Below are 55354 nucleotides of genomic sequence, written 5' to 3' on the forward strand. Positions count from 1 at the left end.
AGGGTCCCTCTCCGGGGGCGAGGCGCAGCGCGTCAAGATCGTGCGTCATCTCGGCAGCGCGCTCAGCGACGTCTGCTACGTGTTCGACGAGCCGAGCACCGGGCTGCACCCGCACGACGTCCACCGGCTGCTGCACCTGCTCAAGAGCCTGCGCGACCGGCACAACACCGTGCTCGTGGTCGAGCACCACTCCGCCGTCATCGCCGCGGCGGACCACGTCGTCGAACTGGGCCCGTCCGGCGGCGCGGAGGGAGGGCGGATCGAGCTCGAGGGAGACCCCGCCGCGCTCGCCGCCTCCGACACCGCCACGGGCAGGGCGATGCGCACGCCGGCGACCCTGCGGACCGCTCCACGCTGTCCCCGAGGCTGGGTCACGATCGCCCGCGCGTCCCGCCACAACCTCCGTGATGTCACCGTGGACGTGCCGCTGGGGGTGCTGACGGTCGTCTCCGGCGTGGCGGGATCCGGGAAGAGCACGCTGTTCGCGGGCGAGCTGCCGCGGCAGCACCCGGAGTTCGTCACCGTCGACCAGACGCCGCTGCGCGGAGGCGTACGTTCGACGCCGCTCACGGTCCTCCGGGTCGCGGAGGCGGTCCGCCAGGCATACGGCGCCGCCACCGGACTGTCGCCGTCCTGGTTCAGCGCCAACGCCCGCGGCGCGTGCCCGGTGTGCCGTGGCAAGGGGTTCCTCGTCACCGACCTGGCCTTCCTCGACGACGTCCGTACCCCGTGCGACGCATGTGCGGGGACGCGCTTCAACACCACCGCCCGGCAGGCGACGCTGCGGGGTCGTAGCATCGCCGACCTCCTGGCGATGAGCCCCGCGGAGGCGGCCGACGTGCTCGACGACCACGAGGACGTCGTACGTCGGCTGAGGTGGCTCGACAAAGTCGGGTTGGGCTACGTGGCCGTCGGGCAGAGCGTCGACACGCTCTCCGGCGGTGAACGGCAGCGACTCCTCCTCGCCCGGCACCTCGGCGAGACCACCTCCCCCGCCGAGACACGACTCGTCCTCGACGAGCCGACCGTGGGCCTGCACAGCGAGGACGTCGACCGGCTCCTCGCGCTCTTCGACGAGCTCGTCGACGCCGGTGCCACGCTGGTCGTCATCGAGCACGACCAGCGGGTCGTCGCGCACGCCGACCATGTCGTCGACGTCGGACCCGGTGCAGGGCAGGACGGCGGGACGATCGTCTTCGAGGGGGCGCCGCGCGACGTGCTCGACCACCCGCGCTCGGTCACCGGTCGCTACCTCCGCACGGCTGTGCAGAGGTAGCGACCGCCACGCGGGTCACATCCGGCCGCGCGGCGGAACGGCCCGCTCGTCGAGCCGGCGGACAGATTCCCGCACCGCCCCGTGCAGCATGATCTCGAGGTCGCCGACCAAGCGGTACGGGTGCTCGACCATGCCCTCCGACACCCACCGCAGCACGACCGCGAGCACCGCTGAGGTGTAGAAGTCGACGACCAGGACGCGGTCGTGCGGGTCCACGGGGCCGCCGCCCTCCTCGTCCACCACGGCCTCGGTGATGGGCCGCATCTGCCCGAAGAGGAAGCGCTCGAGGCCGGACCGGCCCAGACCGTCGAGCACGGCGAGCGTCGACGTACGGTTTTCGCGCATGTACAGCAGCAGCCGCACCAGACCGTCCGCCCAGCCGTGCTCGGAGGCGAAGGCCCGGACCTGGGCGGCGACGTCGGTCTCGAAGACCCAGACGGCGAGGTGGCGCACGTCCGGGAAGTGGTAGTAGAAGGCCTGTCGCGTCAGGCCGCAGTCCCGCGTCAGCTCGGTGACCGTCACCTTGTCGAGCGGCTCGGTACGCAGCCGGACCTTCAGCGCGGCGGCGAGCGCGTCACGCGCGCCTGCCCGCCGCGGTCGCTCGGCACCCTCGTCGGCCATGCCTCACCGTACGGCCGGGCGTCCCTAGACACATCGCGGCAGATGTCTAATGACTCCCCCGAACCCCCGACTTACCTTGGATGACGGGCGGAACGCAGCCTGCGGGCCGCGACGGAGGGAGGTCTCATGTTCTTGTTCGAATCCATCCCCTGGTATTCGTGGGCGATGTGGGTCGTCGTTCTCGTCGCCCTCATCGCGCTCAACGAGGTGACGCGCCGCTGGAGGTGGGCCGGGCTGGCCTTCTTCGTGGCGCTGCCGCTCGTGCTCACCGTGTTCGTGTGGCCGCACACGGCGGGCGCGGACTCATCCACCGGCACCTGGTTCCACTGGGTGAAGGTGTACTCCGCACTGGCGGGCTGCTTGGGCTTCATGCTCATCCGGTACGTCCCGCGTCTGGCGAAGAACAAGTGGATGCTGACGTTCCCTGCGCTGATCCTGGCGATCAACATCGCCGAGGCGGTCATCCGCGACTTCCAGGTGGCAGGCCTGCAGGGCATGCACGACGGCGTCTTCATGGTGGGCGGCTCGTGGAACTACATGAACGGCATCGCCGGGATCCTCAACCTGCTCACCATCTGCGGTTGGGCCGGCATCATCGTCTCGCGCGACAAGTCCAAGGACATGATCTGGCCCGACATGATGTGGTTCTGGATCATCGCGTACGACCTGTGGAACTTCGCCTACGTCTACAACTGCGTCGGTGACCACGCCTTCTACGCCGGTGCGGCACTGCTCATCTCCTGCACCATCCCGGCCTTCTTCATCAAGAAGGGCGCCTGGCTGCAGCACCGTGCCCACACGCTGGCGCTGTGGATGATGTTCACGATGGCCGTCCCCACGTTCGTGACCTCGTCGCCGTTCGCCGTGGACTCGTCGCACAACCCGACCGCGCTGTTCCTCGTGTCGGCGCTGTCGCTGGCCGCTAACGTCGCGGTCGCGGTCTACCAGGTGTTCACCATCGTCAAGCTGCGCCGCAACCCGCTGCGCGACGAGCTGTACACCGACCTTCGGTCGTACCGCGAGGTGCGTGCGGCGAACCTTCCCGCCGCGTCGCCGGCGGTGGCGCCGCAGTCCCGTGCGGCGGAGCACGCGGTCACGACCTGAGCACCACGCCCGGTCGTGATCAGCGACCGGCGTGCGCTCATCGGCCGCTACCTCCGTCACGGCCGTACGGAGGTAGCGGCCGCCCCCCGATCTCAGCGCGGCCGAGCGGGCAGAGCCAGCCCGGTGACGAGCGCCGAGACGACGGCAGCGATCGCCACCACGGCAAAGGCCGACGTGTAGCCCGAGACGCTCTGGCTCGCCAGGCTCGCAGCAGCGACGCTGGAGACCACCGCCGCTCCGAGCGACGCACCGAACTCGTGGAACGTCGAGACGATCCCCGACGCGATGCCCGCCTCGTGCGGGGCCACCATGCCGAGCGCGGTCGCGGACGCGACGACGAAGAGCACGCCGAGCCCGGCGGCCGCGACGCAGATGCCGACCACGACACCGGCCGTCGTGGTCCAGACGGCAGCGACGCCCAGGCCTGCCGCGGCGACGAGCATGCCCGCGACCCCCAGGACGCGCCCGCCGGTACGGCCGATGACGCGGCCGCCGACCTGGGCACCCGCCATGGTCGCCAGGGCGACCGGGAGGAACAGCAGCCCCGTCCTCAGCGCGCCGAGGTCGGCGCGCCCCTGCAGGAAGAACGAGCCGAGGAAGAACACCGCGACCATCAGCGCGGTGGCCACCGCGATGACGAAGATGCCGGAGGCGACCGGCCTCCGTACGAGCAGGCCCAGGTCCATGAGCGGGGCCGCCGCGACCCGCTGCCAGAGACCGAAGGCGACGTACAGGACGGCGGCGACGGCGAACAGGGTCAGGGTTCGCGGCTCCAGCCAGCCGTCGTCCCCGGCGTCGATCATCGCGTAGATCAGCGTGCCGGTCGCGGCGGTGACGAGCAGCGCGCCGAGGACGTCGGGTCGCCGGGACCGCGTGGCCTGCTCCGCGGCCGGCAGCGGTGGCAGCACCCGCAGCAGCACGACGAGCACGACGGCGCCCACCGGGACGTTGACGAAGAACACCCACGGCCACCCTGGCCCGGCGACGAGGACGCCGCCGACCAGCACACCCACCGCTGCCCCGCCGCCGCCGAGCGCCGACCAGATACCCAGTGCACGGTTACGTTCGTCGCCTTCAAAGAGGCGCACGACCACCGAGAGCGCCGCGGGTGACAGCATCGCCGCTCCCAGACCCTGCCCCACCCGGCCGGCGAGGACGACCACGCTCTCCTGCGCGGCGCCGGTGACGAGGGAGGCGATCGTAAAGACCGCGAGGCCCACGAAGACCAGGCCGCGCGGCCCGACGAGGTCGGCGAGACGGCCACCGAGGAGCATCAGGCCGCCGAAGGTGACGGTGTAGGCGCTGACGACCCAGGTCAGCTCTTCGCGTCCCAGCCCGAGGTCGACCCCCATGCTCGGGAGCGCGATCGCGACGACGGTGACGTCGAGGATGAGCATGAACTGCGCGACGCCGAGGAGGGCGAGTGCCAGCCAGCGGCGAGGGTACGGAGCGGGACCGGTGTCGGCCGCGCTGTCGGATCGAGGGGTGGAGGTCGCCATGACGCTCCTCCTTAAGTTGGACAGGCCTGTACGAGTAATTCCCTTGCTATCACAACTCGTACAGACGCGTCCAAGTTATTGCGACGCGCTCACCCCGACGGCGTCGCCTGCCCGAAGAGGACGCACCCGTCGCCGCGCTTGAGGTACACGAAGTGGAGGGCTTCGGTGCGCCCCGTCTTCAGATCGACGACCAGCCCGTCGTACGTGATGCGGCTGCCGGCGACACGCGAGATGTTGCCGACGCCGTCGTAGGAGTTCCACGGGACGAGCACTCCGGCGTCGTCGATCGAGGACGTCCCGGAGGTGGCGAAACCTCCGGCGAAGACGGGCCCCGCCTGAATCGAGCCGCCGGCGCAGTAGGTGCTGATGCTGCCCACCGGCGTCTTCACCGTGCGCCACTGCGCGTCGGTGGGATGGACCGCGGACAGCGCGACCGCACCGGGTCCACGCGGCCCGGTAGCCCCGCGCGTGCCCGTCGCACCGCGGGGACCTGCCGGCCCACGGACGGCGACCGCCTTTTTCGACGTCTTCCTCGGACACTTCCCCTTCGCGTCAGCGGAGCGGACGACGCCCTTGCTCGTCGTGCAGACCTTCACGGTCTTTGCGGAGGAGACGGCGACTGCGGTCGCCGTCCCCCCGAGGAGCAGACCCCCCACCGCGGCGGCTACCACCACGGCGGTCGTACGTGACTTCGTCATGGACGAAGCGTGGTCCGCCCGGCGGTCCCCTCCACTCGCGATTGCAGCCGCGCTGCAGGGACGTCGGGGCCGACTCAGATGTCGGTAGGCATCACCGCGGTGCCGTTCTTCATCCGCTCACGGAAGCTGCCCGTGGGGAACTCGCGATCCTTGAGCTTCTCCATGAACTCGCGCAGCGTGCGCGTCCCGTACGCGGGGGCGACGTGGTCGACGACCGACCAGTACTTCGCCGCCTCGAGGTAGTACGCGACCGGCGCGACCTTCTTGCTGTACCTGCCGATGCGGGTCAGACGCGCGATCTTCTTGTCCCACGTCGCCATGGGCACGACGTCCCACTGCTCGTCACGGCCGGTGATCTCGAACATCATCGCGCCGGCGTCCTTGAGCGTCACCACGTTCTCAGGGACCCACGGGCCACCGACCGGGAGGACGCGGCCCAGCGCCTCCGGCGAGAGCACCTGGTTGGTGAGGAACTCGGCGAGGTCCTCGCGCGCGATCGGGTTGACGACGTTGTACTCGCCGTGGTCGAAGATGCGGTAGGGCAGACCGTTCTTGACGTCACCGAAGGTCATCGACAGGTACGGGTAGTACGCGGTCGGTCGCACGATCGTCCAGGGAAGCGCGCCATGGTGCTGCCCCATGAGCTCGCCCTCGACCTGGAGCTTGTAGACCTGCGGGATCAGCTCGGGGCGGTACGCACCGTAGTCGCTCACCTGGATGAACTGCTGCACCTCGTGGGCGACGGACGAGCGGATGCCGTTCATGACGGCGTCGTAGTCGACCAGCTTGCACTCCGCCGCGTCGTTCGGGCGACGTCCGCTCAGCAGCGAGATCACCACGGACGTCGTGCCGGACGCGACCGCGTTCTCCACGTCCTCGGCACGCGTGGCGTCACCGACGATGATCTCGGCGTCGGCGAAGGCGGCGTCGTCCTTCACCGCAGCGTCGCGCGCCAGCACGGCCGGCTTGTACCCGCGGCGGGCGAGCTCGGGGACGAGCGCGCGACCGATGTAGCCGGTGCCGCCGAGGACGAGCACATGCTCACCGCTGCCCGAGCCCGTCGGGCCGGTCACGTACGTGTCGGAGGTGCTGGAGAGGAGACGCGTCCGCAGCTCACGGCTGCGCTGCTGCGCTGCATCGGCGTCGAGTGAAGTGATCGTGCTGTAGGCCATGCGCAGATCGTATATCCTATTGCGCTTCCTGTGACCCCCTCGCCCCTGGCCGGTCGAGTAGCCCGACCACAGGTCTCGATACGGGCTCCGCTGGCGCTCCGCCCTACTCGACCAGCCAGCCAACCGCGCGCTCTGCCCTACTCGACCAGCCACATCCCGCTGGTCGAGTAGCCCGAGCCCCTAGGCGAGGGCATATCGAGACCACGGGTCTCGATACGGGCTCCGCTGGCGCTCCGCCCTACTCGACCAGCCAGCCAACCGCGCGCTCCGCCCTACTCGGGGTCCAGCCAAGTTCCGCCGGCGAGGCGTTCGCGCTCGGCGGCGACGACCTCGCGGGCGAGCTCGGTCTCGGAGATGTCGAACGCCTCGGGCGCACTGCCCGCGGTGTCGCTGACGCGGGCGAACTCGTCGAACAGCCGCCGCTTCTCGGCGAGGATCTCGGTGATCCGACGGTCGACGCCGTCCTCGGAGAGGAGCCGGTGCACCTGGACCGAGCGCACCTGCCCCATCCGGTGCGCACGCGCGACCGCCTGGGCTTCGGTCGTCGGCTTGAGCTGCGGCTCGCAGAGGACGACGACCGACGCGGCCTGGATGTTGAGGCCGACGCCGCCCGCGACGACCTGGGCGACGAGGACCGCGCCGTCGCCTGCCGCGGCAAACTTGTCGACGATGTCCTGCCGGGCGGCGGCAGGCACCGACCCGGTGAGCGGCCCGAACACGGGCCCGGGCAGCTCACGCGCCACACGGTCGAGCACCTGCCGGAAGTGCGAGAACACGATCACGCGGCGCCCGTTCGCCTCGGCCTCCTCGACGACCTCGACGAGGCGCTCCATCTTCTGGCTGTGGTGGCCGAGCATCGCCGCCTGCCGCATCGCCATGAAGTTGCCCTCCCCCACCGCGTCGCGGTACGCCTGCTCGTCGTCGTACGTCATCGGCAGCCACTCGTCGACCTCGACGAGGTCGGGGAGCTCGGTGAGCACGTCCTCCTGGTTGCGCCGCAGGTACGCCGGCGCGACCTGCCGTCGGAACCGGTGCGGCGTGAGGTCGTCGGCGGAGACGACGAGATCGGGCCGGACGTACCCGACGAGGTTGCGGAACTCCTCGACGCGGTTCTCCAACGGCGTGCCGGTGAGCAGCACGGCACGCTCGGCGCGGGTGAGGACCGCGGCGGTGCGCCGGGACCGCTGCGCCTCCGGGTTCTTGATGTAGTGCGCCTCGTCGACCACGACGCAGGCCAGGACCTCGACCTCCGCCACGTACGGGGCGAGGCGGGCGAGCGTCTCATACGTCGTGACCGCAACACCGCCGTCGCGCACCCAGAGCCGCGCCGCCTCCTCGCGCTCGGCTCCGTGGACGCGGTAGGCCTGCAGCGTCGACTTGCTCACGACCTCGCGGGTCCAGTTGGTCACGACCGCCGCGGGGCAGACCACGAGGAAGTGCGTCTCTCCGGTCGCGCGGAGGTGGGCGAGCACGGCCAACGCCTCGACCGTCTTGCCGAGCCCCATCTCGTCCCCGATGATCACCTTGCGCTGGACGAGGGCAAACCGCGCGGCGAAGCTCTGGTAGCCGCGCAGCGACGCACGCAGGTCGTCGCCCCGCAGCTCGAGGTCGCGGACGGCCTCGACGATCTCGTCGGGGAGGTCGCCGTGGGTCTTGGTGTCGTCCTCGACGAGGAAGCCGAGCTCGGCGAGGAGGGCGAAGTAGTCGGCCGGTCGCTCGAGGAAGTCGGCCCACGGGTCGCTCGCCACCGACGGCTGGGCCGCACGGCGGTGAGCGGACGCGATGAGCGCCGCCCGGCGTACGACCTGCTCGACGCCGGCGACGAGGTCGTCCGCGTGCCGATCGCCGGTCTCGACGACCAGCACGTGCGTCGCGTCCGTGCCCAGCACCCGCCCGAGCGGGGCGAGGTCCTCGGCGCGGACGACGTCCGTGGCCGTTCCGCGCGCGGAACGTGCGGCGTCCCAGGCGGCGAGCCGCTCCAGGAGGTGCGTCGTGTCGCGGTCGCGCGCGACCACGTCGATGCGCACCGGCGTCTCGTCGTACGTGATCTGCCACAGCGTGCGCGCGGCTCCGAGCATGCGGGCGGCGGTTGTCGGACCGACGCCCGGCAGCGTCTCGAGCATCCGGCCCGCCGCGAGGACCTGCTGAACCGTCCGGATCTGGGCGTCGCGCAACGGCCCGAGGCGCAGCCGGTCACGGGTCGCCTCCTTGAGCGCCTCGACGGACATGTCGGTGACGACCCGCTCGACGTACGCCCGCCGTACGGCCTCGCCGGCCTCGCGGGCGGCATCGCGGTACGCGGCCTCGGAGTGGACGGCTCGCCTGATCGTGCTGACGGCGCTCGCCAGACCGTGCACGGCGTCTCCGGGGAGCACGACGGGCGACCGGCCGAGCTCCGCGAGCTCCTCCTCGAGGCCGAACTCCGGGAGGACGAGGTCGCGCGCCTTCAGTCGCGCCGGGTCGTACGCGCCCCGGGGACGGGCGAGGTGCTCCAGCCGCTCGGTGACACCGGTGCCGTTTGCCCACGCGTGAACGTCGCGGAGCCGTTGTGCAGCGGCCTCCGCCTCGGCCCGTCGCTCGCTGCCCGCGAAGAACCGTCGCGCCGACACAAGGCTCGTGGCCGCCGCCGCGTCGGGCAATGCCTCACGCACCCTTGCGAGGACCGCGTCGTCGGCCGGCGTGAGCGCGGGAAGGTTCGCGCGGCGGGTCAGCAGGGCGAGGAGCTGCGCGTCCTCACGGGTCAGCGGCACCGCGCGCCACGCGGCCGCGCCGTCGTACGAGACGGCGACCGCGCGCTCGCGCAGGACACCGGCGTACGACCGGATCTCGGCGTCAGCCGACTCGCGCTGAGCGGTGACCTCGAGCGCGGCGGCGCCCCACCGCTCGACGTCGCTGACGATGGCGCGCAGCTGCTTGCGTTCGTCTCGCTTCATGGCCTCTCACGGGCTCGGGGTCGGCGGTTTCCCGACGCAAGGCTAGTGGCGAACGCGGACGGTCCGACGCCCCCGATCCTGTCAGAAGGCGTCGCTAGAGTCGGGCCGCTATCCATCTCGGGAGGACTCCGCACGTGACCCTAGAAGAGGTCACCGCCGGCGCGCGCGTCGCCGGTCTGGTGCCGGGTGAGGCTGTGCTCGTCCTCGCGGCTCAGTGGCACGGACGCGACGCTCTCGAGGTCACCTACAAGGACGCCTCGGGCGGCCTGGCGCAGCGGGTGCTCTTCCGCGCCGACGAGGCCGCGCTCGGCTCCGCCGACGCCGGAGGGCGCCCGTTCGACGCCCCCGCGTCCGACTTCACGGTGGTCGCCGAGGCGCAGCGGATCATGCTGGCCGGGCTCTTCGACCCGATGCTCGCGGTCGCGACGAGCGAGGTGCAGCCGCTCCCCCACCAGATCCGCGCGGTGTACGGGGAGATGCTCCCGCGCACCCCGCTGCGCTTCCTGCTGGCCGACGACCCGGGTGCAGGCAAGACGGTCATGGCCGGGCTCTACATCAAGGAGCTGCTGCTGCGCGACGACGTCCGGCGCTGCCTGGTCGTGGCCCCGGGCGGTCTCGTCGAGCAGTGGCAGGACGAGCTCTTCGTGAAGTTCGGTCTGCGCTTCGACCTGCTCACTCCCGACGCGGTCGCGGCCGTCGGCGCGGGCAACGTGTTCGCGCGGCACCCGCTGCTGATCGCACGCATGGACCACCTGACGCGCAACGAGGTGCTGCAGGCGCAGCTCGCGGACGCGGAGTGGGACCTGGTCGTCGTCGACGAGGCCCACCGCATGGCGGCCCACTTCTTCGGCGGCAAAGTCCGCAAGACCAAGCGGTTCCTCCTCGGTGAGCGCCTCGCGAGCGCGACGCGTCACCTCCTCCTGATGACGGCGACGCCGCACTCGGGCAAGGAGGAGGACTTCCAGCTCTTCCTCTCGCTCCTGGACCGCGACCGTTTCGAGGGCAGGTTCCAGCGCGACGTCCACTCCTCCGACACCACCGGGGTGATGCGCCGGATGGTCAAGGAGGACCTCCTCACCTTCGACGGCCGGCGTCTCTTCCCCGAGCGCATCGCGCGCACGGTCCCGTACGCCCTCACCGCGCACGAGCTCACCCTGTACGAGGCGGTCACGGCGTACGTGCGTGACGGCATGAACCGCGCCGACCGGCTCGACGGCAAGCGCCGCAGCACGGTCGGCTTCGCCCTGACGGTCCTGCAGCGACGGCTCGCGTCGAGCCCGGAGGCGATCTACGGCTCCCTCGTACGCCGCATCGCGCGCCTTGAGCTGCGCAAGGAGGAGCTGCTCGCGGGCGTCGACGCGTGGGAGGCCGACCTCGCGGACCCGCCGGACCTCAGCGACGACGAGGAGTACGCGGCGGCCGAGCGGGAGCAGCTCGAGGACGAGCTGGTCGATGCCGCGACGGCGTCGCGCACGGTGCGCGAGCTCGACGCCGAGCTGGCCGAGCTCAACGCGCTCACCCGAGCCGCGCGGCAGGTGCGTGACGCGGGCACCGACCGCAAGTGGAGCGAGCTGCGCACGATCCTCGAGGCGGAGGCGCTCACCTCCGGCCCCGGCGGGCGCCCGCGCAAGCTCATCATCTTCTCCGAGCACCGCGACACGCTCGACTACCTGAGCCGTCGCATCACCGCGCTCCTCGCCAGACCCGACGCGGTGCTCGCGATCCACGGCGGCGTGCCCCGCGCCGAGCGCTCCCGCCTCACCGAGGAGTTCACCACCAACCCGCACGCCCAGATCCTGCTCGCGACCGACGCGGCCGGCGAGGGGCTGAACCTCCACGCCGCGCACCTGATGGTCAACTACGACCTCCCGTGGAACCCGAACCGCCTCGAGCAGCGTTTCGGGCGCATCCACCGCATCGGCCAGACCGAGGTCTGCCACCTCTGGAACCTCGTCGCCAGCAACACCCGGGAGGGCCAGGTCTACCAGCGGCTGCTCGAGAAGATCGACGAGCAGCGGGCCGCGTACGGCGGCAAGGTGTACGACATCCTCGGCGGAGCGTTCGACGAGACACCGCTGCGCGACCTGCTGATGGAGGCGGTGCGCTACGGCGAGGACCCCGACGTCCGCGCGAGCATGGACGAGGTCATCGACCACCGTGTCGCGGACGGGATCCGGGAGCTGCTGGCCGAGCACGCGCTCGCCCACGACTCCCTCTCCGAGGCCGACCTCGCGGCGATGCGAAGGGAGATGGACGAGGCACGTGCGCGTCGGCTCCAGCCGCACTACCTCGCGCTGGCGTTCAGGGCCGCGTTCGCCCGGCTCGGTGGCCGCATGGCGCGTCGAGAGACGGGGCGCTACGAGGTCACGTACGTTCCCGCGCAGGTCCGCAGCACCCGGCGCGGGCCTGTCTCCTCGCGGTACCACAGGGTCACGTTCGACCTCGCGCGTGTGGACCCGGAGGGCCTCGCCCGTGCCGAGCTGCTCGCGCCCGGACATCCGCTCCACGACGCCGTGATGGACGAGACGATCGCGCTGCTCGGTGGCTGCCTGGAGCGCGGGACGGTGCTCGTCTCTCCGACCCTCGACCGCCCGCGCCTGCTGGTGGGCGTGGTCGAGGAGGTCGTCGACGCGACGGGCGGCTCGGTGGCGCGACGCTTCGGCTACGCGTACGTCGACGAGGACGGCGAGGTGACTCCGGCAGGACCCGCGCCGTACCTCGACTGCGCCGCCGCGCCTCCCTCGGTCGACCTGTCGGCCGCTCGCGCCTGGACGTGGCTCGCGCAGGCGGAGGACCAGGCGACGAGCTGGGTGATCACGCGGCAGCTCCCCGCGTACCTCGCGGAGGTCCAGTCCGCGCGCTCGCGCGACCTCGAGCGCGCACGCACGCTGGTCACCAGCCGGCTGCGCAGTGAGCGGTCGCGCCTCCTCACCGAGGCGGCGCACGCACGAGGGTCGGAGGCCGCGGAGAGCCTGCGCCGCAAGGCCCACGAGCTGGAGGTACGGCTCGAGCGCCGGCTCGCGATGCTCGACAAGCAGTCGACGATGTCGACCAAGCCGCCGCGGCTCGTCACCGCCGCCCTGGTCCTCCCCCTCGCCGACCTCGACGACGCGTTCCCCGGCGACGCACCGATGCACGCCGTCGCCACGAAGGAGGTCGAGCGCCGAGGGGTCGACCTCGTGCTCGCCACCGAGCGCCGTCTGGGCCGTACGCCGGAGGAGCAGGCGTTCAACAACCCCGGCTACGACGTGCTGAGCACCGAGCCCGACGGCCGCACCCTCCGCATCGAGGTCAAGGCCCGGATCGCCGGCGCCGAGGACTTCTTCGTGACGCACAACGAGGTCGTGACCGGCAAGAACGCCGCGCCCGCCTACCGGCTCGCCATGGTCAGGGTCGATCCGCGCGGACCCGAGCACGACGACGTCCGCTATCTCGACGACCCGTTCGCGGGCGTCGACCTCGGCGGCTTCGAGACGACCGGTCACCGGGCGAGCTGGGACCGGATGTGGACGAAGGGCCGCGAACCCCACTGACCGACGCTTGATCCGACAATGTGCGACTTGCACGTAGTGTGTGACACACACTATCGTGTCGGTCATGGACGACGACCTGATCCGACAGCACCTGCAGGAGCTGCGCCGCGGCACTGTCGTGCTCGCCTGCCTGCTCTCGCTGCGGCAGCCCGGGTACGGCTACGGCCTGCTCGAGTCGCTCGACACGGCCGGCATCGCGGTCGACGCAAACACGCTCTATCCCCTGCTGCGACGCCTCGAGAAGCAGGGCCTGCTCACCAGCGAGTGGAACACCGACGAGGCCCGGCCGCGCAAGTTCTACCGCACCAGCGCCGAGGGCGAGCGTCTCGCCGAGGCGCTCGTCACCGAATGGCATGACATCGACACCGCGCTCGCGCGATTCACCCACGGAGGAACCCGATGACCACCGCCCTCACCGACCGTTACGTCCACGCGGCCACCCGCTGGCTGCCGGGGACCACGCGGCGCGACGTCGAGGCCGAGCTGCGCGAGCGGATCGCCGACACCGTCGCCGCCCGCGGGGACTCCCCCGCCGCCGAGCGCGAGGTTCTCGAGGAGATGGGCGACCCGCTCCTCGTCGCCGTGGACTACACCGGTCGCGAGCCGCGACTGATCGGCCCGCGCTACTTCCTCCCGTGGCTGCGGCTCCTCGTCCTCGTGGTCACGATCGTCCTGCCCATCGTCGGCGCCGTGCACATCATCAGCGGCGTCGCGTCCGAGGACGCCATCGTCTCGACGTTGATCGGCGCGGTCGGCGTCATGATCAACGCCGCGATCCAGATCGCGTTCTGGGTCACTGCGGTGTTCGCCGTCCTCGACTGGTCGGGAGCCGGCGAGGGCGAGACGACCGAGCGATGGACCGTCGACAAGCTCCCCGCCACGGCCAAGCCCGGGCGGCCGTACGGGGAGACGATCGCGAGCCTGGTCTTCCTGGCCGTGATGGCGGTCCTCCTGATCGGGCAGCAGACGAGCTCACCGATCCGCTTCGACGGCGAGAGCATCCCGGCACTCGATCCCGGCCTGTGGGCGTGGTGGATCCCGATCGTGCTCGTCCTGATCGCGCTCGAGGTCGTGTTCACCCTCTGGGTGCACGTCAAGGGATGGACCTGGCTGGCGGCCGCCGTCAACGCGGCGCTCGGGGCGGCCTTCGTGGCGGCGACGCTGCCGGCGCTGAGGAGCGGTGACTTCCTCAACCCTGAGCTGGTCGAGCGCCTCGGATGGAGTGCCTCGACGTTGGACAACGTGCTCCAGGGGATCATCGTCGGCGTGCTCCTCGTCACCGCGTGGGACATCGTCGACGGCTTCCTCAAGGCCCGACGCGCCCGCGCCTGAGGCTCGGCTAGGGTCACCGCGTGACGAACTGGCGACGCAGCGGCCTCGTCCGCGCCCTCCCCCTCGCGCTCCTCCCCGCCCTGCTCGCCGGATGCGGTGACGACGCCTCCGGATCGGCGTCCACCCTCTCGGGGACGCAGCTGGGGTCGGTGCTGCTCACGGTCGACGACCTCGCCCCGGGCTTCGAGCCGGTGTCGGGCTCCGGCGCCTCGGGTGCCGAGAGCGGTACGCGTGTCAGCCTCAACGACATCGAGTGCCTCGCCGGTCTCGACGTCTCCGGCGCGGACGGGGCGGCGACGGCGAGCGTGGCCTTCACCCGGTTCAACCTGCTCACGATCACCAGCTCGGCGACGTCGTTCCCCGACGACGACGTCGCCGACGTGTTCGACGAGACGAGCGAGGCGGTCAGCTCGTGCTCCGACTTCGAGGCGACCGCCGAGAACGGCAGCGGCATCCGCGGACGGCTCGACGCCGACAGCACGCCCGCCTCGGACGACGTCGACGCGCAGGTCAACGTCCGCCTCACCGGGACGCAGCAACCCAGCGGTGCACCGGTCGAGATCACGTTCGGATGGGCAAGGATCGGCAACGACGTCGTCTTCGTCAGCTCCGAAGGCGTCGGCGGCCCGTCGGAGGAGTCGTTCCAGGAGCTGATGCGCACGACCACCGACCGCCTCGCCGAGGTTCGCACGAGCTGAGCGGCGCCGCTCTCAGCCCCGCAGGTCGCGCCGGACGAGCACGCGCGGGAACCCGTTGAGCACCGAGTCGGTGTCCACGACCTTCTCGAAACCGGCACGCTCGAACCACGCCAGCGTGCCCACGTACGCCATCGTGAGGTCGACCTTCGCGCCACGGTTGTCGACCGGGTAGGCCTCGACCACCGGTGCGCCGTTCGCGCGGGCGAAGTCGACCGCGCCCTCGATCAGCGGCTGCACGATGCCCTGACCGCGGTGCCCCGGTCGTACGCGCAGGCACCACAGCGACCACACGTCGAGGTCGTCGACGTGAGGGATCTTGCGGTTCCGGGCGAAGCTCGTGTCGGCACGAGGATGCACGGCCGCCCATCCGACGACCTCGTCCCCGTCGTACGCCAGCACGCCCGGCGGCGGATCCTCTCGTACGAGCGCGCGCACCCGCTCGCCGCGCGCGGGTCCGACGAGGTCGCGGTTCTCCTTGGAGGTTGTCAGGCGATAGCTGAGGCACCAGCACACGTTCGCGTCCGGGCGCTTGGGCCCGACCATCGTCGCGACGTCCTCGTACGACGTCGCCGGCCGTACGTCGATGCTCACGACAGGCTGGCCGCGTGGTCGGGGACGTACGTCGCGCGCTCGCGCGGCGGGCGCTCGTACGACCCGCTCGCCGGTGGGCGGTCGGGGATCTCGATGTGCGGCGGCTCGATGTCGGTGTACGGGACGGTCGACAGGAAGTGGGCGATCATGTTGAGTCGCGCCCGCTTCTTGCTGTCCGACTCGACGACGAACCACGGGCTCGCGGCGGTGTCGGTGAACGCCATCATCGTGTCCTTCGCCCGCGAGTAGTCTTCCCAGCGGTTTACCGACTCGATGTCGGTGGGGCTGAGCTTCCATCGGCGGATCGGGTCGTCGGCGCGGGAGCGGAAGCGCTTGAGCTGCTCGGCGTCGGAGACCGAGAACCAGTACTTGCGGAGCAGGATCCCGTCCTCGATCAGCATCTGCTCGAACACCGGCGCCTGGCGCATGAACCGCTCGTACTCCTCGGGCGTGCAGTAGCCCATCACGCGCTCGACGCCGGCGCGGTTGTACCAAGAGCGGTCGAAGAGCACGATCTCTCCCGCGGCCGGCAGGTGCGGGACGTAGCGCTGGAAGTACCACTGCGTCTTCTCGCGCTCGGTCGGTGCCGGCAGTGCGGCGATCCGCGCGATGCGGGGGTTGAGGTTCTCGGCGACGCGCTTGATCGTCCCGCCCTTGCCCGCGGCGTCGCGACCTTCGAACAGCACCACGATCCGGGCGCCGGAGTGGCGCACCCACTCCTGCAGCTTGACCAGCTCGACCTGCAGGCGCTCGAGCTCGTCCTGGTACGCCTTCTTGCTCAGCTTCGGCTGCTCCTCTGCGTCGCCCATGACGGGACCTTAACGCCGCGACGGGCCGGACAGCGGAGTGACGCAGATCACTCTACGGTGTGCAGATCCACTCTTCCGCACCTCGAGCATTGGATGAGGCCCCCTCATGATGAGATCGTCTCCCCTCCGCCGGAAGGTCGCGGCCGTCGCCCTCGGGTTGACCGTGCCCGGCCTCGTCCTCACCGCCACGACCGGACCGGCCGCCTTCGCCGACCCGCCCGAGACCGAACCCGCCCCCACCAGCAGCGTCACGCAGCGCCTCGCGGGCGAGGTCCCGTCGGTCGTCGAGATCACCGTCCCGGGCACCGCCGAGCTCGACCGCCTGGTCGCCACCGGCGTCGACCTCGACCACGGCGTCGAGCAGCGCCCCGACGGCCTCGAGGTGCGCGCGATCGTCACGCCGAACGAGGTCGAGGCGCTCGAGAAGGCCGGCTTCGAGCCCGGCGGCGTGCTCTACACGCAGGAGGACACCGAGACCGCGCTGGCCGAGCGCGACGCGACGATCGCGGCGGCGAAGGCCGAGAACGAGGCCTTCGCAGACGAGGCGACGCACCCCGACGTCTCCGACATCAAGATCACGCGCGCGCAGTACTTCACGTCGTTCGGCGTTCCCGTGCTGTCGGTCGAGGCGAAGTGGGCCAACGGCCAGGACGCGACCGAAGCGCTCACGGTGGAGCGCGACAGCGGCCCGGGCACCGCCTTCGGCAGCGGAGGCACGCAGACGATCACCCGCTTCGTCGACGCCGGCGTCTACCTCTACCACCGCGGCGCGAGCCCGACGACGGGCGAGCAGGCGCTGACCTCGCGGCCGGACCGCATCAAGATCACCAGCCCGACCGGTGACACCGCGATCGCCACGGTGCAGGACTGGCTGCCCACCGGAGACGAGGAGGACCCGTTCAAGGGTGAGGGCTACCAGCAGGACTTCGTGTCCTCCTACCTCGACCCGACCCAGCTGTACGACCGCATCAAGCAGCTGGCGACGGACTACCCAGAGCTCGCCGAGATCGTCGAGCTCCCGAACAAGACGAACGGCTACCGGCGCCTCGCCCAGGCGGTCGTCCCGGCGGGGACCGCCGCTGCGGACGACCCGCGTCGGATCGGCCTCGACTCCAAGGCGTACGGGTCCGAGGGCGGCAACGGGATCACCGTCACGGTCGTGCATCCGACTGCGGCCGACCAGCCGCTGACGGTCAGCGTCTCGGGCAAGGCGATCACCGTCTCCTCGGCGACCGACGCGAGCGGAGCCGCCACGAGCACGGCTGCGCAGGTCGTCGCCGCGCTCAACGCCGACCCCACCGCGGGCGCGCTCGTGTCGGCGTACACCTATCGCGGCAACGCCGGCGACGGCGTCGTGCCGGCGACCGCCACCACCACGCTCACCGACGGGCTCGACGCACCCGAGGGTGTCTCGCGCGACCCGCAGTCGGTGTACGCGATCAAGATCGGCAAGGTCCGTGACGGGTCGAAGCCGGGCGTGTTCTTCTACGCCCAGGAGCACGCGCGCGAGTGGGTGCCGCCGCTGGTCACGATCGAGACGGCCGAGCGGCTGCTGCGCAACTACGCGTCGCACGCCCCCACGAAGGACCTCGTCGACAACCTGGAGATCTGGGTCCTGCCGTCGGTCAACCCCGACGGTGGTCACTACTCGTTCTACGACTTCAACTCGCAGCGCAAGAACATGGTCAACCACTGCGCGCCCGGGAGCACGGTCGACGTCAATGCGCGCGACTCGTGGGGCGTCGACGTCAACCGCAACTACGACGAGTACAGCCTCTTCGACGGCTACTCCGGGGCGTCGACGAGCTGCACCAGCGGCACGTTCGCGGGCCCGGCGGAGCTGAGCGAGCCCGAGGCCCGCAACGTCGACTGGGTCGCCGCGCGCCCCAACATGACGTGGTCGATGAACGTGCACAGCTCGGGCAACTACTTCATGTGGTCGCCCGCGGCGTACAAGGTGCCGGGGCGGGTCACCGCGCCGGAGCCGACGCTCGAGGAGGAGTCCCTGTTCCAGGGCGCGTCGTCACGAATCCTCACCGCGATCAAGCGGCACCGTGGCTTGTCGGTCACGCCGGCGCGCACGGGCCGCGTGGTCGACACGCTCTACTCGGCGGCCGGCAACTCCGGCGACATGCTCTGGTACAAGTACGGCATCTACGCCTGGGACTTCGAGGTCGGCTCGACGTTCCAGCCACCGTTCGAGGCCGAGACGCCGACGGGCCCGGGGGCTCACCAGGAGGCCATGGAGTTCGCCAACGGCCTCGTCGAGATGCTGCGGATCGCGCGCGACCACGACACCGACACGGTGACGCCGGTCAGCGAGGTGAAGGTGACCTCGAGCACCGTGGAGGGCAAGGTCAACGTCGAGTTCGCCACGAACGAGCCGGCCAGCGTCTTCTACACGACCGACGGCACGGTGCCGACGATGCACTCGACCCGCTACGCCGCGGCGGGCCTGCGCGAGGGCGGTGAGCGGATCAAGGTCGACCAGGGCGCCGAGATCCGCTGGATCACCATCGACAGCCGTGGCAACGTCGAGCGCAACTTCGTCCCTGGCAGGGAGGGCAACTACCGCACCTGGATCGCCGAGGTCGGGTACGAGGAGCCGCTGCCCGCCTCGGCGACGTCGCTGACGCTCGACCGCGGCACCATCGGTGCGGGCGAGACCGGTGTGACGGCCTCGGTGCAGGTCACGACGCCGGGCGCGGGCGACCAGCCGAAGCCGACGGGCGTCGTCACGGTGTACGTCGACGGCGAGGCGTCCGGGTCGGCCGAGATCGACGACGACGGCCGTGCGGACATCCCGCTCGCGGCGATCGCGTCGGCCGGGAACCACCTGGTCACCGCCACGTACGGGGGCAGCGTCGAGCTCGCGGCGAGCACGTCGCCGCCCGTCGCCCTCAAGGTGACGGCTGCGCCGGGTGTCCCGACCGCGGCGGTGTCGCTGTCCGTGAGGCCGACGAGCATCACCGTCGGCCGCTCCGGCGCGGTGGCGTCGGTGGGCGTCACCGTCGCGCAGGACGGCACGACGACTCCCGGGTCCGGGAAGGTCGACGTCCTCGTCGACGGCCGCAAGGTCGGGACGGGGACGCTCGACAAGCAGGGCCGTACGACGGTGCGGCTCGGGCCGTTCGCCACGACCGGCGCGCGGGTGGTCACGGCACGCTACGCGGGCTCGGGCCCGGTGGGCGGCGCCAGCTCGCCGCCGGTCGTCCTGCGGGTCACCAAGGCGAAGCCGTCGCTCGCGGTCAAGGTGACGCCGAAGAGGGTCACGACCACGACCCGTCCGAAGGTCGCGATCACCGTGAAGGCCAGGGGCGTGAACGCCCGGGGCACGGCGCTGGTCAAGGTCGGCAAGCGGTCGTACGTGGTGAAGGTCAACGCGAAGGGCAAGGCGACGGTGAGGATCGCGCGTCTTGCCCGGGGGCCGAAGAAGGTGACGGTGACCTACCTCGGCAACGACGACCTGACCCGGGCCAAGAAGGTGGTGACGATCAGGGTCCGCCGATGACGTCGGCGCACCCGTGACGCGAGGGGCCGGCTGCCGCGAGGCGGTCGGCCCCTCGCCGCTTCATCTGAGAGGTCACGCGGTCGTGTCGCGAACGGCCAGACCTTCTGCTCGCCACGCCCGCAGAAGTCGGGCATCCCCGGACACGGCAACGAGAGCGGTGTCGTCGACAGCGATCGCCGCCGCGCAGTGGGTCGCGTCATAGCCACGAAGCCCGTGGGTGACCGCGAGGCTCGCTGCGTGGGACATGAGCGCCCGGTCGAGCTCGAGGACGCTCGATGCCGTCCACAGCTCATCGAGCAACGCTCTGGCCTGAGCGACCGCCGACCGCCCTATGCGTCCCAGTCGATGCGCCTGCGCGAGCGCCGCGACCGCTTCGATGTACGCCAGTCGTGTCGTGACGATGTCGTCAGCGGCGTCCCACATCTCCCCGCAGGCGACCGACGTCGCCTCTTCGATGAGGAGTGGAACGAGGGCGGACGTATCGAAGTAGACGATCACCGACGCTGCTCGTCGACGAGATCGCTGACCGTCCCGCCCGCGCGGATCGGTGCTCGTCGTTCTGCCTTCCGGCGGGCCGCCGGAGTGATCTTGCCCTCGGTGACGAGCTGCTCGAACGTGGTCGGTTTCTCGACAGGGACGATCCGCGCGACTGGTCGACCGTGGTCGGTGACGGTGAGGGTGTGGCCGTCGCGCACGGTGGCGAGGTGTCGGCTCAGTCCGTCCCGCAGCTCACGAATCCCGACCTCCATCGAGCCCTCCTTGGTGGCGTTATTCTGTCCAAAGAATAGCGCCACTTCACGGGGTGAGCCAGAGGTACGTGCCGGTGAACACCGCGAGGAAGAGCACCAGGCACACCACGAGCACGGCGACCGTGGGCACCTCGCGGTGCGTACGCGGCGACGGCTCCTCGCTCAGCAGACGCTCGAGCTCCGCCGCGAGATCCGCAGCCGTGGCCGGCCGCTTGTCGGGGTTCCAGCTCAGCGCGCGCCCCAGGAGGTGGTCCATCGAGGCGGGCTGCCCGAGGCTCGCCGCGAGCGGCGCCGGGCGCGAGTCGGGGCGGCGGACGAGCACCGCCGCCGCCGTCGCGTCGCTGAACGCCGGGCGGCCGGCGAGCAGGTGGTACGTCACCGCGGCGACCGCGTACACGTCGGCGCGTGCGTCGAACCCGTCGGTCTGGTGCGCCTGCTCGGGCGCCATGTAGAGAGGAGTCCCCGTGGTCACCGTGAGCCCGGAGGCCTCGGCGAGCACCTTCGCGCTCCCCAGGTCCGAGACGACCAGCCGCGGCGGGTCCGTACGGTCGTCGACGAGCAGGTTGCTCGGCTTCACGTCGCGGTGCACGACGCCCGCCTCGTGCAGGACGTGCAGCGCCCGTGCGGCCTGCGCCCCGTACGCAAGGGCCTCGCGCGTGGTCAGCGCGTCCATCCGGTCCGCAAGCGTGCCGCCGGGGACGTACTCCATGACGAAGTACGGGCGGTCGTCCTCGCTCACGCCGACGTCGAAGACGCGCACCACCCGCGGGTCGTCCACGCGGCGCAGCAGCCGAGCCTCGGCGAGGAACCGCTCCCGGACGTCGGCGTTGGTCGACCAGTTGTCGGCGAGGACCTTGAGCGCGACACCGGCCTCGAGGTCGGGATCCTCGGCGAGCCACACGGTCGCGAACGCGCCGGAGCCGAGGACGCGGACGAGACGGTAGCGCCCGAGCACCTTCATGGCGACAAGATAGTGGCCCATGAGCTCCTACTCCCCCGGTCTGGTGCCGGACGACCTCGTCGTACGGGCGCGTGCCGGCGAGGCCGACGCGCTGGACGAGCTGCTCACGCTGCTCCGGCCGAAGGTCGTACGACGCTGCTCGCGCTTCCTGCCGCACACGGAGGACGCAGAGGACGCCGCGCAGGAGGCGCTGGTCGCGATCACGCAGAACATCACGCGCTACTCCGGTACGGGGTCGTTCGAGGGCTGGGTCACCGTGATCGCGTCGAACAGCGCGCGGATGACATACCGGCGCCTGCGCCAGCGCGCCGCCGACAGCGGCGTCCCCGAGCTCCCCGAGAGCGCCGACCCACGGACGACGAGCGTGATCGCGGGGACGCGGCTGGACCTCATGGAGGCGCTCGACCAGCTGGAGCAGGCGAAGCCGCAGGTCGTGGAGCCGTTCGTGCTCCGCGACCTCGGCTCGCTCCCGTACGCGGAGATCGCCACGCTCACCGGGACGTCGGTGGGGACGGTCCGCGACCGCATCCACGCAGCGCGGACCTTCATGCGCCAAGCACTGCGGACGATTCCGTGACGAGATTTTTCTCGATCACCGCCAACAAACCTGGCGGCGCGTGCATCAGAGGGAGTGAACGGGTGCACCAGGCGCCCCGCCCGCAGGAGGAACGCTCATGAGGCTCGACCACGCGGTCATCGCGATCGCGACCACCGTCATCACCGGGATCGGCGGAGCGGCCGCTGTCGTCCAGGTCAGCCAGGACACCGGACCGACCGCGACTCCGCCGACCACCCAGCAGCCGGCCTCCCCGACGCCGAGCGCCACGACCTCCACCGCGGCTGCTCCTGCGACGGCGCAGGTGCCGGAGCCCGCGCAGACACCAGAGGCGAGCGACGCCACGTCCTCCGCGTCGGACGGGCTCAGCGAGGAGAACCTCGTCCGCGAACGCCTCTACTACGACGTCACAGGCCACTCGTTCACCGCCGCCGCGCAGCCCTCGTTCCTGCCGCTGGGCCCGTGCACGGGCGACCTCGAGATGGGCGACGTCACCGGTGACGACGTGACGCGCCTCGACACGCAGCTCGACGGGCGGGGTGGCCGGCAGGTCATCGAGCAGCTCGCCGAGACGGACACCCCGAACCTCGCCGCGACCGCGGCGGAGACGATCGTGACGCTGGTCGAGGAGTGCGAGGCGATCCAGGGTGGCGACTTCGGGTACGGCGACCCGGTGCTCGTGTCGTCGGAGCCGCACCACATGGTCTGGTACTTCCCCGCGTACGACTCCGACCGGGTCGCCGGCGGCTACGCGGTGTTCAACGTGGGCACGCGCGTCGGCGTCCTCGACGTCAACGACGCCGTCGGCGAGAAGAAGGTCGGCCTGCTCGCGAAGGAGGCCGCGCGGCTCGCTGGCGACTGAACCGCGCGACCTCCTGTCCCGCTCGGCCTCACGCTGTGCGCAGCAGCACCGACTCCCCCGCCGCCAGTGTCAGTTCGCCGTCGCGCTCGCGCACCCAGCGGTCACGCCGCGGGTCGTACGCCTGCGCCGCCGCAGGCAGCGTGAGGCGTACGCGGGCCCGGTCGTGGCGCGAGTAGTTCGCCACCAGCGTGTGCAGCCGTCCGTCGGCGTCGACGAAGCGGCCGAGCACGACCGGGTCGCCGCCGACCGCGGAGACCAGGCCGTCGGCCGCGAACGGGTCGAGCCCCGCAGGTGGGCTCGCCACTCCCGCCGCCTGAACGGCGGTCGAGGTGAGGTCGAGCATCTGCTTGCCGAGCGGCGCGAGGAAGTCCTCGTTGATGTCCTTCGAGTAGCGGTAGAGCGGCGTGCGCTTGCCCTCGACGGTGATGAGGGCCGTCGTGAACGCCTCACCACGGGCGGGGTCGGGGGTCCAGTAGGTGAAGTACTGGATGCCCTTGCACCCGTACGCGAGGCTGATCGAGATCTGCCACAAGATGTCGGCCTTCGTCGGGATCGCGTGGTTCGCGTAGCCGACGCTCTGGATGTAGACCCACGAGTCGCGCCCGTGCTTCAACGCAGCCGCGCGGACCTGCGCCCAGTTCTGGAAGTAGCCGAGGTCCTCGCCGCTGGCCAGGATCGGGTAGCGGTCGAACGACAGCACCGGCGAGTCGAGGTCGCGCGCCGCCTGCTCGTACCCGGCACCGAAGCCCGGCAGCAGGTTCACGTACGACAGCGCGTCCGGGTAGGCGTCGTTCGCCATCGCGACGGCCTTGGCCATCAACGGCAGCTGGCCGACGCTCGGCTCGTCGTAGAGGTGCAGACCCGCGAACGCCGGATAGCCCGAGCCGGCCGGGAGTCGCCACGCGCCGAGCCCGTTGTCGAAGGCGTCGGTGAACAGCGTCGCTCCGCCCGGTCCGGTGACGACGACGTTGTCGAAGTACGCCGACTCGGGTCCGGCCTCGCGGAATCCCGCCGACCCCGACGCGTACCGGGTGTCGGTCGTCGTGTCGACCACAACGCCGTCGACGCGGGTGGTGAAGGTGGAGCCGCTGACCGTCGTCTCGACGTGGTACGAGCGTCCTTCCTCGAGCTGGTACGGCAGCGGGACCGAGGTGACCGTCGGGGCGCCGTTGACGAACACCGCCTTCTTGAGCACCGCCTTGCCGTCGCTGCCCTGGGTCGAGAGCAGCCACACGTACGCGTTGCGCTCGTCCTGGATCCGGAACGCCCAGCCGGCCTGGGCGTACCCGCCGGCGCCGGTGCGCAACGGCTGGGTGTCGAAGGCGAAGGTGTAGTCGGTCCACCCGGAGCCGTCCGCGACCCAGCCGATCGAACCGTCACCGCTGCCGCGGAGGATGTGGAGGCGGCCGCCGACCGCACGCCACGACGGCGCGTAACGGTTGACCGCGTTCGCGATGAACTGGCGCAGCTCCTCCTCGCTGATCGTGAACGGCTGGGACGAGTCGCCGACGCGCATGTTCTTGAGGACCCACTTGATGTCGGGGTCCTCGACCAGCACCTGCAGGCCCGCCTCGTCGGCGACGCGGAGCATGTGGGTGGTGATCTGCACGTCGCCGTTGGAGTAGTTGCCGCCGTGGACGAACGTGAAACCCGCGTCGGCGATCTCGCGGTAGCGCGCAACGGTGGTCTCGGTGGGCGGCGGCGGCCAGAAGAGACCGATCGGGAAGCGCGGGTCGTTCATGATCGGTCCGCCCGTGGTGGCGCTCGCGGCTGCTGCGGCGGTGGTGGTGGTGGCCGCGGCGGTACCGGTCGCCGGGGCAGCGGCGGCGGCGTTCGCTGCGCCGGCCACCAGCGGAGGCGTGAACCCCGCGGCGACGACGGCGCCTCCGAGCTGGAGGACGGATCGGCGGCTGAGACCGGGGCGGGACTGGTCGTCGTCGTTCGGGGGCATGGCTCCTCCTGGGGTCAACGCGGGTGCGGGCGGGCGGTGCGGGTACGGCGTTCGGGGCGCCTCGGGCGTACGGCGCGTGCGGTCTCGGCGAGCATCTGGACCGTGCGGTCGTAGTCGTGCTGCCCCACGGCGAGGTAGAGCATCTCGACGACGGCGAGCTCGGAGTGGCGCGAGGCGAGCGGGCCGTCGCGGAACGTGGTCGCCTCGGCGACGGTGACGAGCACGTGGTCGGCGAGGTCGGCCAGGCGTGATCGGTGGCCCGCCGTGATCGCCACGGTGAGCGCGCCGTGATCGCGGGCGCACGCCAGCATGTCGAGGGTCTCGTCGGTCTCGCCCGAGTACGAGAGGGCGATCGCGACGTCCCCCTCGCGCAGCTGCGCGGCGGCGACGAGGCCGTCGTGGACGTCGGCGTACGTCCAGCACGGGATGCCGATCCGGCTCAGCCGCAGCTCGAGCTCGCGCGCCATCACCGCGCTGCCGCTGACGGCGTAGACGTTGACCCGGCGTGCCCCGCCGATCGCCGCGGCGGCCGTCGCGACCGCGTCCAGGTCGAGGCCGGCCAGGGTGGTGTGGACGGCCCGGGCCTGGACGGCCTGGAGGGTACGAGCGACGTCCGCGAGCGAGTCGTCTGCGCCGATCTCGCGGGAGATGTCGGCGTTCCAGCTGCCGTACGGTGTCGAGCCGGCCTCCGTGAGGACGCTGACGCGCAGGCTCGGGTAGCCGTCGAGCCCGAGCGCACGGCAGAGGCGGGACACCGCACCGGTGGAGGTGCCGGCGCCTTCGGCCAGGTCGTTGATCGTGCCGGCGACCGCGGAGTGCGGGTCGTCGAGGATCCGCTGGGCCGTGAGGCGCGTCGACTCCGGTAGGTCGGGGAGCAGCAGACGCAGGCGGCCGAGGATCCCCTCACCGGCGAACCCGGGTGTGGCCTGCGTCACACTCATGACAGGAACTATCACGTATGACACGAAGCCACGCAAGGCCGATACGACATATCAGGCCGCCGCGCCGCTCGGCGTCCCTCTCCGCTCCTCAGCCTCGTCGCCCCTCCCGCCCCCGCGGTTTGCCACGCCAGCGTGGGGACCTCCACTTGGCGCGGCAAGCACGCCGCGCCAACCGGGGTTTGCCACGCCAGCGTGGCAAACCCCGGGCTGAGACGGGAGTGGGCGCGGGGCGTACGCCTACGACCGTCGAGGGGCGCGCCGGCTGCTCAGCCCACGAGCTCCTTGCGGATGAGCTCGGCCACCGCGTCGGCCCCGCGCTCCGAGAGCACCAGGGTGTAGTGGTTCAGCCCGTCGACCTGCTCGTGCCGTACGGTCGGCGCGGCCGCGAGCAGCGACGGGACGCGCTCGGCCGCGTACAGGCCCGGCGTCTCGTCCAGGAGACCCCGCGGCACCGTCACGAGCAGCGCCGGGTGACGCAGGTTCGCAATCGCACGCATCGGGGCCTCTCCGCCGTTGAGGTCGACCGTGTCCTCGGCCATCGTCGCGTACTGCGTGGCCGCACGGAGCGACGGCGGCTCCCCCACCAGGTCGTACGCGAGGTACCCCTCCAGCGCGGGCGACCAGTCGTGGGCGAACGCCGGGTGCCGACGCCAGAAGCCGAGGTACGCGTCGAGGTCGGGGAACGTCATCGCCAGCCGCTCGGCGGTCGGGCCGAGCACCGTCGCGATGACCTCCTCGGGAGCCAGCCCGGCAGGAACGTCCAGCGGCAGCCCGCCGTCGAGGAGCACCAGGGAGCGCACGCGGTCCGGGTGCTGGTCGGCGAGGACGACGGCGACGAACCCGCCCATCGAGTGGCCGACGACGGTGAGCGAGTCGACGCCCACGTGGTCCAGCACGGCGACCAGGTCGCGCGCGTGAGCGGTCATCCCCGCCGGGCCGGCGACCTCGTTACTGCGGCCGCGGCCACGCAGGTCGGGCGCCACCAGACGTACGTCGGGGAGGCGCTCGGCGAGCAGGTCCCATGAGCGGTGCGAGGCGGTCACGCCGTGGACGAGAAGGACGGTCGGCGCCTCGACATCGGGCCCCGCCGACGGCTCCCAGACCCCGACCCGCAGCGAGCCGCCGTCGACGGGCACGTCGACGGTGCGATAACGCGTGCTCATCGAGCCGTCCACCCGCCGTCCATCGTGTAGGAGGCGCCGGTCACCATCGCGGCGGCGTCCGAGCAGAGCCACGCGACGAGCGAGGCCACCTGCTCGGGCTCCACGAGACGCTTCACCGCGGTGCCGGTGAGCATGATCTTCTCGACGACCTCGTCCTCGGAGACCCCGTGCGCGGCGGCCTGGTCGGCGATCTGCTTCTCGACCAGCGGCGTACGGACGTAACCGGGGTTGACGCAGTTGCTCGTCACGCCGTGCGCGGCGCCCTCGAGCGCGGTCACCTTCGACAGGCCCTCCAGGCCGTGCTTCGCGGAGACGTACGCCGACTTGTACGCGCTGGCGCGCAGCCCGTGCACGCTGGAGACGTTGACGATCCTCCCCCAGCCCCGCTCGTACATGCGCGGCAGCACCGCCCTCGCGAGGAGGAAGGGCGCCTCGAGCATCAGCCGGTGGATGAGCCGGAAGTCCTCCGGCGCGAACGTGGTCAGCGGGTTGACCCGCTGGATGCCTGCGTTGTTGACGAGGATGTCGGCGTCGAGCTCGACGGTCTCCAGCGCGGCGGTGTCCGCCAGGTCCACGACCCACGCGTCGACGCCGTGGTCGGTGGCGACCTGCTTGGTCGTCTCTGGGTCGATGTCGGCGATCGTCACGTCGGCGCCGAGGGCGACCAGCTCGCGGACGCAGGCGAGACCGATGCCGCTGGCCCCACCGGTGACGACGGCCTGGCGGCCCTCGAGCGGACGGTCGGGACGGTCGGTCATGGCTTCTCCTTGGGGGCGAGGCCATCGTTGACGAGCCTCATCATCTCGGTCAGGACGTGGTCGGGGACGGCGGCGGGAGGTCGGCCGTCGGCGTCGCGCTCCCACAGCAGGTAGCGCATGCCGAGCAGCTCGCCCATGCCCATCAGCGCCCACGCGGCGACCTCGGGGTCGATGTCGCTGACCTCCCCCGCCGCCTGCGCCTTGGCGAGGCCGGCGCGGTAGCCCTCGACGATCCGCGTGTAGTGCAGGCGCAGCATCTCGGGTGAGACGAACTCGGCCTCACGGACCACGCGGTAGAGCGCGGGGTGCTCGGCGGTGAAGCGGAAGAATCCTGCGAACCCCGCCCGCTCGGCCTCGAGCCGGTTGGTGGCCCCCTCCATCGCCTCGGCCATGGAGCGCCGGACCCGCCGGTTGAGGTCCACGACGAGCGCCTCGAAGAGCGACTGCTTGGAGTCGAAGTACAGGTAGAACGTGCCCAGCCCGATGCCGGCGCGCTCGGTGATCTTCACGATCGACGCCTCGTGGTAGCCGAGCTCGGCGAACACGTCCTCGGCGGCTGCCAGCAGCTTGGCGCGCGTCGCCTCCCCGCGCTTGGTCAGCGGCCTGCCCTGCGCGGACGAGACCGTCTCCTCTTCCTCCAGCCCGAAGTCCTCTGCGGCACTCATCGGTCTCCCCCAGTCTTGGTGGCGTCCGCGTGGAGCGCGGGACGCACGATCTTGCCGAGTGCGTTGCGCGGGAGCTCCGCGCGCACATGGACGTACTTCGGAATCTTGAAGCTCGCGACCGTCCCCCGGAGGAACGACCGGATCTCGTCGGCGGTCAGGGCCGCGCCCGAGGCGGGCACGACGAACGCCGCCCCGACTTCGCCCCACACGTCGTCGGGGACGCCGACGACCGCCACCTCGGCGACCAGCGGGTGCGCGGCGATCGCCGTCTCGATCTCGGCGGGCGCGATGTTCTCCCCGCCGCTGATGTAGAGGTCCTTGAGGCGATCGACGATCCGGTAGCGACCCGCCGCGTCGCGCGTGGCGAGGTCTCCGGTGAGCAGCCGTCCCCCGGCCAGCGCGGCCGACGTGGCCTCGGGGTCGAAGAGGTAGCCGGCGCACAGGCTCGGCCCCCGCACCCAGAGCTCACCGGTGCCCGGGCCGACGAGGTCGACGCCCGTGTCGGGGTCGCGGAGCCCGACCTCGACGTACGGGTACGGCCGCCCGACCGAGCCCGGGTTGTCGGCCGCCTCGTCGGGACGCAGCAGGAGGACGTTGGGTCCGGCCTCGGTCAGGCCGTACCCCTGCGTGATGCCGACACCGCGGTCGGCCCAGCGGCGCCACAGCGCGTACGGCATCGCGGACCCGCCGGACATCGCGGTCCGCAGGCTCGACAGGTCGGCGGTCGCGAACGCGGGGTCCTCGGCGAGCAGGTGGTACTGGGTCGGCACGCCCATCATGGCGGTGACGCGACGCTCGGCGATCAGGCTGAGGACGCGTGAGGGCTGGAACGACCGCTCCAGGACGACGGTCGCGCCGGTACGCCACGCGAGCAGCGGCTGCACGTTCCAGGCGGCGACATGGAACTGCGGCAGCGTCGCGAGCACCACGTCCGAGGACGTGATCTCGACCGCCTGCCCGAGCGCGAGGTTGTTCCAGAAGCACGACGCGTGCGTGAGCACGACCGGCTTGGGACGCCCGCCGCTGCCCGAGGTGACGATCACCAGCAGCGCGTCGTCGTCCCGGACAGGGCGAAGCACCCGCACCTCGGACTGCTCCCCGGTCCGGGCGACGCACGACGGCACGCCCGCCTCGACCCCGGTCGTCCCGAGCTCGGCCACCGGCGGCGCGTCGGTCGTACGGGCGAGCGCGTCACGGCCGAGCGCGGAGTACTCGTCCTCGACGAGCAGCAGCGCCGGGGCGACACGGTCCAGGAGGTCGGCGAGCTCCCCTGCGGTCAGCCGCCACGACAGCGGGACGAGCGCGAGCCCTGCCTGTGCGCAGGCGAAGAACGCCACCACGTGGTCGATCGAGTTGCCGGTCAGGGTGGCGACGCGGTCCCCTGGGACGTAGCCCGCGTGGCGCAGCCGCTCCGCGAGCGCGTCCGCACGGCCGGCCAGCGCCCCGTACGAGATGGTGACGCCACGATCGTCGATCGCGGTCGCGTACGGGTCCTGGAGAGCACGGTCGGTCAGCCAGCGTCCGACGGTGTGCGAGCCGTCGTCGGCGCTCCCCCATGTCGCGAACGTCATGCGGCCGACTCTGCCAGGCGGGCCTGGTCACGCTGCCGCTCCTCACGGGCCGACGACCGCGACGCGACGCTGCGGGCGGCGCCGGCGATCCCGCCGGGGAAGAACATCACCACGAGGATGAAGAGCGTGCCGAGGAGGAACATCGGCTCCGACAACGGCACCCGCAGCACGGCCGGCAACGACTCCACCGTGTCCGAGTGCGCGAGCGTCGCGAGGCGCTGGTTGAGCAGCGTGTAGAGCACGCCTCCGACCACGACACCCCACCGGGATCCGACACCGCCGAGCACCACCATCACGAGGACCGTGATCGTGAAGTCGGCCGAGACGACACGCGGGACCGCGCCGCTCTGGAGCAGCAGGTAGACCGCCCCGCACAGCGAGGCCAGGACGCCGGCGACGGTGAAGACGATCAGCTTGGCCGCGTACGGCTGGAGGCCGAGCACGCGGACGCGCAGCTCGTTCTCCCGGGTCGCGGCCGCGACGTGCCCGACGCGCGAGCGGTCGATCCAGACCACGACGAGGAACACGAGGATCAGCATCGCGAGCGCGATCCAGTAGAGGTTGCGGGTGTTGCTGACACCGATCATCCAGTCGGGCACCTGATCGGTCGCCAGGCCCAGGCCCTCCTCGCCGCCGGTGGTCTCGCCCGGGTTGCGACGGACGAGCACCGAGCCCGCCTGCGCGAACGCGAGCGTGACCATGGCGAACGGGATGCCGTTGACGCGCAGGCTGATCGCGCCGGTGACCTGGGCGAGGACGAACGCCCCGACCAGCGTCACGAGCAGCGCCGACCACAACGACAGGCCCGTGTGCTCGAGCACGATCCCCAGGCCGTACGCTCCGGCGCCGAAGGCGAGCGCGTGCCCGAACGACAGCAGGCCGGCGGTGCCGAGCAGGAGGTTGTACGACAGGGCGAGCGCCGCGAACACCATGCAGAGCGCGAGCAGGCTGAGGGCGCCCGGCTGGTACGTCGGGCTGGGCAGCACGCCGGGGACCTGCAGGTTGAGGAACGGCAGGACCGCCATCACGACGACGAGGACGACGACGCCGGCGGCGCGGATCGCGGTGCGGGTCATGCGCGGGCTCCCATCAGACCGGTGGGCCGTACGAGGAGCACGGCGGCGAGGGCCAGCACGATGACGAAGTCGCCGGTGCCGGAGAGGTAGTAGTTGGCGAACTGCTGCAGCAGCGCGACCAGGACCGAGGCCACGGCTGCTCCCGTGAGCGAGCCGAGACCGCCGATGACGGTGACGATGAACGCGAAGATCAGCAGCGAGCCGCCGAGGCTCGGCGACACGTACCCGAAGTAGTGCGAGGCGAGCACTCCGCCGAGTCCGGCCGCCGCTCCGCCGAGGGTGAAGACGAGCGTGAAGGACTTGCGGACGTCGATGCCGAGCGCGGTGACCATGGCGCGGTTCTCCACGCCGGCGCGGATGATCATGCCGTAGCGGGTGTGCCGCAGGAAGAGCAGGATCGCGATCAGCGCGGCCGCGGCGACGGCGATCACCACGAAGCGGTCGTTGGGGATGCGGGCGCCGGCGATCCCGGTGGTCTCGTCGAGCCACGCAGGTCCGCGGATGAAGCGCGGGTCCGATCCCCAGATGCCCTCGAACAGCGCGACCGTGGCCAGCGAGAGGCCGACGGTCACGAGCACCTGCTCGATGTGCCGCTCGTACAGCGGCCGGATCAGCAGCAGCTCGGTCAGCGCCGCGACCAGGGCACCGATCGCCGCACCGACGAGCATCGACACGGCGAAGCCGAGCCAGCTCGTCGCGTCGATCCGGTCGGCGACCATCCAGCCGAGGAACGCACCGAGCGTGAGGAAGCTGCCGTGAGCGAAGTTCAGCACGTGCATGAGGCCGTAGATCAGCGAGAGCCCGGACGCCACGAGGAAGTAGAGCGCGCCCAGGCCGAGACCGGTGATGGCGAGGAGGACGACGGTGCTCATCGGGCGACCTCCGTGGTCGTGTCGGTGTCGGAGTCGGTGTCCGCGTGGACGCCGAGCAGGCGGGTGGTCAGGTCGTCGTCGTCGAGCAGCGCGACCGCGTCGCCGGTGTGGACCACGCGACCGCTCTCGATCACGACCACGTCACCGGCGAGGCGCCGTACGACCTCGAGGTTCTGCTCGACGAGCAGGATCGGGACGGTCTTCGCCGCCTCGATGAGGGCGTCGGCGACCTCGTTGACGATCCGCGGCGCGAGACCCTTCGTCGGTTCGTCGACCACGAGCAGCACGTTCTCGTTGATCAGGGCACGCCCCAGGGACAGCATCTGCTGCTGGCCGCCGGAGAGCGTGCCCGCCATCTGGTCGCGCCGCGCGACGAGGTCGGGGAACAACGCGTCGACGAGCTCGCGGCGCGGCGCCGACGTACGCTCCGCCAGGCGGAGGTTCTCGGCGACGGTCAGCTTGGCGAACACCTCGCGGTCCTCCGGCACGTAGCCGACACCGCGCTGCACGATCTTGTACGTCGGCAGCTTCTCGATCCGTTCACCGGCGAGGGTGACCGACCCCGTACGGCGGATCAGTCCGAGGATTCCGCGCAACGTGCTCGTCTTGCCGACGCCGTTGCGCCCCAGGACGGCGGTGATTCCGCGCGAAGGCACGGTGAGGCTGACGTCCTCGACGACCTGCTGGCCGTCGATCTCGGCCGCCAGGTGCTCGACGACGAGCACCGGCTCCGAGCCGTTCGTAGGTGTGGTGCTCATGCGTTGGTCCCGAGGTAGGCGTTCTGGACGGTGGGGTCGGCCATCACGGTCGCGGGCGTGTCGAAGGCGAGGAGCGTGCCGAAGTGCAGCACCGCCACCTTGTCGACGAGACCGAGGAGGACGTCCATGTGGTGCTCGACCATGAGGACGGTGCGCCCCTGGTCGCGGTGGAGACTGCCGATGATGGCGCTCAGCCCGGCCACGTCGCCGGAGCCGACGCCCGCCATCGGCTCGTCGAGGAGGATCACGTCCGGCTGCGACGCGAGCAGCACCGCGATCTCGAGCTTGCGCTTGTCGCCGTGCGAGAGCCCGCCCGCGGTGACGTCGGCACGGTCGGCGAGGCCGACCTCGGCGAGGTGCTCGTACGCCGCGCGGGTGGCGGCGTCACCGCGACGCGGGAACTTGACGATCGACAGGCTGCCGCCCCGCGAGACCTGCGCGGCGAGCCGCACGTTCTCCAGCAGCGACAGCTCGGGGAAGAGGCTCGACGTCTGGAACGTACGCCCCAGCCCCGCTCGCGCCCGGTGCGGCACCGAGAGGCCGGTGACGTCCTCGCCCTTGAGGTGCACCGTCCCTTCGGTGGGGGTGACCAGACCGGAGATCACGTTGAACAGCGTGGACTTGCCGGCGCCGTTCGGTCCGATGATGCCGATCATCGATCCGCGTTCGACCGCGAGGTCGATGCCGTCGAGGATGGTCGCCCCGCCGATCCGTAGGCCGATGCCTCGGACCTCGAGCGCGAGCGTGGCTGGTGGTGTCATGACGTCGTCGTTCTCTTCTGTCGTGGGGAGGGGCAGTGCGGGGTCAGGACGCCTCGGGCGGCGCGACCTCGTCGGCAGGCACCACCTTGAGGAGCTCCGGCACGAACGTGTCGCCCTCCGCGACGAGCTTGGCCTGGAACATGTCCTGGACGAGCGCGTGGTCGCTGGCGCGGACCGTCGTCTTGCCCTTCGGGCCGTCGAAGGACCAGCCCTCGAGCGCCTTCACCATGGCGTCGACGTCGCCGTCGCCCTCCTCGATCGCGCGCACGATCATCTGGCCCGCGACGAAGCCGTCGGGGGTGAAGAGGTCGGGCTGGCTGCCCTGCTCCTCCAGCGACTTGACCAGGGCCTGGTTGACCTCGTTGTCGGCGGCTGCGCCGAAGTAGTGGCTGAGGAAGCTGATCTTGCCGGCGGCCGGACCGTACGCACCGTACGTCGCGATGTCGCCCAGGCCCGTGACGACCGGGGCGGCGTCGAAGACGCCCTGCTGCTCCAGCGACTGCCACATGCTGCCGGAGGTGGCGCCGGCCCAGGCGACGAAGACCAGGTCGGGCTTGGTGTTGAGCACCTGGCGCGCGAACGACGTGAACTCGGTGACGTCCTCGGCGACGAGTACCGGCTTCACGGTCCCGCCCTTGCCGTCCGGTCCGAGGACCGCCTGGACGGCGGCGACGTTGCCCTGGCCGAAGGCGTTGTCCTGGGCGAGGACGGTGATCGTCTTGCCCTGGACCTCGTCGAGGAACGTCGCGGCGGTCGCGACATCCTGGAAGCTCTGGCGGCCGGAGCGGAACGTGTAGTCGTTGATGCCGGTGACCGCGTCGGCGGCCGCGGGGCCGGAGATGTAGAGCACCTTGTTCTGGGCAGCCTGCTCGGCGAGCGCGAGCGCGACACCGGAGGACGCGGTGCCAGCGAGGATCTTCACGCCGTCGCCGATGAACTCCTTCGACAGCTGCACCGCCTTGTCGACGTCGGCGCCGTCGTCACCCTCTCGGATCTCGATCTTCGTGCCGTCGACCTCGCCGGTGCCGTCGGTGGCGTAGTCCAGCCCGGCCTCCAGGCCCTCGAGGTACGCCTTGCCGTACGTCGCGAGCGGGCCCGACTTCGAGGTGATGACGCCGACCTCGATCGTGTCGCCGCCCTCGGCTGCGGCGTCGTCCGACGACGGCGCGCATCCCGCGAGGGCGAGTGCCGTCACCGCCGCAGCCGCGACCAGCCGCATGTTCTTCCGTGTGCTCATCTCCGTGCCTTTCCGACCTCAGAAGCGCCAGAACCTGAAACCTGATTCGGGTCACGGGAAATGTAGAGGCGGCCCACTTGTGATGTCAACCACAGGGGGCCACGGCGCAGACGGGATCGTGCGGGTTTGGTGCCATATGTGAGCACCAAACCCGCACGATGATCGCGCCAGCGGGTCAGGTCTCGCAGACGAGGCCGTCGTTGTCGCGATCGTCGTAGTACGGGTACTCGGGCTCGTCGCTGGAGTACGGGCCGTACCCGTTGTCGTTCGCCTCGCCGCACGTGTCGAAGATCGGGTCCATGCCGCTGTCCGGCTCGGCCGACTCCTGGTCGTCCTCGGCGCTCTCGACCGCCTCTTCGCGCGCCTTCACCTTGGCCAGGCGAGTCTTCAGCTTCGCGGCGCGCTGCTCGAGCTTCGACGCCTGCGAGTCGAGGGCGGTCTCCCGCTTGTCGAGCTCCTTCTCCTGCGCCGCCAGCGACGACTTCAGGCGAGCGATCTGAGGAGGTTCGGTCGGAGTCGAGGTCGTGGCGACCGTCGGCGAAGGCGTCGGCGAAGGCGTGGGAGGCGTGGGACGTGCGGCGGTCTCACCTTCTGCGTCGCCGACGGTCCCCACGGCCACACCGACGAAGAACGCGAGCGCCGCTACACCGACGAACGCGAGCACCCGGCGCCCGGGGCCCTGGCTCCCCGCCTCCGGCGCAGCCGGCGCAGCCGGCGCAGCCGGCGCAGCCGGCAACGCATGCAGCCCGGGCTAGCGCACGCCCCGCAACCTGCTGCGATGGAACACCAGCGGCTCCACCGTGGGATCAGCCTCGAGCCCGTCGATGCGCAGGACGACGATCCAGTGGTCGCCCGCGAGCGTCTCGGACTCGATCGACGCCTCGATGCGCGCGGCCGCGTCGTGCAGGAGCACCGCGCCCCGCAGGGTCGAGAACGTCTCGACGCCGGCGAAGCGGTCGCCGGTCTTCGACGACAGCGTCCGTACGTGCGCGTGGTGCGACTCCGACAGGACGCTGACCCCGAGCGACTGCGCGCGACGCAGCACCGGCCACGTCGCCGAGGTCACCTGGATCGACACCGCCGCGAGCGCCGGCACCAGCGACACCGAGAAGAAGCTCGACACCGCCATCCCCACGCGCTCGCCGTCGACCTGTGCGCAGAGCGCCACCACGCCGCTCGGGAAGGCGCCCAGGGTCTCGCGCAGCACGGCTTGGTCGATCGGCGCGGAGACCGCCAGCTCGGTCGGGGGCATGCGCAGCTCCGTCATACCGCCGCCTGCTCGCGCGCACCCGACGCGAGCGCCCGGATCGCGGCACCCCACCGCTGCGCGTACGCGTCGTACGGCGCCGCCTCGGCGTGCTCGGACTCCCGTACGTACAGGCCGGGCGCGGGCGCGTACGCTCCGAGCTCGACGAGCACCGGCTTGAGCAGCAGCTCAGGCGCGAGTGCGTGAGCAGGCCCGGCGCCGACCATCAGCGGGACCGCGACGACGTCCTGGAGACCGGTGCCGGTCGCGAACTGGTCGAGGAAGAGCTTGAGCACCCCCGTGTACGTCGCCTTGAACGTCGGGCTCGCCACGACGACGAGGTCGCTCGACGCGACGTCCTCGACGGCGGCGGAGACCGCCTCGTCGCCCCAGCCGAGCAGTCCGGCGCCCAGCGTCACGACATCGACGACGACGTCGGGCTCCGCGTCCGCGAGCCGCGCCGCCAGTCGGACGCCAGCGGCGAGCGTACGAGACTCGGCCTTCGGATTACCTGCCACCACTGCGACCTTCACCGCACCACCTCCGAGACCTGGGACCGAACGACGTCGTACTAAGTTAACCAACTTTATCGACAACTACCCTATAGTCACGAGGTCGTGACGATCCAGCCCTCTCGCATCGCGAGACTCCGAGCCGAGGTGATCCCATGCCGGTGAGCAGGACCGAGCGCCGTCCCACCATGACGTCCGAGGCGCGCTTCAGCAGCCCCGGCTTCTTGCTCCCCCACATCGGCCGCATGGCGCAGATCTGGATCACCGAGGCGCTCGAGCCCCTCGACCTCCTCCCCCGCGAGGCCGCCACCCTGCTCGTCCTGCGCCAGCACGGCACGCTCGCCCAGCAGCGGCTGGGTGAGCTGCTCGACATGGACCCGAACTACCTCGTCTTCGTGGTCAAGAAGCTCGAGTCCCTCAGGCTCGTAGCCCGCACCCGCGACCCCGAAGACGGGCGCCGACGCCTCGTCTCGATCACCGAGGCCGGCCTCGCGCGCCGCGCGGCCGTCGACGCTGCCGTCAACGCGGTCGAGGAGCGCCTGACCGCAGGGATCAGCGCCGACGACCTCCGTACGCTGCGCCGCTTGCTGCTCCAGCTCGACGCCAACACCGGCGCCCACCACCCCCGGATCGACTCCGGCGCGTAGCCGCCCGACCGCGCAACGTTCTACTCACCCGGACGAGAACCCTCGCACATCCGTCTCACCCGATGATCATGAGTAAATGACTATCTACTTGATGGACATACTCAAATCAGCCGGATCACTCGACCGGTGACAGCACACCCAGGAGCTGCCATGACATCCCGCCTGCCGCGCCCTCGCCTCCGCCGACTCGCCGCCGCGGTCGCCCTCGCCGCCACCGCCGCCACGCTGAGCGCCTGCGGGAGCGAGGACGCCAGCGCCGGCTCGGAGGGCGCCACCGTCATCAAGCTCGTCGATCCCGGCAACGCCGGACTCCTCGCGTACGCCAAGAAGACCGGGGTCCTCGAGGAGAAGCTCGAGGCGGCCGACGCCCGCGTGGAGTGGGGTGGCTCGTACGGGTCGTTCACCGCGACGATCGATGCGGTCCGGTCGGGAGACGTGACCGTCCTCGAGGGCGCCATCTCCCCCGCGATCGGCTACCTGTCGACGAGCGACGACCTCAAGATCTTCGCCGTCGCCGACCGTACGAAAAACCCGAAGGCTCCGGTCAACGACGGCCTGGTCGTCCCCAAAGACAGCAAGGTCACCTCGATCGACCAGCTCGTCGGCAAGAAGATCGCGGTCAACAAGGGCGGCCGCGGCGAGTACCTCCTCGAGCTCGCGCTCGACCAGGCCGGCATCGACCCGAGCGAGGTCGAGAAGGTCTACCTCAATCCCGTCCAGGCCGCGGGTGCGTTCCAGTCCGGCAAGGTCGACGCCTGGTGGGCGATCGTGCGCGGCTACCCGACCGCGGTCGCCGCCGGCGCCAAGACGATCGTCGCCAGCACCGAGGTCGACGACAACGACCTCACGATCCTGGCCGCGCGCAAGGAGCTCGTCGACGAGAACCCCGAGGCGCTGAAGATCATCGTCGACACGCTCGCGGAGCTGCGCAAGGAAGGCAACGCCGAGCCGGAGAAGTTCCAGAACGTCTTCACCGACTCGGGCCCCACCGCGACGGAGGGCGCCGCGCTCGCGCGTGACACCGAGGTGGACCGCTACGCCAACCCGTTCCGCCCCGTCGAGGACGCCGACCTCCAGACGATCCAGACGGTCGCCGACTACTTCAGCACCCACGGCTTCATCAGCAAGCCGGTCCAGGCGTCCGACGCGGCCGTGCAGCTCGGCTCATGACGGCCACCCAGCACGAGCCGCGCGCGGGCACGGCGCCCGCCGCGCGTACGGGAGCAAACACGGGCGACGGCGACTCCGTCACCCTGGCCAGGCCGCGCTTCCTCGGCCGCCGCGACCGCAGTCGTACGCTGTCGCTGTCCGTACGGTTCGCCGTGCCGCTCGCGCTTCTCGCCACATGGCAGGTCGCGAGCAGCGTCGGATGGCTCGACCCGGAGATCCTCGCGTCGCCGGGCTCGGTCGTCGCCGCCGCCGAGGAGCTGTGGGAGAGCGGGCAGCTCACTGACTTCCTCGCCGCCTCCGGCCGCCGCGCCGCGATCGGTGTGACGCTCGGTGTAGCCGTCGGCCTGGTGCTCGGTGTCCTCTCCGGCATCTCCGCCCTCGGCGAGGAGCTCATCGACCCGACGATGCAGATGTATCGCGCGGTCCCATTCCTCGCGCTGGTCCCGCTGCTGCTCTCGTGGTTCGGCGTCGGCGAGGGCTTCAAGATCATCCTCATCGCGGTCTCCGCCGTCGCCCCGATGTACGCCTACACCTACCTCGGCGTGCGGGGCGTCGACCGCTTGGTCATCGAGGCGGCCCGCGGCTACGGGCTGTCGGGCGTACGGCTGGTTGCGCAGGTGATCATGCCGTCCGCGCTCCCGAACATCCTCATGGCGCTGCGGATCTGCCTCTCCGTGAGCCTCACCGGCCTCATCGCGGCGGAGCAGATCGGGACGACGACGGGCATCGGCTACCTCGTGTCGCTGTCGCAGCAGTACTTCCGCAATGACTACATGGTGCTCTGCATCGTGCTGTACGCGGCGATCGGCGTGCTCATCGATCTCGCGATCCGCATCGTCGAGCGACTCGCGATGCCGTGGCGGTCGGGGGTGGCCGCACGATGAGCGTGCCCACCACCGTGCACGCGGCCGCGCGGCTCGACCACGTCACCAAGGCGTACGGCGACAACCGGGTGCTCGACAGCATCGACCTCACGATCGCGCCCGGCGAGTTCGTCGCCGTCCTCGGACCCAGCGGCACGGGCAAGACGACGCTGCTGCGCCTGCTCAACGGCTTCGAGCAGCCCGACGCGGGCGACATCCTCGTCCCGCCGCGTGTGACCACCGTCTACCAGGAGCCTCGTCTCGTCCCGGCGCACCGCGTGGCGCGCAACGTGATCCTCGGCCAACGGCGTACGAAGGCCCACCGCGAAGCGGCACTCGCCGCACTGTCCGAGGTCGGTCTCGAGCGGCACGCACGTTCGTGGCCCGCCACTCTGTCAGGCGGAGAGGCGCAACGCGTCGCCCTCGCCCGCGCCCTCGTACGGGATCCGCAGCTGCTGCTCCTCGACGAGCCGTTCGCCGCCCTCGACGCGCTCACGCGACTCAAGATGCACGACCTCCTCGACCGGCTCCGCGCGCGTCACCGTCCTGCGGTGCTGCTCGTGACCCACGACATCGACGAGGCGATCCGTCTCGCCGACCGGATCGTGATGCTGCGTTCCGGCTCGGTCGCGATCGACGTCCGGGTCGACGTCGAGCATCCCCGCACGATCACCGACCCGCGGGTCGTCGAGCTGCGCGAGCGCCTGCTCGCCGAGCTCGGCATCGTCCCCGCGTCGACCCCGCCCGTCCCCACGAAGGAGAACCCATGACCAGCGTCTCCGAACCGACCGCCCTCGACCAGCTCTGGTACACCCGCTGCCCTGTCCCCACCGCCTCCGGCCTCGCCTACAACCTGGGATGGCTCGACGAGGCCTTCGCGCCCGCCGGGCTGTCGGTCGGCGTGCTGCAGGACGCCCCGCCGGAGATCGCCCGGCACCACTTCGACCACCAGCTCCTCGGGCTCTTCCGCGAGGGCGGCAACGTGCCCGCGCTCGTCGCCCGCTCCGAAGGCGCGCCCACGCGACTGATCGGTCTCACCTGGATCGACGAGTGGCAGTCGATCCTCACCCGGCCCGACACCGGCATCGCGTCCGCAGCGGATCTCGCCGGCCGGCGCATCGCCCTGCCGGGCTGGGCCGGATCCCGGGGTACGAGCTTCCCGCGGGCGATGGCGTTGCACGGCTTCGCGCAGGCCTTGGCGCTCGCGGGCCTGACGTTGGCCGACGTCGAGGTCGTCGAGGTCGAGTCGCGCGTCGAGCGTGCACCGGGCAACGATCCGTCCGCGGCCGCTCCGTGGCCGGGCCTCGCCCAGCTCGCCGAAGGCGTCGTCGACGCCGTGTACGTGAAGGGGGCGCGCTCGGCCGAGCAGGCTCGCGAGATCGGCGCCGTCGTCGCGCTCGACCTCGACGCGACCCCTGACCTCTGGTCGCGGGTCAACAACGGCACGCCGCGGCCGATCACGGTGCACGAGGAGCTGCTCGCCGAGAGGCCCGAGCTCGTCGTCCGGTTCCTGGTCGAGACGCTGCGCGCCTCACGCTGGGCGGCCACGCACGTCGACGAGCTGCGCGCGATCCTCGGCCGCGAGGTCGGCTCGGGTGCCGCAGGCGTCCTCGACGCGTACGGGGACGACGTCCACCTCTCCCTCACCCCGACCCTCGACGAGGAGCGGCTCGCGCTGCTCGGGCAGCAGGAGCGGTTCCTGCACGAGCACGGGTTCCTCGCCTCGCGCGTCGATGTCGCGGCGTGGGCCGCGCACGAGCCGCTGGCGGAGGCGCTGCGTGATCTCGATACGTCCTCCGCTAGCGCTCCGGACTACTCGATCAGCCAACCCGGGGCTAGCGCTCCGGACTACTCGATCAGCCAAGGCGAGGAGGTGGCGCGATGACGCGGATCTGGGTCACGCTCGCGACGCGTGACGAGCGCGACTGGGGACACCTCCCGCCGGCCGAGGAACGTGCCCAGGCCGTACGGGCGGCCGAGGTCGCCGGACTCGAAGGCGTCGTCGCCCCGTACGACCTCGGCGGCGAGGAGTCGACGGTCCTCGTCGGCGACGCGCTGCGCCACACGCGGTGGGCGCAGGCGCTGCACGAGTTCCACGTGGCGGCGTTCAACCCCGTCTACGCGGCGAAGATCGCCGCGTCGTTCCAGCGGTTCTCCGCCGGGCGGCTCGCGTGGGCACCGCTGGTCACCGCGCCGACCACCTCGCAGCGCCGCCCGACGAGCACCAGCGCCGACGACTGGTACGCCCGCGCGGACGAGTTCCTCACGGTCGCGCGGGGCGTGTGGACGCAGGAGACGTTCGACTTCGACGGCACGTACTACCAGGTGAAGGGCGGCGGGTTCCGCGAGGCGCTCGCCGGGCTGCCGTTCCCGCGCGTCCACCTCACCGGCAGCGACGACGACGCCCTCGCGCTCTCGGCGAAGCATGCCGACGTGCACGTCTTCGCCAGCGCGCAGGAGGTGGCCAAGCGAGGCCCGCTCGTCGTCGAGCAGGCGCGCGCGCTCGGCCGCGAGGTGCAGCTGGGCATCCGCCTGTCGGTCCTCGTCCGCGAGAGCGCCGACGAGGCGCAGGCCGCCGCCGACCGCGACCGCAATCTCGACCTCGTCGGGTCGTACGCGCAGGTCGCCGACGAGCTCGGGCGCCTCGCCGCCCAAGGCGTCGGCACGGTGATCCTCGACGTACGACCACGCATCGAGGAGACGTACCGCATCGGCGAGCACCTCCTCCCCCTCGTCCGCACCACCACCCCCGACCTCGAGACGACAGGAGTCCGCTGATGGTCGACGTCTACTGGCGGATCGGCACGCACGGCGACCAGCCGACGCTGCGCCGCCCCCTCACCCCGACGCGCGGCGACTGGGGAACGTACGAGCCGGGGACGATCACCCCGGGACGCCGTGCCGGTCGCGACGACGGCTACACGTACGTCGACCACATGGCCGACGTCGCGAAGGCCGCGGAGGCCGCCGGGTTCGTCGGCGGGCTGCTGCCGAGCTTCCCGTTCACCGACGACCCGTTCGCAACGGCGGCGCTGCTCGCACGCGAGACGCGGACGTTCCGGTTCATGGTCGCCTACCAGCCGGGCTTCCTCGATCCGGTGCACGCGGCGCGCCTGTCGGCGAGCCTGCAGCGCGCCACCGGCGGACGCCTCACGTACAACGTGATCACCGGCGGCGGCGGGCCGCAGCAGACGTGGTGGGGCGACACGGTCGCGCACGACGACCGGTACGCCCGGACCGCCGAGTTCCTCGACGCGCTGAAGGGCGCCTGGGGCACCGAGCCGTACGACCTCGACGGCAGGTTCTTCGACGTACGCGGCGCGTCGCTGCCGCCGGAGCTGGCCGCGCAGCCGGTGCCGGAGGTGTACTTCTCGGGCTCGTCGCCGGCCGCGATCGAGACCGCGGGACGGCACGCCGACTACTACCTGTCGTGGCTCGAGCCGTTCTCGGCGCTGCCGGAGAAGTTCGACGCCGTGCGCGCCGAGAGCGCCTCGTACGGTCGTACGCCGCGGTTCGCGCTGCGCGTCGAGATCCTCGCGCGCCCCACGGAGGAGGAGGCGTGGGCCGAGATCGAGCGCGCGTGGCCGAACGTCGACAAGGCCAAGCTGTCCTTCGACGGCAAGGGTGACTCGGTGGGCGCCGCGCGGGCACGCAGCTTCATCAAGCAGCCGGTCACCGGGCCTCGTGACCTTGAGGTCGAGCCGAACGTGTGGGCCGGCTTCCACCTGCTGCGCGGCGGACCGGTGTTCGGTCTCGTCGGCAGCTACGACCAGGTCGCCGAGCGGCTCGACCAGCTCGTCGAGCTCGGCACCGACGCGTTCATCCTCGCCGCCGTCCCGCACCTCGAAGAGGCGTACCGGATAGGCGGCGAGGTCCTCCCTCGCGTCAGCTTCACCCGGACCAACTCACTCACCACCACCCTCAGGAGCGCTTCATGACCACCCGCGTCGGATTCTTCCCCCACAACAACTCGCTGTTCGTGCTGCGGCACCGCGGCCTCCTCGAGCAGAAGCTCGACGACGTCACGTGGGTCGACCTGCGGGAGCTGCCCGCCGGGCCCAAGCCGGCCGTACGCGAGGGTCTGCCGACCGTGCACGCCGACCACCTGTTCACGGAGGAGGGCTACGACGTCATCGGGACCGGGTTCACTCCCCCGATCACGGGCCTCGGGCAGGGGCACGACCTGGTCTACATCGGGATCTCGGAGCCGCGCGTCGAGAACGGGCGCCTCGTCGCGAAGGCAGGCTCGGGCATCGAGACAATCGCGGACCTGCGCGGCAAGAAGGTCGGCATCGGGCACGGCTCGTGGCAGACGACGCTCCTGCTGTTCGCGCTCGAGAAGGAGGGTCTCGGCTGGGACGACGTCGAGCCCGTGGACGTCGGCGCGGACGCCGCCGACCTGTTCCTCGCCGGCGAGATCGACGCCTGGACCGGCTCGTACCCGGAGCTGACGCGCGTCGAGCAGGAGACCGAGGTGACGACGCTGATCGAGACCGACGGGCTGTTCAGCCACCCGTCGCTGTGGTTCACGCGACGCGACTTCGCCGTCGAGCGGACCGACGAGCTGGTCGCGGTGATCGAGTCGCTTCAGGAGTCGGACGCTCGTACGGTCGCGAACCCGCGCGAGGCCGCCGAGTTCTTCGTCGCCGACGCGCAGGCGCACGGGCAGCCGGCGAGCGTCGAGGCGTGGGAGCACGCGCTGGCGCACCGGCCCTTCGGGATCCATCCGGTCGACGAGGCGTTCCTGGACGAGCAGCAGCACGCGGCCGACCTGCTCTTCGCGAACGGGCTGCTACCGAAGGCGGTCAACGTCCGTGACGCCGTCCTGCCGGCGGTCTCGGAGATCGTGGAGAAGTCGCGCCGCGCGGCGGTGTGACGCCTAGCCTGAGCACGTGGGGTCGTCGCCGCCGGGTAGGTGACGGCCCCACGTTCTTTACATCGCGTCGTCGGGCATCAGCTCCCACACCTCTTGGTCGCAGCGGCACCCGGCGGCGATCTTGGCTGCCCACGTGCACGCTTCCTCGTACGAGCTGGCTTCGATGACGCAGAACCCGCCGATCGGCGGCCTGCGGCCAGGGTCGGTGAGCGGGAGGGTCCGACCGTCTGTGGTGACTGTCGCGCCGGAGACCACGCCGCTGTCGATCCCGCCGCCGAAGATCCACGCGCCGGCCTTCTTCGCCTCGTCGACCACGGCGTGCGAGTCGACGGCGGCCTGGGCGAGCTCGTCCGGGGAGAGGTTCATCGAGCCGTCGGGGAACGAGATCAGATAGCGCGGCATCACAGGGCTCCACTTCGTCGGACTTCAGGTGAGGGAGGGACTGCATCGGCCCGCGGAACTCATCGTGACCGGACGCCGACCTCGCGACTCGCCGCGACCGGGGGCGCGTCGGGGTGACGCAGCAGGTCGACCCGTCGTACGCCGCACTCGGAGCACCGTACGTAGTGGATCGTCCCTTCGGAGGTCACGTGGCGGGACTCCGTACGCCAGCCGTGCTCGTGGGTGGTGACCGTCTCGTGCCGCGTGGGTTCTGTGCGCTCGCAGGTGCTCATGGCTCCATGGTGGTGTAATGGCCTTATGCATCTCAACCCTTACGGCGAGTACGCGGTGCTGCTGGCCGCGTCGCTCGCCAACGACTGGCCCGAGGACCGTGACGGCATCGCGGCACGCGCCCGCGAGCTGGGGATGACGATGACCTTCCCGGTGGGGCGTGATGATTACGCGGGGACGCGTCGCGTCATCGACGACTGGTTGAAAATCGTCGACGCTGCCGACCCGAACGAACGCGCACGGCTACTGAACGCGGAGATGGCGACGGTCACCGCGTACCCGCGACTCACCGACCACGACGGCGAGGGCTGGCACCTGCACTACCGCGACGACAACGACGCCCTCCCCCACGTGCTCCGGGCCGTCATCAGCGTCGGTACCGCGCTGCACCTGACCACGCGCGGCATGCACCGACTCGCGCGGTGCGAAGCCGGCGCCGCCCCCGGCGACCCATGCACGAACGTCGTCGTCGACGTCACCCGCAACGGTCGCCAGCGCTACTGCTCGATCCGCTGCGCCAACCGCGCCGCCGTACGCCGCCACCGGGCGCGCGCAGTGGCGGCCAGGGAGTAGCGCTGCGGGCGTACGGTCACGCATCAAGCGCTCGTCCGTCCCTGCAGGGCGGCGATGTCGTCCAACGCTCGGCGCGCCCGCTCCGCCTCGACCTTCCGTGAGCGGTTGCGCCAGCGATCCTCCTCTTCCTCATACGGGAGGGGTCCCCACACGAACTTCTCCGGTACGCCGGGCACCATGACCACCTTCTCGATGGCGTTGTCGACCACGACGATGGCGGACATCTCGCGCGTGTCGCGGCGGTTCATGACGACGAGACCATTGATCTGATGATCGAAGGTGAAGTCGCGGAAGGCGGGTAGACCAGACGCGCCGGCCTTGGCTCCCGGCGCAAGGAAGTGGTCACGCAGATAGACCAACCACGCGACAGGGTCGTAGAACTTCTCGCGTCCGGTGAACGAGATGCAGCATCCGTCCCAGCACGGCACCCAATCACACCAGTAGCCGGGTTGTCCGGTCGCGACGCGGTTGGACACGTCGGTCGGCAACTCCTCAGCTCGAGGGTTGCCGGGCACCTCGTACGGCCCGCCGGGTCGCCAGCAGCGACGCGAGGCGGCGAACGCCGTCAGATACTCGGCCTCGGCATCGTTGAAAGACGGCGTCACCTCGAGGTGGCCGAGGAAGTCGGTGGTGTATCCCACGGGGTCTCCTCCTTCTGTCGGGTTCACCAGGTTCGCGGCCAGCAGCTGCCGTCCGCCACCACGCTCACCGAGCCCTGTGGACAACCGTTCGCGAGCCGCTCGCCGATCGGTGCATCGTCGGCGCATGGACCTTGATGTGTATGACCTTCGCGACCCTTCCCGCTTCATCAACGACGTCGCTTCCCGCATCGACCTCTCCGACAACACGGCGACGTTGTGTCTCGTGAGGCACCCGTCCACGACCCAGGAGCTGGTCCGGGTCACTCGTCTGAGTCAGCCAGCGGTGCTGGAGTCCTGGGAGGAAGCCAGTGACGAGCTGCGCGAGGTCATCTGGTCATGGGAGGTTCCCGATGTCGTGCCGCCCGAGTACCTGGCCATCACCGTCCTCGTCCGGCGCGGACGATGCGTCTTTACGGGAAAGGACTCGGCGTGGTTCATGGCCAGCCGATACTGCAACCACGTAGCCCGACTCTTCGGCCCTCAAGAGCTTCTCGTCACGGAGCACGGATGGCTCGACTACATGACCCATCGCGCTGGGACATCCCCGGCGCTGATGGCGTAGGTTGCCGAGCGCCCTCGCGATCAATCAGGGCCTCAGCGGCAGAGCCGTGCGCGCGCGGGCCGCGATGCGGACTCCGAGGTCCTCGAGCTCGTCGGCTAGCGACGACGCCACCCAGACCTGGTTGCGCGTACGCCGGGTGACCGGCCGAATGACCTCCGCTTCGTGGAGCCGTGCGATCGCCGCGTAGACGCTCGATGTCGCGCCCCCGATGCGATCCTCGGCGTCCTCTGCTGAGAACACCGGGTTGTCGAGGAGGCCGTCGACGAGACGGGCGACAGCGCTTCCCGCGCGGGGCCGCCCGGTCGTGTCGCGCCACTGCTCCGGCATGGCCGCCAGGCGAACGGCGGAGACCCGCGACTCCTCCGCGGCGATCCTTGACGCGCGCGCAAAGGCCGAGACGATCGGCTCGGCATCGCCGCCCCGATAGGCACCGAGGACGTCGAAGTACGCCTCGCGCTTGGCAACGAGCGCCGATGCCAAGGGAACAACGACACGTCGCGTCGTCCCGCGTCGCCTGAGGACCGTGTTGATGAGAGCGCGGCCGATCCGGCCATTGCCGTCGGTGAACGGGTGAATCGACTCGAACTGCGCGTGAGCGACGGCCGCCTGCACGAGTACGTTGAGGTCGTCGCGGTTGGCGAAGGCGACGAGGTCCCGGACGTACGCCGTGACGGTATCCGGTGGTGGTGGTACGTAAAGCGCCCCCCGCGGCGAGTGGTCAGAACCGCCGATCCAGTTCTGCATATCGCGCAGGCGTCCTGCGAATGCGTGCTCATACGGATCGTCGACCATCAACGTGTGATGGGCGCGAAGGATGTCGTCGATCGATAAGGCAGCGCCGCCGCCCACCGAGCGGATGAGATCGTTCAGAGCCCGCGTCGAGGCGACCATCGACGTCGCTGACGGATTCGACCGAACGCCATGAAGTGCGCGCGCGCGTAATCGTCGAGTGAGGCCTCGACGTGCTCGATTTTGGATGACGCGACTGACTCGGCACGGAGCAGCATCGCCGCCAGCGAGCCGAGGTGCTCGCCGTGAGTCTCGTCGAGGGCAGCGATCTCACGTAGCGCGTCGTCCATCTCGGCACCGAGTGCGGACGAGATCCGCGGGGCGTACGACTCGATCGTCGGCGGCAATGACACCTCGACTTCGCGGAGCCGACGGTCCGCGATGGATCCACCGCGAACCGTCTGCTGCCACGCGTCGACGCGACGACGGTGCGGGTCGATCGTGAGGGTCACGGGCTCCTCCTCGCCGGAATACCGACTGCGTTATTCCGAGTTATTGACACTACTACGGAATACCTCCGCGTTGATCCATGGTGATCCTTCACCCGGTAGCCGAGGTCGGCGCCGGCCTTGCACCGACCCGGGCGGCGCGTGCCGCGCGTAGTGAGGTGACCGTCCGGAGGACGTGGAGCGAGACCGTCGGCGTTCCGGACATTCCGGATTCCTGCCCCACGCTCCCCCGCTGCCCGATACGTTCCCGCCACAACCTCACAGCGTCTGAGCGGGAGATCACCACGATGTACGCCGTCATCGACACCGAGACGACCGGACTGTCCCCGAAGTACCACCACCGCGTCGCCGAGGTGGGCGTCGTCCTCGTCGACGACACCGGCCGCATCGAGCACGAGTGGTCGACGCTGGTGAACCCCGATCGCGACCTCGGCCCGCAGCGCATCCACGGCATCCGCGCCGCCGACGCGCGCCGGGCCCCGCGCTTCGAGGACATCGCGGCGCACCTCGTTGAGCTCATGCGCGGCCGGACGCTCGTGGCGCACAACCTGCCATTCGACCTGACCTTTCTCGAGGCCGAGTACGCCCGCCTGGGCGCGGCCTTCCCGGCCGACCGTTCGCACGGGCTGTGCACGATGACGCTCGCCACGTCGTACCTCCCCGGCGCCGGCCGTTCGCTCGCTCAGTGCTGCGCCGCCGCCGGGATCCCGCTCGGCGGCTGGCATTCGGCCGGCGCGGACGCGCGCGCTGCCGCTGACCTCCTCAGCCACTTCGTCGAGCGCAGTGAGCAGCCGTACCCGTGGACTTCCGTCGCCGAACGCGCCGTCACCGTGCCGTGGCCGGACCTCGCGCCGCGCGCGTTCTCGACCGCTTCGCGTGCGACGCGGTCGATGACCGTCCCCGGCGGTGGCGCTGGCGCGGGTCTGGTGGCCGGGATCGTCGAGTACCTCCCGCGCGTCACCGGCTCGGACGTGGCCGATCCGTACCTGGCGGTGCTCGACGCCGCGCTCGCCGACCGCTACCTCAGCGCCGACGAGATCGCCGCGCTCAGCGCCCTCGCGGACGCGCTGGGGCTGACCGCCGTGGACACCGATCGGCTGCACCGCGACTACGTCGACGCCCTTGCCCGTGTCGCGCTCGCGGACCACATCCTGACCGACGACGAGCGCGCTGACCTCGCGCACATCGTGGAGCTCCTCGAGCTGCCGGCGGGTACGGACACCGAGGCGCTGGCGCGCGCGGCCGGTGACGGGACGAGCGCGGAGCTCCGTCTGACGGTCGATGATCTCGTCGTGTTCACCGGCGAGTTCGACGAACCACGCAGCGTCTGGATGGAGAGAGCGACCGCCGTCGGCTTACGCGTCCACAACGCGGTGACGAAGAAGGTCTCGCTGGTCATCGCCGCAGACGTCGACAGCCTGTCGGGCAAAGCGAAGAAGGCACGGGGGTACGGGATCACTGTCGTGTCGCTCGAGGAGTTCGAGAAGGCGCTCGCGCTGGGGGTTGCGGACTGCTCGGAGGATTGAGCTCAGGCCAAATACACGTCCTCGGCGGTCTCTCGCACGGCAGCCGCAAAGAAGGGGTTCTCGAGAGAGCGCCGGGCGACGAGATCGACTGGCCTTCCAAAGAGCTCTTCGAGATCAGCCTTCAATGCAAAGTAGTCGTCGAGTCGCGCCTCGCTCGTGAACTCCGCCAAGAAGTCGATGTCGCTGTGCCTCGGGTCGAAGTCGTCCGTTGCCGCAGAACCGAACAGGGTCAATCGCGTGACGCGGTGTCGTTGACAGAGCGCAGCGATCTCGTCGCGATCGATCGTCACCGCCATCGGAATCCTTTACGCGCGGCTGCTCACCTGCACCGTGTCAACGGGAGGGCCCTGAGTACGAGGTTACGCGAGCGGCATTTCGCCGGTGTCTAGCTGTCGAGTCACCACCGTCTACTGAGGTTCTGGCAAGCTGCTGCCGTGGACAGCGTCGGCGAGCTGCGGTTACGCGAGTTGATCATGCACGCGCTCGCGGAAGCGACGGCTGAGAGCGGCTTCGTGACCCGCGCGCAGCTGTCCGCACTCGAGGTCGCCGGCATGCCTCGCCGTGTCATCGATCAAGGGCGTGGCATCTGGAACCCGACGACGATGTCAGCCACGCTTTCGATCATCTCGGACCCCCTCAGCGAGTACGACGACATCCAGGAGTCAGACTCTCTCTTCCGGTACGCGTACCAGCGCGGCACCGATGCGGGTGTTCACAAAAAGCTCCGGAAAGCGCAGGAGTTGGAACTGCCGATCATCATGTTGCGGACCATCGCACCGGGCAGGTACGTTCCTGTATTTCCCGTTTACGTCGTCGGCGACGATCAGGCCAAACGCCAGTTCGTACTCGCGCTGGACGAGAGCCTCAGGTTCCTCAGGGATCCGCTGCACCTGTCGGCGGACGAGCGCCGATACGCCGAGCGGGTCGTCCAGCAGCGTCTCCATCAGCCCGAGTTCCGCGGCCGCATCATGCGCGCGTACGACACGCAGTGCGCGGTTTGTCGCCTCAAGCACGGCCGCCTCCTCGATGCAGCCCACATCACCGAGGACGGAGACGACGCAGGATTGCCGATCGTCACCAACGGGCTGAGCCTCTGTAAGATCCACCACGCCGCGTACGACGCGAACCTGCTCGGCATCTCGCCCGACTACGTCGTCCACATCGACCGCGACCTCCTCGAAGAACGAGACGGGCCAATGCTCAAGCATGGGCTGCAGGAGATGGACAAGGCGCGGCTGCAGCTACCCACACGGCGACGCGAGCGGCCGGATCGTGATCGGCTGGCGCAGCGCTTCGCGGGATTCGGTGCGGCAGGCTGAGATTCAGGGACCGATCGCAGTCCTGCACATGCGGGCCGCCCCGATCTCGTACCGATGGGTCTCCCGCCGCATCTGGCAGGCCGAGGAACTTGCCCGAGCAGACCCCTCGAAGCACCACCGATCTGTCGATTCGGCCGTTATTGTGTGAGTTCGCAGCGAGGAGATCCATGAGCGACGAAGACCGCACAACCGTGCCGGTTTGGACCTTGTCCACGACCGCAAACTCGACTGTTCCCGCCTTCGCCAACGAGGCCAGCCTGACACCGGAACGACTGGCGGAGGGGACTGCTGCACGGATAGGTGACAGCCGAGCGGCCTAACCAGAGGGGTTGGGCTGGAAGGATGTCCCCGTGACGAAGCCTTACCCCAAGGAGTTCCGTGACGATGTGGTCCGCGTCGCGAGGAACCGTGAGCCCGGTGTCGAGCTCCCCCAGATCGCGAAGGACTTCGGGATCCACTTCACCACGTTGTACTCGTGGATGAAGAAGGCCGACATCGAAGACGGTGCACGCCCCGGCACCACCGAAGCCCAGTCGGCTGAGCTGCGGGAAGCGAAGAAGCGGATCAAGACCCTCGAACAAGAAGTCGAGGTCCTCCGCCGGGCCGCGGCCTACTTCTCCCAGGCCCACCTGCCGGGAAAATGAGCTACCCGCTCGTCCGCGACCTGGCCGCTGACGGGATCCCTGTCGCGGTGACGTGTCGGGTGCTCAAGATCGCCCGCCAGCCCTACTACCGCTGGCTCAAGGACCCGATCACCACTGCGGAGCTCGATGAGGCCTACCGCGCTAACGCGCTGTTCGACGCCCACCGCGACGACCCCGAGTTCGGCTACCGGTTCCTGGCCGACGAGGCCCGCGACGCCGGCGTAGCGATGACGCCCCGTACGGCGTGGAAGATCTGCTCGAGCAACGGCTGGTGGTCAGCGTTCGGCAAGCGTAAGAGCGGTGTGAAGAAGGCCGGGCCACCGGTCCACGACGACCTCTGCGCCGTGACAGACGCCAACGGTCGGACCCGGCACGAGTTCACCGCTGCCGCGCCCAACCGGCTCTGGATCGGCGACATCACCGAGCACCGGACCAGCGAGGGAAAGCTGTACGTCTGCGCGTTCAAGGACGTCTACTCCAACCGGATCGTCGGGTATTCCATCGACTCCCGGATGAAGTCCCGATTGGCCGTCACAGCCCTGAACAACGCCGTCGCACGACGCGGTGACGTCGCCGGATGCGTGGTCCACACCGACCGCGGCTCCCAATTCAGGAGCAGGAAATTCGTGCACACCCTCAACCGCCACGACATAGTCGGATCCATGGGCCGAGTCGGCGCCTGCGGCGACAACGCAGCCATGGAATCGTTCTTCGCCCTGCTGCAGAAGAACGTCCTCGACCGCCGTGCCTGGACCACCCGCGAAGACCTTCGGATCGCGATCGTGACCTGGATCGAGCGGACCTACCACCGCCGACGCCGCCAAGACCGGCTCGGCCGCTTGACCCCCATCGAGTACGAGACAATCATGACCACGCCAGCCACTCAGGCTGCGTGACTAACCACTGTCACCTGATCGTGCAGCAGTCCCCAGATCGTCGCGTCGGCACGACGACTCGCCGCCTCGATCCAGTCCCAGTCGGCGGCCGGCGCATCGGCTTCGCGATAGATCCCGCGAGCGATCTTGTCGTAACGACCGCGGCGGGCAGCACGGTAGAGGCCACTCGTGGACATGCCGAGGTCGGCTGCTTGTCGCGGCTTCAGGATCTCCATCGCAACCTCCGCATGAATGATTACGTATACAGGTAACGACATCTGTATACGGTTTCATCCACAAGGCATCCGGTTGGGGAACGGCAGAAGGGCCGGAACCCATGGGGTTCCGGCCCTTCTAAAACTTCATCCGTCAGCTGCAGCCGCTCGTCGCTCCGCAGCCCTCGCACACGTGGCACGAGCCAGCCGGGCGCATCTTCGTGCCGCAGGTGAAGCACAGCGGTGCGTCGACCTCGGTCCCGGAGATCACCTGCAGCAGTTCCGCGCTGGTGTGCGCCTGCTTCGGTGCGGGGCGGGCAGACTCGGCGACCATGTCGCCGTCGACCTGCGTCTCGCGCTTGATCTCGGCGGCGGCGGCCTTGGTTTCGACACGGCCTCGTTCCTCGGCCTGCTCAACCAGCGGCGTGGCACCGTCCTCAACCAGCGGCGCCGACTCGTCGAGGTTCGGGGTCGTGGTCTTGAGCGACTCTGACTCCGACAGCTCGTCCTCGGCGGGCAGGTACGAACCTGTGTCGAGCTGGCGCTGACGCTCCTCGGCCGAGTAGATCCCCAGCTGCGAGCGGGTCTCGAACGGCAGGTAGTCCAGCGCGAGCCTGCGGAAGATGTAGTCCATGATCGACTGCGACATCCGCACGTCCGGGTCGTCGGTCAGACCGGCCGGCTCGAACTTGAGGTTCGTGAACTTCTGGACGTACGTCTCGAGCGGCACGCCGTACTGGAGACCGATCGACACCGCGATCGAGAACGCGTCCATCACGCCGGCCAGGGTCGAGCCCTGCTTGCCGAGCTTCAGGAACACCTCGCCGAGGCCGTCGTCCGGGTACGAACCGGAGGTCATGTAGCCCTCGGCACCACCGACGCTGAACGACTGCGTGATCGACGGACGCTTCTTCGGGAGCCGCTTGCGGACCGGCTTCTCGACGATGACCTCGCGGATGGTTTCGACAGGCTCAACCGACGAGGAGCCGGTTTCGACACGGGCTCCTTCGTCGCCCTGCTCAACCACCCCACCCTTGTTCTCGCCCTTGCCGGACGAGAGCGGCTGGCCGACCTTGCAGTTGTCGCGGTAGACCGCGAGCGCCTTGAGGCCGAGCTTCCAGCCCTGGAAGTAGATGTCCTCGATCTCCTCGACCGTCGCTGCCTCCGGCATGTTGACCGTCTTGGAGATGGCGCCCGACAGGAACGGCTGCGCCGCCGCCATCATCCGGACGTGACCCATCGGCTTGATGGACCGCTCGCCCATCGCGCAGTCGAAGACCTCGTAGTGCTCAGGCTTCAGGCCCGGCGCGTCGATGACGTGACCGTGCTCGGCGATGTACTCGACGATCGCCTCGATCGTCTCGTTGGTGTAGCCGAGCTTCTTGAGCGCGACCGGGATCGTCTGGTTGACGATCTGCATCGAGCCGCCGCCGACGAGCTTCTTGAACTTGACCAGCGAGAAGTCCGGCTCGATGCCGGTCGTGTCGCAGTCCATCATGAAGCCGATCGTGCCGGTCGGAGCCAGCACCGACGCCTGAGCGTTACGCCAGCCCTGCTTCGTGCCGATCTCGATGCCCTTGGCCCACTGCTTCGTGGCCTCACGGTGCACGGCGATGTCCATCGCGTGCATCGTGCGGACCGCGTCGTTGGCGGCCTGGTGCTTGCGCATGACACGAGCGTGCGCGTCCGCGTTCTGCTTGAAGCCCTCGTACGGGCCGACGACACCGGCGAGCTCCGCCGAGCGACGGTACGAGGTGCCGGTCATCAGCGACGTGATCGCGGCAGCGAGCGCGCGGCCACCATCGGAGTCGTACGCGAGACCCGACGCCATGAGCAGCGCGCCGAGGTTGGCGTAGCCGATGCCGAGCTGACGGAACTTGCGCGTCGTGTCACCGATCGCCTCGGTCGGGAAGTCGGCGAACGTGATCGAGATGTCCATCGCGGTGATGATCAGCTCGACGGACTTCACGAACTTCTCGACGTCGAACGAGCCGTCGTCCTGGAGGAACTTCAGCAGGTTGAGCGAGGCCAGGTTGCACGACGAGTTGTCGAGGTGCATGTACTCGGAGCACGGGTTCGACGCCGTGATGCGACCGGTCTCCGGGGTGGTGTGCCAGTCGTTGATCGTCGAGTCGTACTGGATGCCCGGGTCCGCACATTCCCATGCGGCCTGCGCGATGTCCTTGAAGAGCTTCTTGGCGTCGATGGTCTCGATGACCTCGCCGGTCGTACGAGCGCGGAGCCCGAACGCAGCCCCGTCCTCGACCGCCTGCATGAACTCGTCGGTCACGCGGACCGAGTTGTTGGCGTTCTGGTACTGGACGGACGAGATGTCGTGCCCGCCGAGGTCCATGTCGAATCCGGCGTCACGGAGGACGCGGATCTTGTCCTCCTCGCGTGCCTTCGTCTGCACGAACTCCTCGATGTCGGGGTGGTCGACGTCGAGGACGACCATCTTCGCCGCACGACGCGTCGCGCCGCCCGACTTGATGGTGCCCGCGGACGCGTCAGCGCCGCGCATGAACGACACCGGACCCGACGCCGTACCGCCCGAGGACTGCAGCAGCTCCTTGCTGGAGCGGATGCGGGAGAGGTTGAGGCCGGCGCCCGAGCCGCCCTTGAAGATCAGACCCTCTTCCTTGTACCAGTTGAGGATCGAGTCCATCGAGTCGTCGACGGCGAGGATGAAGCAGGCGCTGACCTGCTGCGGGCTCGACGTGCCGACGTTGAACCAGACCGGGCTGTTGAAGCTGAAGATCTGGTGCAGAAGCATGTAGGTGAGCTCGTGCTCGAACAGCTCGGCGTCGGCCTCGGTCGCGAAGTAGCCGTTGTCCTTGCCGGCCTTCACGTACGTCAGCACGACGCGGTCGAGGAGCTGCTTCAGCGACTGCTCACGCTCGGGGGAGCCGACGGCGCCACGGAAGTACTTCGTGGTGACGATCGTGGAGGCGTTCACGCTCCAGAAGTCGGGGAACTCCACCCCACGCTGCTCGAAGACCGTCGCTCCGGTCTTCCAGTTGGTCTGCACGACATCGCGACGCTCCCACGTCACCTCGTCGTACGGGTGCACACCCTCCGTGGTGTAGACCCGGTCGATCGTCAGGCCCTTGCTGGCGC

At 70.3% G+C, this 55354-nt stretch carries 54 protein-coding genes (2 of these 54 only partly in view); 22 read left to right on the forward strand and 32 right to left on the reverse strand.

Features of this window, described 5'->3' with window-relative positions; translation table 11 throughout:
* Positions 1 to 1276: the 3' portion of an excinuclease ABC subunit UvrA gene (locus NYZ95_RS18745; RefSeq protein WP_262852863.1), read on the forward strand. The gene continues 1010 nt to the left of window position 1, outside the view; 1276 of the gene's 2286 nt are visible here — the last part of the coding sequence; the start codon falls outside the window, past its left edge; the stop codon is at positions 1274 to 1276.
* A 15-nt stretch (positions 1277 to 1291) separates the two neighbouring features.
* Here NYZ95_RS18745 and NYZ95_RS18750 read toward each other — a convergent pair whose 3' ends face one another.
* Complete coding sequence (locus tag NYZ95_RS18750) at positions 1292 to 1897, reverse strand: TetR-like C-terminal domain-containing protein (protein ID WP_262852864.1); 606 nt, start codon at positions 1895 to 1897, stop codon at positions 1292 to 1294.
* Positions 1898 to 2023: 126 nt separating this feature from the next.
* Between NYZ95_RS18750 and NYZ95_RS18755 the strand changes: the two genes are divergently transcribed.
* Positions 2024 to 3001 carry a DUF5692 family protein gene (locus NYZ95_RS18755; RefSeq protein ID WP_262852865.1) on the forward strand — a complete coding sequence of 326 codons (978 nt, stop codon included), beginning with the start codon at positions 2024 to 2026 and terminating at the stop codon, positions 2999 to 3001.
* A 92-nt stretch (positions 3002 to 3093) separates the two neighbouring features.
* Here NYZ95_RS18755 and NYZ95_RS18760 read toward each other — a convergent pair whose 3' ends face one another.
* The 4 genes from NYZ95_RS18760 to NYZ95_RS18775 form a co-directional block, all read right to left on the reverse strand.
* Positions 3094 to 4500: an MFS transporter gene (locus tag NYZ95_RS18760; RefSeq protein WP_262852866.1), complete on the reverse strand. Its 1407-nt coding sequence runs from the start codon at positions 4498 to 4500 to the stop codon at positions 3094 to 3096.
* Positions 4501 to 4589: 89 nt separating this feature from the next.
* Positions 4590 to 5198, reverse strand: coding sequence for a hypothetical protein (locus NYZ95_RS18765; protein WP_262852867.1), 609 nt, complete (start codon positions 5196 to 5198; stop codon positions 4590 to 4592).
* Positions 5199 to 5272: 74 nt separating this feature from the next.
* Complete coding sequence (locus tag NYZ95_RS18770) at positions 5273 to 6370, reverse strand: NAD(P)H-binding protein (RefSeq protein ID WP_262852868.1); 1098 nt, start codon at positions 6368 to 6370, stop codon at positions 5273 to 5275.
* A gap of 272 nt (positions 6371 to 6642) precedes the next feature.
* On the reverse strand, positions 6643 to 9303 hold the full coding sequence (locus NYZ95_RS18775; protein WP_262852869.1) for a DEAD/DEAH box helicase: 2661 nt from the start codon (positions 9301 to 9303) through the stop codon (positions 6643 to 6645).
* Between the two features lie 134 nt (positions 9304 to 9437).
* Here NYZ95_RS18775 and NYZ95_RS18780 point away from each other — a divergent pair, with 134 nt between their 5' ends.
* The 4 genes from NYZ95_RS18780 (at position 9438) to NYZ95_RS18795 (ending at position 14866) form a co-directional block, all read left to right on the forward strand.
* Positions 9438 to 12836, forward strand: coding sequence for a DUF8742 domain-containing protein (locus tag NYZ95_RS18780; protein WP_262852870.1), 3399 nt, complete (start codon positions 9438 to 9440; stop codon positions 12834 to 12836).
* A gap of 64 nt (positions 12837 to 12900) precedes the next feature.
* Entirely contained in the window at positions 12901 to 13239 is a 339-nt protein-coding gene (locus tag NYZ95_RS18785) for a PadR family transcriptional regulator (protein ID WP_262852871.1), read from the forward strand.
* Complete coding sequence (locus NYZ95_RS18790; protein WP_262852872.1) at positions 13236 to 14168, forward strand: HAAS signaling domain-containing protein; 933 nt, start codon at positions 13236 to 13238, stop codon at positions 14166 to 14168. Before NYZ95_RS18785 ends, NYZ95_RS18790 begins: the two co-directional genes overlap by 4 nt.
* Before the next feature lie 20 nt (positions 14169 to 14188).
* A complete protein-coding gene (locus tag NYZ95_RS18795) occupies positions 14189 to 14866 on the forward strand; it encodes a hypothetical protein (protein WP_262852873.1) in 678 nt (225 codons plus the stop codon).
* Between the two features lie 12 nt (positions 14867 to 14878).
* Here NYZ95_RS18795 and NYZ95_RS18800 read toward each other — a convergent pair whose 3' ends face one another.
* Positions 14879 to 15457, reverse strand: coding sequence for a GNAT family N-acetyltransferase (locus NYZ95_RS18800; RefSeq protein ID WP_262852874.1), 579 nt, complete (start codon positions 15455 to 15457; stop codon positions 14879 to 14881).
* Positions 15454 to 16266 (reverse strand): polyphosphate kinase 2, encoded by an 813-nt coding sequence (gene ppk2, locus NYZ95_RS18805; protein WP_262852875.1) that lies wholly within the window; start codon positions 16264 to 16266, stop codon positions 15454 to 15456. The genes NYZ95_RS18800 and ppk2 overlap by 4 nt, the downstream gene beginning before the upstream one ends.
* Positions 16267 to 16375: 109 nt before the next feature.
* Here ppk2 and NYZ95_RS18810 point away from each other — a divergent pair, with 109 nt between their 5' ends.
* Positions 16376 to 19777: a M14 family zinc carboxypeptidase gene (locus tag NYZ95_RS18810; RefSeq protein ID WP_262852876.1), complete on the forward strand. Its 3402-nt coding sequence runs from the start codon at positions 16376 to 16378 to the stop codon at positions 19775 to 19777.
* A 72-nt stretch (positions 19778 to 19849) separates the two neighbouring features.
* On the opposite strand, the gene NYZ95_RS18815 is transcribed toward NYZ95_RS18810, so the two are convergent.
* Genes NYZ95_RS18815 through NYZ95_RS18825 form a run of 3 tightly spaced genes read right to left on the reverse strand, consistent with a single transcriptional unit; the run spans position 19850 to position 21487 of the window.
* Entirely contained in the window at positions 19850 to 20275 is a 426-nt protein-coding gene (locus NYZ95_RS18815) for a type II toxin-antitoxin system VapC family toxin (RefSeq protein WP_262852877.1), read from the reverse strand.
* Complete coding sequence (locus NYZ95_RS18820) at positions 20272 to 20526, reverse strand: type II toxin-antitoxin system Phd/YefM family antitoxin (protein WP_262852878.1); 255 nt, start codon at positions 20524 to 20526, stop codon at positions 20272 to 20274. Before NYZ95_RS18820 ends, NYZ95_RS18815 begins: the two co-directional genes overlap by 4 nt.
* Positions 20527 to 20572: 46 nt before the next feature.
* On the reverse strand, positions 20573 to 21487 hold the full coding sequence (locus tag NYZ95_RS18825) for a serine/threonine-protein kinase (protein ID WP_262852879.1): 915 nt from the start codon (positions 21485 to 21487) through the stop codon (positions 20573 to 20575).
* Positions 21488 to 21506: 19 nt separating this feature from the next.
* Here NYZ95_RS18825 and NYZ95_RS18830 point away from each other — a divergent pair, with 19 nt between their 5' ends.
* Positions 21507 to 22064 (forward strand): RNA polymerase sigma factor, encoded by a 558-nt coding sequence (locus tag NYZ95_RS18830; protein ID WP_262852880.1) that lies wholly within the window; start codon positions 21507 to 21509, stop codon positions 22062 to 22064.
* Between the two features lie 97 nt (positions 22065 to 22161).
* The gene (locus tag NYZ95_RS18835) at positions 22162 to 22905 is read left to right on the forward strand and encodes a hypothetical protein (protein WP_262852881.1); all 744 of its coding nucleotides are present in this window, start codon (positions 22162 to 22164) and stop codon (positions 22903 to 22905) included.
* A gap of 28 nt (positions 22906 to 22933) precedes the next feature.
* Here NYZ95_RS18835 and NYZ95_RS18840 read toward each other — a convergent pair whose 3' ends face one another.
* The 14 genes from NYZ95_RS18840 to NYZ95_RS18905 all read right to left on the reverse strand — a co-directional run bounded on the left by NYZ95_RS18840 (position 22934) and on the right by NYZ95_RS18905 (position 36437).
* Entirely contained in the window at positions 22934 to 24856 is a 1923-nt protein-coding gene (locus NYZ95_RS18840) for a hypothetical protein (RefSeq protein ID WP_262852882.1), read from the reverse strand.
* A gap of 14 nt (positions 24857 to 24870) precedes the next feature.
* Positions 24871 to 25797 carry a MurR/RpiR family transcriptional regulator gene (locus NYZ95_RS18845; RefSeq protein WP_262852883.1) on the reverse strand — a complete coding sequence of 309 codons (927 nt, stop codon included), beginning with the start codon at positions 25795 to 25797 and terminating at the stop codon, positions 24871 to 24873.
* 266 nt (positions 25798 to 26063) lie between these two features.
* Positions 26064 to 26960 carry an alpha/beta hydrolase gene (locus NYZ95_RS18850; RefSeq protein WP_262852884.1) on the reverse strand — a complete coding sequence of 299 codons (897 nt, stop codon included), beginning with the start codon at positions 26958 to 26960 and terminating at the stop codon, positions 26064 to 26066.
* The gene (locus NYZ95_RS18855) at positions 26957 to 27718 is read right to left on the reverse strand and encodes a 3-hydroxybutyrate dehydrogenase (RefSeq protein ID WP_262852885.1); all 762 of its coding nucleotides are present in this window, start codon (positions 27716 to 27718) and stop codon (positions 26957 to 26959) included. Before NYZ95_RS18855 ends, NYZ95_RS18850 begins: the two co-directional genes overlap by 4 nt.
* Positions 27715 to 28383, reverse strand: coding sequence for a TetR/AcrR family transcriptional regulator (locus NYZ95_RS18860; RefSeq protein WP_262852886.1), 669 nt, complete (start codon positions 28381 to 28383; stop codon positions 27715 to 27717). Before NYZ95_RS18860 ends, NYZ95_RS18855 begins: the two co-directional genes overlap by 4 nt.
* The gene (locus NYZ95_RS18865) at positions 28380 to 29954 is read right to left on the reverse strand and encodes a class I adenylate-forming enzyme family protein (RefSeq protein WP_262852887.1); all 1575 of its coding nucleotides are present in this window, start codon (positions 29952 to 29954) and stop codon (positions 28380 to 28382) included. The genes NYZ95_RS18860 and NYZ95_RS18865 overlap by 4 nt, the downstream gene beginning before the upstream one ends.
* Entirely contained in the window at positions 29951 to 31030 is a 1080-nt protein-coding gene (locus NYZ95_RS18870) for a branched-chain amino acid ABC transporter permease (RefSeq protein WP_262852888.1), read from the reverse strand. Before NYZ95_RS18870 ends, NYZ95_RS18865 begins: the two co-directional genes overlap by 4 nt.
* Positions 31027 to 31902: a branched-chain amino acid ABC transporter permease gene (locus tag NYZ95_RS18875; protein WP_262852889.1), complete on the reverse strand. Its 876-nt coding sequence runs from the start codon at positions 31900 to 31902 to the stop codon at positions 31027 to 31029. Before NYZ95_RS18875 ends, NYZ95_RS18870 begins: the two co-directional genes overlap by 4 nt.
* Entirely contained in the window at positions 31899 to 32660 is a 762-nt protein-coding gene (locus NYZ95_RS18880) for an ABC transporter ATP-binding protein (protein WP_262852890.1), read from the reverse strand. Before NYZ95_RS18880 ends, NYZ95_RS18875 begins: the two co-directional genes overlap by 4 nt.
* Positions 32657 to 33421 (reverse strand): ABC transporter ATP-binding protein, encoded by a 765-nt coding sequence (locus tag NYZ95_RS18885; protein WP_262852891.1) that lies wholly within the window; start codon positions 33419 to 33421, stop codon positions 32657 to 32659. The genes NYZ95_RS18880 and NYZ95_RS18885 overlap by 4 nt, the downstream gene beginning before the upstream one ends.
* Before the next feature lie 43 nt (positions 33422 to 33464).
* Positions 33465 to 34658 carry a substrate-binding domain-containing protein gene (locus NYZ95_RS18890; protein ID WP_262852892.1) on the reverse strand — a complete coding sequence of 398 codons (1194 nt, stop codon included), beginning with the start codon at positions 34656 to 34658 and terminating at the stop codon, positions 33465 to 33467.
* Positions 34659 to 34833: 175 nt separating this feature from the next.
* Entirely contained in the window at positions 34834 to 35394 is a 561-nt protein-coding gene (locus NYZ95_RS18895; protein ID WP_262852893.1) for an excalibur calcium-binding domain-containing protein, read from the reverse strand.
* A gap of 15 nt (positions 35395 to 35409) precedes the next feature.
* Entirely contained in the window at positions 35410 to 35910 is a 501-nt protein-coding gene (locus NYZ95_RS18900; RefSeq protein WP_262852894.1) for a flavin reductase family protein, read from the reverse strand.
* An 11-nt stretch (positions 35911 to 35921) separates the two neighbouring features.
* Positions 35922 to 36437 (reverse strand): NADPH-dependent FMN reductase, encoded by a 516-nt coding sequence (locus tag NYZ95_RS18905; protein WP_262852895.1) that lies wholly within the window; start codon positions 36435 to 36437, stop codon positions 35922 to 35924.
* Between the two features lie 134 nt (positions 36438 to 36571).
* Between NYZ95_RS18905 and NYZ95_RS18910 the strand changes: the two genes are divergently transcribed.
* The 8 genes from NYZ95_RS18910 to NYZ95_RS18945 all read left to right on the forward strand — a co-directional run bounded on the left by NYZ95_RS18910 (position 36572) and on the right by NYZ95_RS18945 (position 43972).
* The gene (locus NYZ95_RS18910) at positions 36572 to 37063 is read left to right on the forward strand and encodes a MarR family winged helix-turn-helix transcriptional regulator (RefSeq protein WP_262852896.1); all 492 of its coding nucleotides are present in this window, start codon (positions 36572 to 36574) and stop codon (positions 37061 to 37063) included.
* A 150-nt stretch (positions 37064 to 37213) separates the two neighbouring features.
* Positions 37214 to 38233, forward strand: a complete 1020-nt coding sequence (locus tag NYZ95_RS18915) for an ABC transporter substrate-binding protein (protein ID WP_262852897.1) — start codon at positions 37214 to 37216, stop codon at positions 38231 to 38233.
* Entirely contained in the window at positions 38230 to 39117 is an 888-nt protein-coding gene (locus NYZ95_RS18920; protein WP_262852898.1) for an ABC transporter permease, read from the forward strand. The genes NYZ95_RS18915 and NYZ95_RS18920 overlap by 4 nt, the downstream gene beginning before the upstream one ends.
* Complete coding sequence (locus tag NYZ95_RS18925; protein WP_262852899.1) at positions 39114 to 39866, forward strand: ABC transporter ATP-binding protein; 753 nt, start codon at positions 39114 to 39116, stop codon at positions 39864 to 39866. The genes NYZ95_RS18920 and NYZ95_RS18925 overlap by 4 nt, the downstream gene beginning before the upstream one ends.
* On the forward strand, positions 39863 to 40981 hold the full coding sequence (locus NYZ95_RS18930) for an ABC transporter substrate-binding protein (RefSeq protein WP_262852900.1): 1119 nt from the start codon (positions 39863 to 39865) through the stop codon (positions 40979 to 40981). Before NYZ95_RS18925 ends, NYZ95_RS18930 begins: the two co-directional genes overlap by 4 nt.
* Complete coding sequence (locus NYZ95_RS18935; protein ID WP_262852901.1) at positions 40978 to 41874, forward strand: LLM class flavin-dependent oxidoreductase; 897 nt, start codon at positions 40978 to 40980, stop codon at positions 41872 to 41874. Before NYZ95_RS18930 ends, NYZ95_RS18935 begins: the two co-directional genes overlap by 4 nt.
* On the forward strand, positions 41874 to 43034 hold the full coding sequence (locus tag NYZ95_RS18940) for an LLM class flavin-dependent oxidoreductase (RefSeq protein ID WP_262852902.1): 1161 nt from the start codon (positions 41874 to 41876) through the stop codon (positions 43032 to 43034). The genes NYZ95_RS18935 and NYZ95_RS18940 overlap by 1 nt, the downstream gene beginning before the upstream one ends.
* Positions 43031 to 43972, forward strand: coding sequence for an ABC transporter substrate-binding protein (locus NYZ95_RS18945; RefSeq protein WP_262852903.1), 942 nt, complete (start codon positions 43031 to 43033; stop codon positions 43970 to 43972). The genes NYZ95_RS18940 and NYZ95_RS18945 overlap by 4 nt, the downstream gene beginning before the upstream one ends.
* Before the next feature lie 57 nt (positions 43973 to 44029).
* Here NYZ95_RS18945 and NYZ95_RS18950 read toward each other — a convergent pair whose 3' ends face one another.
* On the reverse strand, positions 44030 to 44374 hold the full coding sequence (locus NYZ95_RS18950; protein WP_262852904.1) for a YciI family protein: 345 nt from the start codon (positions 44372 to 44374) through the stop codon (positions 44030 to 44032).
* Positions 44375 to 44433: 59 nt separating this feature from the next.
* Positions 44434 to 44646 carry a hypothetical protein gene (locus tag NYZ95_RS18955; protein ID WP_262852905.1) on the reverse strand — a complete coding sequence of 71 codons (213 nt, stop codon included), beginning with the start codon at positions 44644 to 44646 and terminating at the stop codon, positions 44434 to 44436.
* 25 nt (positions 44647 to 44671) lie between these two features.
* On the opposite strand from NYZ95_RS18955, the gene NYZ95_RS18960 reads away from it, so the two are divergent.
* On the forward strand, positions 44672 to 45217 hold the full coding sequence (locus tag NYZ95_RS18960) for a CGNR zinc finger domain-containing protein (RefSeq protein WP_262852906.1): 546 nt from the start codon (positions 44672 to 44674) through the stop codon (positions 45215 to 45217).
* A 23-nt stretch (positions 45218 to 45240) separates the two neighbouring features.
* On the opposite strand, the gene NYZ95_RS18965 is transcribed toward NYZ95_RS18960, so the two are convergent.
* A complete protein-coding gene (locus NYZ95_RS18965) occupies positions 45241 to 45858 on the reverse strand; it encodes a hypothetical protein (protein WP_262852907.1) in 618 nt (205 codons plus the stop codon).
* Positions 45859 to 45982: 124 nt separating this feature from the next.
* Between NYZ95_RS18965 and NYZ95_RS18970 the strand changes: the two genes are divergently transcribed.
* Positions 45983 to 46420 (forward strand): hypothetical protein, encoded by a 438-nt coding sequence (locus NYZ95_RS18970; RefSeq protein WP_262852908.1) that lies wholly within the window; start codon positions 45983 to 45985, stop codon positions 46418 to 46420.
* A gap of 24 nt (positions 46421 to 46444) precedes the next feature.
* On the opposite strand, the gene NYZ95_RS18975 is transcribed toward NYZ95_RS18970, so the two are convergent.
* Positions 46445 to 47311, reverse strand: coding sequence for a Fic family protein (locus tag NYZ95_RS18975; protein ID WP_262852909.1), 867 nt, complete (start codon positions 47309 to 47311; stop codon positions 46445 to 46447).
* Complete coding sequence (locus NYZ95_RS18980) at positions 47287 to 47661, reverse strand: hypothetical protein (protein WP_262852910.1); 375 nt, start codon at positions 47659 to 47661, stop codon at positions 47287 to 47289. Before NYZ95_RS18980 ends, NYZ95_RS18975 begins: the two co-directional genes overlap by 25 nt.
* Before the next feature lie 284 nt (positions 47662 to 47945).
* On the opposite strand from NYZ95_RS18980, the gene NYZ95_RS18985 reads away from it, so the two are divergent.
* Positions 47946 to 49184, forward strand: a complete 1239-nt coding sequence (locus NYZ95_RS18985; protein ID WP_262852911.1) for an exonuclease domain-containing protein — start codon at positions 47946 to 47948, stop codon at positions 49182 to 49184.
* 2 nt (positions 49185 to 49186) lie between these two features.
* On the opposite strand, the gene NYZ95_RS18990 is transcribed toward NYZ95_RS18985, so the two are convergent.
* Positions 49187 to 49480 (reverse strand): nucleotidyltransferase family protein, encoded by a 294-nt coding sequence (locus NYZ95_RS18990; RefSeq protein WP_262852912.1) that lies wholly within the window; start codon positions 49478 to 49480, stop codon positions 49187 to 49189.
* Positions 49481 to 49618: 138 nt separating this feature from the next.
* Between NYZ95_RS18990 and NYZ95_RS18995 the strand changes: the two genes are divergently transcribed.
* Entirely contained in the window at positions 49619 to 50503 is an 885-nt protein-coding gene (locus tag NYZ95_RS18995; protein ID WP_262852913.1) for an HNH endonuclease, read from the forward strand.
* 350 nt (positions 50504 to 50853) lie between these two features.
* A protein-coding gene (locus NYZ95_RS19000; protein ID WP_262852914.1) for an IS3 family transposase occupies positions 50854 to 52043 on the forward strand; the annotation gives its coding sequence in 2 pieces (ribosomal slippage) (positions 50854 to 51138 and positions 51141 to 52043; 1188 coding nt in all).
* Here the strand turns inward: NYZ95_RS19000 and NYZ95_RS19005 are convergent.
* Both NYZ95_RS19005 and NYZ95_RS19010 read right to left on the reverse strand, forming a co-directional pair.
* Positions 52031 to 52258 (reverse strand): type IV toxin-antitoxin system AbiEi family antitoxin domain-containing protein, encoded by a 228-nt coding sequence (locus NYZ95_RS19005; RefSeq protein WP_262852915.1) that lies wholly within the window; start codon positions 52256 to 52258, stop codon positions 52031 to 52033. The genes NYZ95_RS19000 and NYZ95_RS19005 overlap by 13 nt on opposite strands.
* 133 nt (positions 52259 to 52391) lie before the next feature.
* Positions 52392 to 55354 carry the 3' portion of a vitamin B12-dependent ribonucleotide reductase gene (locus tag NYZ95_RS19010; protein ID WP_262852916.1) on the reverse strand. The gene runs 58 nt beyond the window's last position, so 2963 of the gene's 3021 nt are visible here — the last part of the coding sequence; the start codon falls outside the window, past its right edge; it ends in the stop codon at positions 52392 to 52394.

Origin of the sequence: Mumia quercus (genome assembly GCF_025506335.1) — a bacterium.
GTDB lineage: Bacteria > Actinomycetota > Actinomycetes > Propionibacteriales > Nocardioidaceae > Mumia > Mumia quercus.

Bases quoted from the DNA above. Each gene is read 5' to 3' on its own strand.
- NYZ95_RS18765 (WP_262852867.1), bottom strand. From the start codon at position 5,198: ATGACGAAGTCACGTACGACCGCCGTGGTGGTAGCCGCCGCGGTGGGG.
- NYZ95_RS18880 (WP_262852890.1), bottom strand. From the start codon at position 32,660: ATGAGCACCACACCTACGAACGGCTCGGAGCCGGTGCTCGTCGTCGAG.
- NYZ95_RS18945 (WP_262852903.1), top strand. From the start codon at position 43,031: ATGACCACCCGCGTCGGATTCTTCCCCCACAACAACTCGCTGTTCGTG.
- NYZ95_RS18950 (WP_262852904.1), bottom strand. From the start codon at position 44,374: ATGCCGCGCTATCTGATCTCGTTCCCCGACGGCTCGATGAACCTCTCC.
- NYZ95_RS19005 (WP_262852915.1), bottom strand. From the start codon at position 52,258: ATGGAGATCCTGAAGCCGCGACAAGCAGCCGACCTCGGCATGTCCACG.
- NYZ95_RS18860 (WP_262852886.1), bottom strand. From the start codon at position 28,383: ATGAGTGCCGCAGAGGACTTCGGGCTGGAGGAAGAGGAGACGGTCTCG.
- NYZ95_RS18885 (WP_262852891.1), bottom strand. From the start codon at position 33,421: ATGACACCACCAGCCACGCTCGCGCTCGAGGTCCGAGGCATCGGCCTA.
- NYZ95_RS18840 (WP_262852882.1), bottom strand. From the start codon at position 24,856: ATGCCCCCGAACGACGACGACCAGTCCCGCCCCGGTCTCAGCCGCCGA.
- NYZ95_RS18940 (WP_262852902.1), top strand. From the start codon at position 41,874: ATGGTCGACGTCTACTGGCGGATCGGCACGCACGGCGACCAGCCGACG.
- NYZ95_RS18925 (WP_262852899.1), top strand. From the start codon at position 39,114: ATGAGCGTGCCCACCACCGTGCACGCGGCCGCGCGGCTCGACCACGTC.
- NYZ95_RS18935 (WP_262852901.1), top strand. From the start codon at position 40,978: ATGACGCGGATCTGGGTCACGCTCGCGACGCGTGACGAGCGCGACTGG.
- NYZ95_RS18755 (WP_262852865.1), top strand. From the start codon at position 2,024: ATGTTCTTGTTCGAATCCATCCCCTGGTATTCGTGGGCGATGTGGGTC.
- NYZ95_RS18930 (WP_262852900.1), top strand. From the start codon at position 39,863: ATGACCAGCGTCTCCGAACCGACCGCCCTCGACCAGCTCTGGTACACC.
- NYZ95_RS18900 (WP_262852894.1), bottom strand. From the start codon at position 35,910: ATGCCCCCGACCGAGCTGGCGGTCTCCGCGCCGATCGACCAAGCCGTG.
- NYZ95_RS18825 (WP_262852879.1), bottom strand. From the start codon at position 21,487: ATGAAGGTGCTCGGGCGCTACCGTCTCGTCCGCGTCCTCGGCTCCGGC.
- NYZ95_RS18760 (WP_262852866.1), bottom strand. From the start codon at position 4,500: ATGGCGACCTCCACCCCTCGATCCGACAGCGCGGCCGACACCGGTCCC.
- NYZ95_RS18830 (WP_262852880.1), top strand. From the start codon at position 21,507: ATGAGCTCCTACTCCCCCGGTCTGGTGCCGGACGACCTCGTCGTACGG.
- NYZ95_RS18850 (WP_262852884.1), bottom strand. From the start codon at position 26,960: ATGAGCACGCGTTATCGCACCGTCGACGTGCCCGTCGACGGCGGCTCG.
- NYZ95_RS18750 (WP_262852864.1), bottom strand. From the start codon at position 1,897: ATGGCCGACGAGGGTGCCGAGCGACCGCGGCGGGCAGGCGCGCGTGAC.
- NYZ95_RS18835 (WP_262852881.1), top strand. From the start codon at position 22,162: ATGAGGCTCGACCACGCGGTCATCGCGATCGCGACCACCGTCATCACC.
- NYZ95_RS18910 (WP_262852896.1), top strand. From the start codon at position 36,572: ATGCCGGTGAGCAGGACCGAGCGCCGTCCCACCATGACGTCCGAGGCG.
- NYZ95_RS18890 (WP_262852892.1), bottom strand. From the start codon at position 34,658: ATGAGCACACGGAAGAACATGCGGCTGGTCGCGGCTGCGGCGGTGACG.
- NYZ95_RS18870 (WP_262852888.1), bottom strand. From the start codon at position 31,030: ATGACCCGCACCGCGATCCGCGCCGCCGGCGTCGTCGTCCTCGTCGTC.
- NYZ95_RS18775 (WP_262852869.1), bottom strand. From the start codon at position 9,303: ATGAAGCGAGACGAACGCAAGCAGCTGCGCGCCATCGTCAGCGACGTC.
- NYZ95_RS18970 (WP_262852908.1), top strand. From the start codon at position 45,983: ATGGACCTTGATGTGTATGACCTTCGCGACCCTTCCCGCTTCATCAAC.
- NYZ95_RS18955 (WP_262852905.1), bottom strand. From the start codon at position 44,646: ATGAGCACCTGCGAGCGCACAGAACCCACGCGGCACGAGACGGTCACC.
- NYZ95_RS18820 (WP_262852878.1), bottom strand. From the start codon at position 20,526: ATGGAGGTCGGGATTCGTGAGCTGCGGGACGGACTGAGCCGACACCTC.
- NYZ95_RS18855 (WP_262852885.1), bottom strand. From the start codon at position 27,718: ATGACCGACCGTCCCGACCGTCCGCTCGAGGGCCGCCAGGCCGTCGTC.
- NYZ95_RS18875 (WP_262852889.1), bottom strand. From the start codon at position 31,902: ATGAGCACCGTCGTCCTCCTCGCCATCACCGGTCTCGGCCTGGGCGCG.
- NYZ95_RS18985 (WP_262852911.1), top strand. From the start codon at position 47,946: ATGTACGCCGTCATCGACACCGAGACGACCGGACTGTCCCCGAAGTAC.
- ppk2 (WP_262852875.1), bottom strand. From the start codon at position 16,266: ATGGGCGACGCAGAGGAGCAGCCGAAGCTGAGCAAGAAGGCGTACCAG.
- NYZ95_RS18915 (WP_262852897.1), top strand. From the start codon at position 37,214: ATGACATCCCGCCTGCCGCGCCCTCGCCTCCGCCGACTCGCCGCCGCG.
- NYZ95_RS18865 (WP_262852887.1), bottom strand. From the start codon at position 29,954: ATGACGTTCGCGACATGGGGGAGCGCCGACGACGGCTCGCACACCGTC.
- NYZ95_RS18920 (WP_262852898.1), top strand. From the start codon at position 38,230: ATGACGGCCACCCAGCACGAGCCGCGCGCGGGCACGGCGCCCGCCGCG.
- NYZ95_RS18960 (WP_262852906.1), top strand. From the start codon at position 44,672: ATGCATCTCAACCCTTACGGCGAGTACGCGGTGCTGCTGGCCGCGTCG.
- NYZ95_RS18790 (WP_262852872.1), top strand. From the start codon at position 13,236: ATGACCACCGCCCTCACCGACCGTTACGTCCACGCGGCCACCCGCTGG.
- NYZ95_RS18770 (WP_262852868.1), bottom strand. From the start codon at position 6,370: ATGGCCTACAGCACGATCACTTCACTCGACGCCGATGCAGCGCAGCAG.
- NYZ95_RS18990 (WP_262852912.1), bottom strand. From the start codon at position 49,480: ATGGCGGTGACGATCGATCGCGACGAGATCGCTGCGCTCTGTCAACGA.
- NYZ95_RS18810 (WP_262852876.1), top strand. From the start codon at position 16,376: ATGAGATCGTCTCCCCTCCGCCGGAAGGTCGCGGCCGTCGCCCTCGGG.
- NYZ95_RS18975 (WP_262852909.1), bottom strand. From the start codon at position 47,311: ATGGTCGCCTCGACGCGGGCTCTGAACGATCTCATCCGCTCGGTGGGC.
- NYZ95_RS18845 (WP_262852883.1), bottom strand. From the start codon at position 25,797: ATGAGTGTGACGCAGGCCACACCCGGGTTCGCCGGTGAGGGGATCCTC.
- NYZ95_RS18785 (WP_262852871.1), top strand. From the start codon at position 12,901: ATGGACGACGACCTGATCCGACAGCACCTGCAGGAGCTGCGCCGCGGC.